Genomic DNA, 57671 nt, shown 5'->3' on the forward strand with positions numbered 1-57671 from the left:
GCACGCCGATTCCCGCCGCCGCCACGACCAGCCCGGCCAACGCCGCGTAATACCGCTTGCGCATAGGGTTCTCCTCATCACGTCCGGTACTTCGTCCACCGGAAGGTTCGCCGGGTGGCGCATCACAGCTGCATCACTTCCGCACCGGCGCGGGCGCGGGGCCGGTTAACCTCGCGGGAGGGGGTGCGATGGAGTTCCGGATCCTGGGGCCGGTGCAGTGCCGGATCGGCGCACGGCCGCTGAAACTGGCGGGTTCGCGGCAGGAGCGGATCCTGGCCGCGCTGCTGCTCGGTGCCGATCGCGTCGTCTCGGTTTCACGGCTGGTGGACGTCGTCTGGGACGAGGATCCTCCCGCGACGGCCGTCCGCCAGATCCGCAACCTCACCACCGCGCTGAAGCGTGCTCTCGTCGCCGAGGGCGCCACCGAAGACATCCTGACCGCCGAAGGGCCCGGCTTCGTTCTGCGCCCGCGTACTTTCGACCTGCGCTCGTTCGAGGAGCACGTCTCACGCGGCGAGTTCCGGGAGGCGCTCGGATGCTGGCACGGTCCCGCTCTGTCCGGTGTGGACAGTACGGCGCTACGCGGTGAAGCCGACGAACTCGACGAACGGCGTCTGTCCGTTGTGGAGCGTTGCCTCGACGAGGACATCTCCGCCGGGGAAGACTCCGTCGCGGAATTGACGGCGCTGGTCGCCGAGCACCCTCTCCGGGAGCCGTTCGCCGGGCTGCTCATGCGCGCGCTGCACCAGCAGGGCAGGCAGGCCGACGCGCTGAACGTCTACCGGCAGACGCAGTCACGGCTGGTGGACGAACTCGGGATCGATCCCGGCCCGAAGTTACGCGAACTCTACGAGCGGATCCTCCGTGACGAGCCGGATTACGGCAAGGTCCGCTGCTTCCTTCCTTACGACGTCCCGGATTTCACTGGCCGGGAGGAGGAGATCCGCCGTCTCCTCGACGCCGTCCGGCTCGGCCGCCCGGTCGCCGTCGACGGGATGGCCGGGGTCGGGAAGACCTCGTTCGCCGTCCACGCCGCGCATCGGCTCGCCGCCGATTTCCCCGACGGGCAACTGTTCGTGGACCTGCACGGCCACTCCCCCACCCGCGAACCACTCGCACCCGAGGCCGCGCTCGAAGCCCTGCTCGGACAGCTGGACGTCCCGGCGAGCCGTCTCCCCGGCGGCGTGGACCGGCGCGCCGAACTGTGGCGGACCAGGACGGCGGGCCGGTCGCTGCTCGTGGTGCTCGACAACGCCGCGACCGCCGAGCAGGTGCGGCCACTCCTCCCCGGTTCGGCCACGGTCGCCCTCGTGGTCACCGGCAGGCGGCGGCTGGCCGCCGTCGACGGTGCCGCGTCGATCAGTCTCGAAGTCCTGCCGGACGAACAGGCGGGCGCCCTGTTCGCGGCGGCGTCGGGGAGACCGGACTCGGGCGTCGCCACGTTGTGCGGCAACCTGCCGCTGGCGATCAGGATCGCGGCCGCCCGGTTGCAGAATCGTCCACAGTGGACCGTGGAAACCCTCGCCGAACGGCTGGGCTCCGAACACGACAGGCTGGCCGAACTGAAGGTCGCCGGACGCGACGTGGCCGCGGCGTTCGCACTGTCCTATCAGGAGCTCGACGACGCGCAACAGCGCATGTTCCGGCTGCTGGGGCGGAATCCCGGCGCCGACTTCGGTGTGCCCGCCGCGGCCGCGCTGGCCGGTACCGGCGAGCGCGAAGCCGAACGCCTGCTGGAAGAGCTGCTCGACGCCCACCTGCTCAGGCAACCGTCGCTGGGCCGGTACTCGTTCCACGACCTGATCGCCGAACACGCCCGCAACGCCGCGCGCGACGAGGAATCCGTTCCGGCACTGGGCAGGCTGCTCGATCACTACCGCGAAGGCGGCGGACCCGCCTGGTACGCGACGGAACGGGCCAACCTGGTAGCGGTGACCGCCCACGCCCTCGGCACCGGTCACGACGACCATGCCTGGCGGATCGCCGAGAGCACCGCGGTACAGCTCCGGGAGAGCGGGCACCTCGACGAACTGCTCGCCGTGGCGCGAACCGGTATCGCCGCCGCCCGCCGGATCGGCGACCCTCGGGCGATCCAGCTGAGCCTGGCGAGCCTCACCCTGGCCTCGTGGGAGAACGGTCTGCTCACCGAGGGGATGGCCTGCGCCCTGGAGCGGCTGGACGTCGTCCGCGCGTCCGGCGACCGCGAGACCGAGGCGATCGCCCTGTCCAAAGCGGGCGCCCTGCACAGCATGCTCGGCAACTACCCCGAGGCGATCCGGTTCTATCGCGACGGCCTCGCCGTCGTGGACGAAACCGTCGACCTCGAAGCCGCCGCCACACTCTGGACCAACCTCAGCAACGCGCAGGAGATCCTCGGCCACTTGGACGACGCGCTGGCCTCCTCCCGGCGATCGGTGGCGTTGCGCGAGGATCCCCGCGGCATGATCCTGAGTTCGGCCCAGCTGGGCCTGGTCCTCGCCCGGCTCGGCCGGTTCGAGGAGGCTTTCGAGGTCACCGGGCGTTCGATCACCGCCTCGCAGGACCTCGGCTACCTGTTCGGCGAGGCGTGGAGCCGAATCGACCACGCCGACGCCCTGCTGCTCGCCCACCGGCCCCGTGAAGCGCGCGAGCAGGCCGGACGCGCGTGCGCGATCCTCGCCCGGCTCAACCATCCGCTGCTGCTGACCATGGCGGCCAACAGCCTGGGCACCGCCTGCCTCGCGCTCGGAGAGGTGACGGTGGCCCTCGGGCGGCACCGCCTCGCACTCGAAACCGCGAGGCGGATCGGCTATCGCCTCCAAGAGGCCCGCGCGCTGACCGGACTCGGGCAAACCCGTGCCGCACGGGAGCTTTACGCCGCGATGGGCCTGTCCCCCGAGCCGGTGAAGGCCGTCACCCGAGGAAGTCGGTGAGCAGCCCGCGCAGAGCGTCCGGCTGGTGGAGGACGCCGTGGTCCTGGCCCTCGACGGTGGCGTGCCTCGCTCCGGGAATCGCGTCCGCGACGGCGCGGGCGCCGGCCCGCATCCAGACGTCGCTCTCCCCGCCGCCCATCACCAGCGTCGGCACGGAGATCTTGGCCAGCCTGTCGGCGGGAAGGACGTTGCCGGGACCGCACAGCGCCAGGTCGTAAGGCAGCGTGTGGGCGAGGCCGGTGAACCAGGCCCAGAACGGGTCGTCCCGCATCCCCTTGACCACCTCGGCCGGAGTGCCCGTCCCCTCGACCAGGAAGAGTTCGGCCGCGCCGTCGCGGTCGCCGTCGGCGATCAGGGCCCGGACGCGATCGAAGAGGTCGGCCGCGGGCCTCGGACGGCTGTCGTCGACGACGTACGGCGGCTCGTAGGCGGCGAGGCCGGTCATGGCGACGCCTCGGGCGGCGGCCTCCAGCCCCAGCACGGCTCCCGACGAGTGCCCGAAAACCGCCGCCGAGCCGCCCACCCGGTCGATCACCGCGGCGAGATCCTCGACCTCGCGCTCTACCGAGTAGACGGCGCCCGCTCCGCTGTCGCCCCGCCCTCGCCGGTCGTAGGCGATCACGGTGAAGTCCGGGGCCAGCGTCGCGGCCAGGCCGGCGACCGTCGTCCGGTCGTTGAACGCGCCGCCGGCCAGGACGACCGGCGTGCCCTCACCGGTGCGCTCGAAGGCGATCAGGGTGCCGTCGGCCGAGGTCACGGTCTCGAACGAGGTGGTCATCAGGTCCTCCACGGGGTCGCTTGACTGTAGCTTCGTCCCGGGGTCGGAGCCGATGACCACCGCTCGACATCACTTCCGGAGACTTCCGAAGAACTCCCGGAGCTCGGCCACCACGTCGTCCGGGACGGCCATCGCGACCATGTGGCTGGGACTCTCGTGATCCGCCCATCGCACGAGGTCGTTCTTGCGGGAGGCGATCTTGCGCAGTGCGGACGGCCCGCCGTGCGACACGCCGGTCGGCACCACGGTCTGGTCGATCGGCATCGCGGCCGCGCCCTCGTAATACGGCCACAGCGAAGTGCCGCCGGTCGCGGTCAGCCAGTACAGCGTCGCGTTGGTGAGCAGCAGATCGCGGTCGATCGGCTCGGCGGGCGCCGCGCCTTCGGGCCAGCCGTCGAACTCCTTGAACCGTTCGACCAGGTAGGCCAGTTGGGCGACCGGCGAGTCGAGGAACCCGAAGCTCAAGGTCTGCGGCCTGTTCGTCAGGTACGGCGCATAGCCGCTGCCGCCCGCGAAACGCTCCATCAGCCCCGCCAGCTCGGCCTGGTCCTGTTCCGTGAGCCCTTCCAAATCGGCAGGATCGCCCATCGGCACGCCTAGTCCGGACGTGATGTGCGAGCCGATGACGTGCGCGCGCGCGTGCACCGCCAGGCAGGGCGTCACCAACGCGCCGGCGTCGTTCCCGTGTGCGCCATAGCGTTCGTAGCCGAGACGGCTCATCAGCTCGGCCCAGGTCCGCGCCACCCTCGCGATGTCCCACGACCGCTCGTCCGCCGGTTCCGGGAACGGCGAGAAACCGAAGCCGGGCAGGGACGGCGCGACGACGTGGAACGCCCGCGAGGGGTCGAGGCCGTGAGCTCGCGGGTCGGTCAGCGGGCCGAGGACCTCCAGGAACTCGGCGATCGAGTTAGGCCAGCTGTGCGTCATGATCAGCGGGATCGCGTCCGGTTCCGGGGAGCGGACGTGGAGGAAGTGCACCCGCTGGCCGTCGATCTCGGTGACGTACTGCGGGAAGTCGTTGAGCCGCTTCTCCCACGCGCGCCAGTCGTAGCCGTCTCGCCAGTACTCGGCCAGCTCCTTGAGATAGGAGACCGGCACTCCCCGGCTCCACTCGGCACCGGGCAGCGCCGACGGCCAGCGGGTGCGGGCCAGCCGGTCGGTCAGGTCGTCCAGCTCGGACTGCGGGATGTCGATGCGGAACTGCTCGATGTCGGTCATGAGGTGACCGTAGGAGCCATTTAGGCCAGTTCCTGACCTAAATCCTCGTGATGCTCGGGCGGGTTGGGCGTGAGTGGCGATTCGCGTTCTCTTGAGAAGACGGGCAAACGTGCAGTCTTCTCGGGCGGGTCATGCTGGGGCGGACTGAAGGCTCCCTTCACCGCGTCTGATGCGACGAAGGGAGCCTTCAGCGGCGTGGACCTGGACTGCCGACGAGAGCCAGCCACCTCGACTGTCCACACGGGATACTTCCGGGCAGATGAAGGTCCGGTTTATAACCATACGTACGCTTCACTGCGGGCGTCGTGAGTGACAAAGAGGGTTAGAACCCGCATTGCCACTCACGACCCCCGCCGCAAAGCGCGCAAAGCACCGAAATCAGACATCTACATCGTGACGAGTGTCCCTTAAGGACAGTCAAAGAGCTCCAGGTCTCCCTGGCGAGCCTGCGCCGCTATCGAGCCCGCCATAGTTGACTTACCCCTCGAGGGCCTTCATTGCCGCTCACGACCAACTTGAGGCTCATCGGCCGATACGGACGACCTGAGTGGCGCCGAAAGTGCCCTTCACCGGCACCTCGACGGTCTTGCGCCGCACCGTCACCTTGATGACGTCCTGCCGCTGCGTCGGATCCGAAACGGCCAGCTGCCAGCCGTTGTTCCCCCGTCCCAGCGCCACCGACGCCGGACCGGACACCGACACCTCGTCGACCGAACCCGCCGCGAAGAAGTTCGCCAGCAGCGTCGCGTCCCACAGCCGGACGGCCTGCACCGTCTCGGTGTTGGACCGCACACGCCACGCCCAGGCCGTCGCGATCGTCTCCAGCACCGACGCGGTGGGCAGGACGGCGTAGGCGTAGCTCGCGCCCGCAGGCTTGGCCCCGTGCTCGATCACGAGCTTCTGATAACGCCGGGTGTAGGGCACGGTGGTGCCCTTGGTGTTGGCGCCCTTGTCGACGTCGCGCCAGGTCCCCGTCCGGTCCTCACGCAGCGCCGTCACCTCCGCGTCGTCGAGCAGGATGTACCCGCCGACCTTCTCCAGGTGAAGCCATCGCTTGCGCCGCAACGATTCCGAGCCGCCGACCAACCGGCCGTCCGCCAGCAGGACACCCGAGCCGTGCTCGCCGAGGTTGCGGTTCTCGATCGTGGTGCGGATCCGCTCACCGGAGGTGTCGGTGATCCCGGCGCCGAGGCAGACCACCCCCGACGGCGTGAAAAACCACGACTTCTTCGCGGTCAGCGTGCCGTCCTGTGAGACGAAGTCGAGCGCGTGCGCGCCGTGCCGCGCGTCCCAGCGGACGCCGCCGCTGTGGTCCTTGCTCGTCAGCGGCACCTGTTCCAGGGCCGGGGTCGCGCCGGTCTTGGTGGTCGTGCCCGGCAGCAGCAGCGGGTCGACGGTCGGCCAGTAGGCGTCGGTGAAATGCCCCTTGGCCTTGGGCAGGAACAGGTACAGTGAACCGTCGCCGGTGTACCAGCCGTGCAGGTTCATCGAGTTGACCGACTCGTACCGCGAGATCCGCGTCGAGGCGACGCCGAGCGAGGCAGACCAGCCTTCGGTGACGTGCACCATCCGGTCCTGCTGGCCGAACACGCGGTGCGTCGCGACCGTCCGCGTCGGCCGGATCTCGCTCGCCAGCAACTCCTGCGCGAATTCGATGCCGGGGATGCCGACGAGATCCGGACCGGGCGCGAACCGCTCGGGGTCGGGGATCTTCAGGTACGGCGCGAAAGTGTCCTCGGTGATCCACTTCGCGGCGAGCCCCCCGAGCTCTTCCTTGCGCTTCCCGCTCGCCGACCGCGCCAGCAGCACGACCGCGCCGGTGAGCTGATGTCCGATGTCGTGCGCGGATTCCCCTTGCCGGGACAGGAACCGGCCGCGGACCGACTCCATCAGTGCGCCCGCGTAGACGAACGGCGCGAACGTGTCGGGGACCAGCGCGTACGCCGCCTCGCGCACGTCGGCCGCCAGTTCGAACTCCGTGCCCTTGGTGACGTGGATGGCGGACGCGACGGCGGTGAGCAGCACGATCCCGTAGTGCCCGGGGTACGGCACCGAATCGTGCTGGATGAAGGAGCCGTCGGTGTGGAAGCCGTCGCCTGCCGCGCGGTGGAGTTTGGCGATGACACTCGCCACTCCCCCGCCTTCGACGTCGGTGAACGCCCCGACACCGCGCTTGATCCGTTCGGTGTCCCCCAGCATCGCGCCGGAGACGAGGGAGATCGTCGACTTGTCCGCGCGGTTGGCGCCGGTCTCGACGACGCTCGGGTTGTTCGTGCGGAGGTTCGGGTTGCCGGAGAACTTCAGCACCGGCTTCAGGTACTTGGCGAGCTCGTCCTGGGTCAGCTCGTCGGCGACCGTCGCGAGGATGTGCAGCAGGTAGAGCGGGATGCCGATCTCGTAGGTGTACCAGTTGCCGATCTCGGCGGTCTTCTCGCTGTACTGATCGCTGGTGTACAACAGTTCCAGCGCCGCCTTGAGCCGGCCGAGCACGGCCGGGTCGCCCGCCAGCGCACCGCCGGGAGTGCCCCAGTTGACCGCGATCGCGCGAAGCCGCGCGTACATCGACGTTGTGAACTCGCTGCCGGGGCCGAGCGGGAGGTCCTTCCACAGTGGACCGCCGCCGGGTGTCATGCTGTCGTAGTAGGACTTCGCGACCCTGTCCAGGTTCGCCAGCGCGGAGGCGCGTTCCGCCGACGGCCGGTTGATCCCGGTCTGCAGTTCGCGGTAGCCGGTCACGATGGACGACGTGCCCACCTGAACCGAAGGCGCGGCCTGGGCCGACGAGGGGCTGGCGAGAGCGGTTGTGAGCGCGACCGAGGCGGCCGCTGCCGCACCTGAAAGCAGGGCGGTTCTCCTGTCGACGTAACCGAATCCGGGCATGACGAGGCCTCCCAAGGGGGTCGAAAGACAGCAACTAGGGGCGGCGGCGGATGCTGGGCCTCGTGAGTGGTAAGGACGGTTCTAACCGCCCTTACCACTCACGAGGATCTCTAGCGTTTCCCGTCGGTCCTGCGGGGCAGGTCCCACGGGTTGTTCTCCTGCAACGGTTCCGGCAGCAGCGCGTCGGGGAAGCCCTGCCAGGCGATCGGCCGCAGGAACCGCTCGATCGCGGCGGTGCCGACCGAGGTGCTGGTCGGCGCGGTGGTCGCCGGGTAGGGACCACCGTGTTCCTGTGCCCAGGTGACCGTGACGCCGGTCGGCCAGTCGTTCCACAGCAGGCGTCCTGCGACACGGGTCAGCGACGGGAGCACCGGGCGGATCCAGTCCACATCGGACTCTTCGCCCTGGATGGTCGCGGTGAGCCCGGGTTCCATCACACCGAGCAGGCTGATCAGCTCGTCCTGATCGGCGTAGGTGACGATCAGCGACGCGGGCCCGAAGCATTCCTCGCGGACCGTTTCGGCGTCGGCCAGGAAGTCCTTGGCCGTGGTGGCGAGCAGGGTCGCGCCGTGCGAAATCCCTTCCGCGCCACCGGACTCGGACAGCACCTCGACCCCCGCCACCTCGGTCAGCTTCGCGAGTCCGTCGGCGAAGCCGGCCGCGATGCGCTCGTTGAGCATCGGCTGCGCGGGGATCGTCGCGACGGCCTCGCGCAGCGTGTCTTCGAGCCCGTGCCCCTCCGGGAGGAACAGCAGTCCCGGCTTGGTGCAGAACTGTCCGGCACCGAGGGTGAACGACCCCGCGTACGCCTTGGCGATCGCCTCGCCGCGCGTGTCGATCGCGGTCTGGGTCACGACGACGGGGTTGACGCTGCCGAGTTCGCCGTAGAACGGGATCGGCGACGGCCGCGAGGTCGCGATGTCGAACAGCGCGCGCCCGCCCGGCACCGAACCGGTGAAGGACGCCGCCTGGATCCGCGGGTCCTTCAGCGCCGCCACACCGTTCTGCTGGCCGTAGACGACCGCGAAGATCCCTTCCGGGGCACCGGCCTCGACCAGTGCCTCCCGCAGGACCTCGCCGGTGCGGGCCGACAGCTCCGGATGCCCGGAGTGCGCCTTGAGCACGACCGGGCACCCGGCGGCCAGCGCCGACGCGGTGTCACCGCCCGCGACGCTGAACGCGAACGGGAAGTTGCTGGCGGCGAACACCAGCACCGGCCCGATCGGGGTGAGCAGCCGCCGGATGTCCGGCCTCGGCCCCATCGGCCACGCGGCGTCCGCGTGGTCGACCGTGGCGCCGAGGAACGAGCCGTCGGCCAGTACCTCACCGAACAGGCGCAGCTGGAACGTCGTGCGCTTCAGCTCGCCCTGCAGTCGCGGGGAGGCCGGGAGGTGTGTCTCCTGGTTCGCCAGCGCGATCAGTTCGTCGGCGGACGCGTCGAGGGCGTCCGCCGCCGCGTTCAGCCACCCTGCCCGCTGGGCTGGGGTCGCGGCCGCCGCCGTGCCTGCCGCATCGGCGGCGGCCGCGAGGATCTGTTCGAGCGTGGCGGAATCCGTTGCCTGGCTCATGATTTCTTGCTTCTCCTAGAGTTCTTGCGCGGCGCTGACGGCGGCGATGAGATCCGCCCAGCGCCCCGGGCCGGCGAGGCCGAGGTGGTACAGGTGCAGTTCGGTGGCGCCTGCCTTGCCGAGTTCGGTGGTGTAGGCCTCGATGTCGGGCACCGGGCTCGCCGCCACCGCGGTGATGTAGCTGCCGACGGCGACCTTGCGCGGCAGTTTCGCCCGCGCCGTCGCGACGGACTCCCGGCTGGCGTGCCCGGGTACCCAGTTCTGCAGCACCACCGCGTCGACGTCTTCGGGGACCGACGGTGTCAGCCCCGGCAACGCTCCGGTGACCCACGGGTCCATCGCGCCGTGCAGCACGATCCTGGGGCCGGACGGGATCTTCGCGAGCACTTCACGCCGGAGCGCGTCCGTCGCCTTCTGCCGCGTGTCGAGCAGGACCTGCCGCAGGGTGGGCAGGATCTTGTCCTCGGTGGCACGGAGGTCACCGGAGTCGATCAGCCGCCGGACCTCGGCACGCAGCTTGCCCAGCGCCTTCGCCGGATCCTTGCCTGCCTCGGCCCAGGACTCGAGACACGTGTCGCAGCAGCAGACCGACAGCAGCCGCGCCACCGCGGGCGACCAGACCCCGTCGGTCTTCTCGTGCTGATGCTGGTGGATGGCGCCGAGCGGGCCGCACGCCTCGAGGATGACCGAGGCGAAGTCGAGCCCCTCGAGGCTCTCGGCGACCACGTTCGCCGCGTACTCGCGGACCTCCTGCTGCCCGGGGCACAGCGCCCACGGATACCGCTCGCCGAAGCAGTTGCGCACGGTGAAATCGGGGAATTCCGTGCCCAGCTGCGAGTTGTGCGTCAGCACGAGCCACGCCGCGGCCGGGATCCCCGCCTCGTTCAGCAGCCGGACGGCGTCACCCGCGCTGTCGCGGCTCTCCACCCAGTCCGGTTCGGCGGGCTTCAGCTCACCCCAGGCCTCGTCGCGCACCGGCCGGTACAGCGCCGCGTGGCGCGCGACGACCGAGGTGCGCTCCGGCGACCAGGGCGTCGCCGCGCGGGCGCTGTGGTACGACACCGCGACGGCGACCTCGTCGACGCCGAGTTCCCGTACGCGCTCGACGAACCCGGGATCGTCGACGACGTCCCAGGGGTAGGCGTATCCGGTGACCTTCACCCCGTCACCACCGCGCCGTGTTCGGTTCGAAGTCTCCGACGAACTTCCGCATATAGGTCACGTCATCCCGTTTGGTCTGTCCACTTCGGACATAGTCTTCATGGGCCCGCGCCAGCGCGTCGGGGTCGAGTTCGACCCCGAGCCCCGGCTTGTCGGGCACCGCGACCGCACCGTCGGCGAACTCCAGCGCACCCGGGGCGATGACGTCGGCCGTCTTCCACGGCCAGTGGGTGTCGCAGGCGTAGGTCAGGTGCGGCGTCGCCGCGGCCACGTGCACCATAGCGGCCAGACTGATCCCGAGATGACTGTTCGAATGCATGGAAAGCCCCACGCCGAAGCATTCCGCCGTGATCGAGAGGGCTTGCGTGTCCCGCAGGCCGCCCCAGTAGTGATGGTCCGAAAGTATTACGCCGACCGCTCGCTGCCGGAAGGCGGGCTCGATGTCCGCGAAGCGCACGACGCACATGTTCGTGGCCAGCGGCATGCTCGCCCGCTCGGCGACCCGCGCCATGCCCTCGATGCCCGGTGTCGGGTCTTCGAGGTACTCCAGGACACCGTCGAGTTCTTCGGCGACCCGGATCCCGGTCTCAGGAGTCCAGGCCGCGTTCGGGTCGATGCGGAGCGGGTGGTCCGGGAACGCCTCGGCGAGCGCCCGGATGCCGTCCATCTCCTGGTCCGGGTCGAAGGCGCCGCCCTTGAGCTTGATGGAGCGGAAGCCGTACTCCTCGACCATGCGGCGCGCCTCGCCGACGAGCGCCTCCGGCGTGGTCACCTCGCCCCACGAGTCTTCGTCGGCGCCGATGTGGGCACCGAACTTGTAGAACAGGTAGGCGGAGAAGTCGACCTTGTCGCGCGCCTTGCCACCGAGCAGGTCCACCACCGGCCTGCCGAGGTAGTGGCCCTGCGCGTCGAGCGCGGCGACCTCGAACAGCGAGTACACGCTGGCGACCGTCTTGCTGACGGAGAATCCGCCGGTGAGCCCGTGAGCGTCGGCGAAGACGACCTCGCCGAGGGTGGTGGCGACCTTCCGGCGGAGGCCGGGCAGGTCGAACACGTCCTGTCCCTTGAGTTCCGGCAGCACCTTCCGGACCTGTTCGAGGAACGCGAGGTCACCGTAGGACTCGCCGAGACCGACCACGCCGTCTTCGCAGATCAGCTGGACGACACCGCGCAGCGCGAAGGGCTCGTGCACGCCCATCGCGTTGAGCAGCGGCGGGTCGGCGAAGGCGACCGGGGTCAGGACGACGTCGAGAACCTTCATCTTCAGGCACCGGTCCCGACGAACTCGAGGACGGCGAATCCGTCGTCGACGATCTTCTCCAGCCGCGCGATCTGGTCCGCGGTGGGCTCGACCAGCGGCGGCCGGACCGAGCCTGCCTTGTCACCGCGCAACCGCGCGGCGGCCTTGACCAGCGACACGGCGAAGCCCTGTCCCTCGTCCCGCAGCGCCACCAGCGGGAGATAGAACCCGGCGAGCAACGCCTCCATGACGGCGTCGTCGTTCTCCGCGAGCGCGCGGTGGAAGCGGGCCGCGATCTCGGGGGCGAAGCAGTGCACGGCCGAGGAGTACCGCGCCACGCCGATCGCCGCGTAGGCGCGCGCGGAGACCTCGGCGGTGGGAAGACCGTTGAAGAACAGGAACTCCCGGGCGCGGTCGGTGTCGACCGAGCGGATCGTGGTGATGATCCGGCTCATCAGCTCGACATCGCCGAAGCCGTCCTTGAGACCGACCACCGACGGGATGTCGAGCAGCTCCACGGCGGAGCCCGGGGTGAACACACCGGTGGAACGGTGGTACACGATCACCGGGATCGAGGAATCGCCGACGGCGTACCGCACGTGGTCGACCAGCCCGGAAGGCGGACCGGTCACCAGGTACGGCGGCAGGAGGAGGACGCCGTCCGCGCCGCCCGCCTCCGCCGCCGCGATCCCGGCACGGGCCGACGCCGCACCGCCGCCCGCCCCGACCCACACGGGTATGCGCCCGGAAACGACCTCACGAGCCTTACGCAGGATCGCTGCGTGCTCGTCCGGGGACAGCGAGCTGAATTCGCCCGTACCGCAGGCGACGAACAGCGCGCCGGCTCCGGCGGCCACATGGCTCTCGACGTTTTCCGCGAACGCGTCGAGGTTGAGTTCCAAGCCCTCGGTGAAGGGGGTCAGGGGGAACGCCAGTAGGCCGTCGAGTTCGATCTTGGGCTGTGCCATGGATTTCTCTTTCGTTCTTTGTGGTTGATCCCGGGTACGGGCCCGGTCAGGCGGGCACGGTGGTGCCGTCCTGCGACTTGCTGGGTGTGAGGTCGTCGTCACGGTCGATCGTGTCGATGATCTCGTCGGTGGTGGCCTTGCGTTCGGGCATGAGGTAGCCGAGCCCGATGAACAGCGCCAGCGAGACCAGGATCGGGGTAGACACGGTGACCGCGAGGGTGGCGTTGTAGCCGTAGTAAGCGATCGCGTAAGCGAGCAGACCGCCCGCCCACGAGATCAGGGCGGCGCGGGAGCCGGAGCGGCGGAACGCGGGGAGCATGCCCAGCAGCAGCGGTACCGAGATCGGGCCCATCAGCGCCGCGACCCAGAGCACCACGATACCCAGCACACCACCGAGTTTCTCGGCCTGTGTGGCCACCGCCATGGTGAGCACGACGAAGACCACCGTCGAAATCCGCGCCGCGAGCAGCCCCTGGGAGTCGGTGAAACTGCGGGCCTTCTTCCACAGCACCGGCATCATGTCGCGGGTGATGACCGCGGAGATCGCGTTGGCGTCGGAGGAGACCATCGCCATGGTGTGCGAGAAGATCCCGGCCAGCACCAGCCCGACCAGACCCGGCGGGAGGAACGTCGTGGTCATGATCGCGTAGGCGTTGTTGGGGTTCGAGATGTTCGGGATCAGCAACGGGGCGGCGAACATCGGGAACATCATCACCAGCGGCCACACCAGGTACAGGATCGAGGAGAGCCGCGCGCCGCGACGGGCTTCGTAGGTGTTCGGCGCGGCCATGTAGCGCTGCGCCAGGTTCCACATACCGCCGTTGTACTCCAGCGTCTTCACCAGCACGTAGACGAGCAACACCACGGTGGTGAACTTCGACGTGGTCGGGTTCAGGTGGGCGGGCGGGAGGTCACCCCACACGGTCCACAGCCCGGAGACGCCGCCGAGCTTGTCCAGCACGACCCAGAGCATCACGATCGCCGCGATGGCCTGGATGACGAACTGGCCGAAGTCGGTGAGCGCGTCGGCCCAGAGCCCGCCGACGGTGCAGTAGATCAGCGTGATCGAGCCGGTGATGATGATGCCCCAGGTGTAGGGCACGCCCGCGAAGACGTTGAGGATCGTCGCGACCGCGAACCACTTGGCCGCGATGTCGAAGATCTTCAGGAGGCTGCCGCTCCAGGCCAGGGCCTGCTGGGTGGGCACGTTGAAGCGCTTCGCCAGGTACTCGAGCGGCGAGGCGACCCCGAGCTTCGAGCGCAGGCGGTTCCACCGCGAGGCGAACAGCCAGCTGCCGATGCCGACGCCGATACCGATACTGGCCATGCCCCAGAAGTAGACGGTGATGCCGTCCGTGTAGGCGACGCCCGCGTACGCGACGAAGAGAACCGCGCTGTAGCCGGACATGTGGTGGGAGATACCGGCCAGCCACCACGGCATCTTCCCGCCGGCGGTGAAGAAGTCACTGACCGTGTTGACCCGGCTGTGCGACCACAGGCCGATCACCACCATCAGCACGAAATACGCGGACACCATGATCCAGTCCAGCAAATGCACCGCTGACTCCTTTCCGCGTCCATGTCGTGCACTCCAGCCGTCGGCGGTCGACTGTTCACATTCATGAACGGAGTCTGTTATAGTGATTATGTTCATCCATAAGAACGCTGTTCGGGACGCTAATATGGCCGGAGTCACAAGTCAACGGCCGGATGGAGGAGCGCGGATGCCACAGCAGGAAGCCGCTGTCACGGTGTCGAACGGCGCGGCCGCCGCGCCGGAACCCGCCGGGGTCAAATCCGCGCGCCGGGCGATCGACCTGATCGAGACCTTCGCCGCGAACGACGTCTGGCTTTCCCTGTCGGATCTCCACGCGCGCACCGGTTTTCCCAGGTCCAGCCTCCACGGGCTGCTCCGCACCCTGCTCGAAGCCGGCTGGCTGGAAGTGGACACCAACACCGCCCGCTACCGCCTCGGCGTCCGCGCGCTGATCTGCGGCACGGCCTACCTCGACCGCGACCCGGTCGTCCCGTACGCGACCGAGGCGCTGGAGCGGATCCGGGAGAAGACCGGGTTCACCGCGCATTTCGCGCGCCGCGAGGGCACCGACGTCGTCTACCTGGAGACACGCGAGTCACGGCACTCGACGCATCTCGTGTCACGCGTCGGCCGCACCCTGCCCACCCACGCCACCGCGCTGGGGAAGGCCCTGCTCGCCGAACTGACGCACGACGAGATCAGCGAACTCCTGACCGGAGAGCTGTCCGCGCTGACGCCGAACACCATCACCTCGGCCGAAGCCCTGCACGCCGAATGCGCGAAGACCCGCGAACGCGGCTATGCGGCGGAAATCGAGGAAGGCAGCGTCGGCGTCCGGTGCGTCGCGGCCGTGATCCCGTACCGCATCCCCGGTACGGACGCGATCAGCTGTTCCATGCCGGTCACCGAAGTCACCGACGCCGACGCCCGGCGCGTCGGCGAGCTCCTCGCCGAAATCACCGCGGAACTCGGCCAGCAACTGCGCCGCGCCGGCATCCGCTGATCTTTCCCGTCCTTCCTTTACTGACAAGGGGTTCTCATGGCAGACCAGCGCGTCCTGATCACCGGCTCGGCGGGCATCGTCGGCACCCTGATGCGGCCGCGGCTGCGTCGCTCCGGCCGGGTGCTGCGGCTGCTCGACCTGGCCGCGCAGCCCGAAGCCGCGGGCGGCGAGGACGTCGAGCTGATCACCGCGTCGGTGACCGACCCGGAGGCGATGGCGAAGGCGTGCGCCGGCGTCGACGCGGTGATCCACCTGGGCGGGCACAGCCGCGAGAACTCGTGGGAAGCCACACTCGACGTCAACATCAACGGCACCCACACCGTCCTCGAAGCCGCGCGGGCGGCCGGTGTACCGCGCGTGATCCTGGCCTCCAGCAACCACTCCGTCGGCTTCCGCCGCAACGACGAAGCGGGCGAAAACGGTCTCCCCGCCGACTCCACCCCCCGGCCGGACACCTACTACGGCGTCAGCAAGGCGGCCATCGAATCGCTCGGCAGCCTGTACCACTCACGGTTCGGCATGGACGTCATCGTCATCCGTATCGGTTCGTGCTTCGAAGACCCGCTCGTCCTCGGCCCGCGCGGCCTGACGACCTGGCTCTCCCCCGACGACGGCGCCCGCCTGTTCGAGGCCTGCCTGAGCTACCCCTCCCCCGGCTACCGGCTGATCTGGGGCGTCTCCGACAACACGCGCCGGATCTACTCGCTGGCCGAAGCCGAGGAACTGGGCTACAAGTCGCTCGACAACGCCGAGACCTACGCCGACCAGTTAGCGGACAGGCCGGCGCCGACCGGCGCGGCGGCGGAGTACGTCGGCGGGCCGTTCTGCACCGCTCCGCTGGGCGCCTACAACCCGCTCTGAGCGATCACGACCAGCCGGAGCGCTGTTCCCGCAGCGCGGACAGTTCGGCCGGTGGCGGGCCGGGGTGCACCACGCCCAGCCGGCGGGTGGCCCTGGTCATGGCGACGTAGAGGTCGTTGTGACCGTGCGGCGCGGTGCCGAGGATTCCGGCCGGGTCGGCGATCAGGACCGAGTCGAACTCCAAGCCCTTGGCCTGATCGGGGGTGAGCAGGACGACCTTGCCGGTCAAGTCCGGTGAGGTGGGTAGGGACAACGCGGCGGCCAGGGGCGCGGTGAGGGTGCTCGGGGCGATGATCCCGAGCTGGCCGTCGGCATGCGCCGTGGCGAGGTCGGCGACGGTCGCGATCAGGCCGTCGCGGGAAGTGCCGGCCCGCCACGGAGTTTCACCGGCCGAGCGGACCGACCGGGGCGGTGGCGTGCCGGGATGGTGGGTGGCGAGCAGCTCCGCGGTGGCGGCCATGATCTCCGCCGGGGTGCGGTAGTTGACCGTGAGCCTGGCGAGCCGCCACCGATCCCGCACGTGTGGCCGCAGCACGCGATCCCACGACGAGGTGCCCGCCGGGCTCCCGGTCTGGGCGAGGTCCCCGACGATGGTCATCGATCCGGTGGGGCACCGGCGCATCAGCATCCGCCAGTCCATTTCGGACAGTTCCTGTGCCTCGTCGACGACCACGTGCCCGAACGTCGCGGGGGCGGCGCGGTGGCCGATCAAGGCGGCGGCTTCGTCCAGCAACGGGACATCCGCGGCACTCCAGCCCTCAGCGTGGTCGCCGAGGAGGTCGGACACCACGCGCTCCGGGGTCAGCGACGGCCACAGCTCGTCGAGTACGGCCCGGACGCCGGTGTCGGCGAGCATCGAGTCCCGCAGACCGGTCCGGTCGGTCTCGTCCAACAGGGTCCGCGGCCCGTCGTCGTGGTCGATCACGACCCCCGCGGCGGCGAGCGCACGCAGGTCCGCCTCGCCGAGCCGGCCGTCCGGGCTGCCACCGTCGATCGCCTCACCCGTTTCGGTGAGCACGACCGCCTCCAAACCCTCGATCAAGCGCCGCGTGAGCACCTCCACGATCTCCCGCTCGAAGACCAGCTTGGCCTGGTCGTGCGGAAGCCCGGCCCGCGCGGCTCTCCGTACGGCGCGCCGGCAGTCTTGCGGATCGAGCCGCAGCACCTGCTGCTCGAACTCGACGTCGACCGGGTGCTCCGGTGTCCTGACCCGCGACCGCACCGCCGCCACCAGCCGTCCGGCCATCGCCGCCTCGCCCTTGAGCGCGACGATCCCGGGCGGATCCACCCGGCAGACCTCGACGTCCGGCCTCAGGTCGGCGATGGTCGCGGTCACCACGCTGTTCTCGCCGAGACCCGGCAGGACCTGGCCGATGTAGTCGAGGAAGATCCGGCTGGGACCCACCACCAGGACACCGCGGGTGCGCAGTTGCGGACGGGTGTAGAGCAGGTACGCGACCCGATGCAACGCGACGGCCGTCTTCCCCGTGCCGGGACCGCCCTGGACGACCAGCACCCCACCGGACTCGTGCCGGATGATCCGATCCTGTTCGGCCTGCAGGGTGGTGACGATGTCGTGCATCCGCCCGGTCCGCTCCACGGTCACGGCCGCCAGCAACGCCGCCTCACCGACCAGGCCGTCTTCGCCGGCACCGTCCGCGTCCAGCAACTCGTCGTCCAGCGCGACGACGGTCCGGCCTCGCGTGGTGATGCGCCGCCGTCGCCGCACCCCGCCGGGAGCGGTCGCCGTCGCGGTGTAGAACGCCCGGGCCACCGGGACCCGCCAGTCCACCAGCAGCGGTTCCTCGTCCTCGTCCCGGAACAGGCCCAGCCTGCCGATGTAGACGCGCCGGCCGTCGTGCGTGTCCAGCCGCCCGAAGCACAACCCTTGCTCCACCGCGTCCAGCCGGGCCGCCTCCGCCTGCCAGACACTCACCGCTTCCTGATTTCCCCCAGGCCGCCGTGCCGCCGCCAGCCTCCCGGCCGCCTCCTCGCGCAGGACGTCCAGACGGGCGTACAGGGCCGCCACATAGTCCTGTTCCCTGTCGATCTCACGGTCGACGCCATTGCCGGCCACGCGTCCCCTCCCAGTTCGACGATCAGTGCCGTCGAGCGTGCACGGCGACGACCGGGAGAAACAGTCTTGTTCTTTTCCGCCGCCTCAGCCGAGGGGTCGATCCGGCGTATTCGGGCGGCCCGCGCGGCAGTGGGTCAGCCGGTCAGCCCACCGCGACCGACTGGAACGTCACCGGGACCCGCGGCGGCCCCGTCCCATCACCGGGTCCCTTCGCCTCGTCCACGCCACCACTCGCGACCTTGTCCAGCGTCTGCAGTCCCGCGTCCGAGATGCTCCCGAACACGGTGTACTCCGGCGGCAGTTCCGCCGCACCGAAGACCATGAAGAACTGGCTGCCGCCCGAGTCCGGATTCTGGGTCTTCGCCATGGCGAGGATCCCGCGGCCGTACTTGAGCTGCGGGAAGATCTCGTCGGGGATGGTGTATCCCGACCCGCCCATCCCGGTGCCTTCCGGGTCACCGCACTGGAGCATCTGCAACCCCGAGGTGCCGAGCCGGTGACACGAGTGGCCGTCGTAGTAACCCTGCTGCGCCAGCGAAAGGAAGTTCGCCACGGTGCACGGCGCGAGCGCGCGGTCCAGGGTCAGCCCGATGTCGCCCGCGGTCGTCTTGACCGTGACCGCGGTCGTGCCGGACGCCGGTGTCGGGCCCGCCGCGGGCGGATTGACCTTCTTCGCCGGCTCTTTGGTGGTGTCCGCCGGGTAGGCGCAATCCGTCGGATCCGCCAGCGGTGTCGTGCGTTTCGGTAGTTCCGTCCGGCCGGCCGGGCTCTGTGCCGGCGTGTCCTCGGCACTCGACGTCGGGGCCTGCGACGAGGACGAAGACGCGACCGCGCTCTTGCCCTTCGAGTCCGACAGGAAGAACCCCGGCGCCACGAAACCGGTGATCGCCACGACGGCGACCACCACGACCAGTCCCAGCACACCGATCCCGATCCAGAGCGCCGTCTTGTTCGACGGAGGCGGCTGAGGTGGCTGTTGCGGTGCGCCGTACCAGCCCGGCTGCTGGTACGGCTGCTGCGGCGGCTGGGACATCTGTGCTCCTGTCATCCGGTGGAGGAAGTGCAGGAACACTCTCACGGATCAGCCCGGTGAAGTCACGGCATCCCCCATGGTGCGGCGTCCCCGTTCGCCGGGACGGGCCGGATCTCGAGATCGGGCCTGTCACCCTTGCGGTGCACGACGGCTTCTTCGCCGCGCCGCAGGTCGATCCGGACGTCCCCGTTCGGCAGCCGCCGCCAGCGTTTCGGCCGCCCCCACCGGTCGCGGACGGTCAGCTCCCCGTCCAGGTCCGTCCGCAGCACACACGGCGACCCCGCCTCGCTGGTGACCTTGACCCAGCGCGTCTTCCCGCCCTGCCGCGAGGCGCTGAGCAGGAACGCGCCTTCCGTCCGGAAGTCGCGCAGCGCGGCGTCCGCCCACTTCGCGGGAACGGCCGGAAAGAGCCGGATGACGCCGCCCCAGCTCTGCACGAGCATGTCGTGCAACGACTGCGCGGCCGAAAGCGGCGTCTCGATGACCGGCCCGGACTCCTTGTACATCGTGTTCGGCTGGATGTAGCGCCGCTGCAGTTCCCCGAGGTAGAACTCCGCCTTGTCGCCGCGCAGCATCTGCGCCGACATCGACGCGGCACCCGTGAACGTGTAGCCCTGCAACGCGCCCTCGAAGCCCACCCAATGGTCGAGCGAGGTCTCGATGATCCGCCGGTGCTCCGGCCGCTCCCAGGTGATCTCGTACAGCGGGTACACCTGCAGCAGATGCGAGTAGTGCCGATGCGATTTCGCGAACGGCACGCCGGCGCCGATCATGTAGCCGTCGGCGTCGGCCGGATACGGGACCAGCGTGGCCAGGACCTCCCGCCACCGCCGCGTGAGCGGGTCTTCGATCCGCAGTTCCGCCGCCGACTCCAGGAGGGTTTTGCAGCCCCAGCGGATGAGCGCGAGATCGTAGTTGCAGTCGGGGGCGTTGACGCCGTACTCCGGGGAGAACGTCGCGGGCAGGTGCAGCTTCCCGTCCGCGCCGGGGGCGAGGAAGTGGAGGTAGTAGTTGATCGCCTTGCGCAGCAAGGGGAACAGCGTGTCCCGCAGGAGGCGCCGGTCCATCGTGTGCCGATAGGACAGCCAGACGTTGTGCAGTGCCCAGGTCAGGTTGCCGACCTCCGGCGTCGGCGTCTCCTCGCCGGGAATGCCGACCGGGAAGCCGGAGTTCGTCCCGGCCGCGCCGTTGAGCAGGTTCATGTCGGTCGTGCGCGGGATGCCCGCGGAATCGTGCCGGTACGGCTCGGCGACCTGGCCCGTCAGGTTCGCGCGGTACTTGCCGAGCGCGTGACTGACGGCGTCCAGTTCGAGATGGTTCGAGCCGTGGATGAGCCAGTACTCCAGCTGGACGTTGAGGTTCCACCACGTCGCGGGCCACGGGGTCGGTTCGAGCCACGGTCCGCAGGTCGCCATGACCGGGGCTTCTTTTCGCGCCGCCGAAGCGATCTTGTACAGCTGGATCCAGTAGAAGCTCTGGAGCCGGGTGTCCGGAACGGACAGGAAGCCGTGCCGGTAGTAGTCGTGCCACCAGCGGCGGTGCTCGATCGTGAGGGTGTCGAACGACTCGGCCCGCCGGACCGTCTTCAGCGCCTCTCGCGCGGCCGTCCTCTTCGGGTACGACCACGCCACCGACGTGTACAGCGTGCGCTTCGATCCCCGATCGATCTCGCGCCAGGCCGTCACGTACTCGCCGCCCGCCAGCAGGCTTTGCACGGAAAGCCTGATGTCACCGCTGGTTTCCGCTGTCGCGGGCGGGTTGGCGACGTATCCGGCGGGCGGCGGCTTCCCGAACTTCGGATCCGCTCTCGGGCTCACCGCCTCGGCCGGATGGAAGATCCACTGGAAGCCGCGTTCCCCCTCGGTCGGCTCGATCTCGACGGCCAGCATCGACTGTCCGGTGTGGACGATCGCCCGCAGCGAAAGACCGCCCGCGGCCGTGGTGATCGTGCCCCTGAGTTCGGCGTTCCACAGGTCCATCCGCCAGTCGATCCCGGTGATGGCACCGACCGGTTCGAGGGTGAAATGCCCGATCGGCAACCGCGCGAGGCCGAACAGGGAGCCGAACTCGGGCCGATGATCCTGAACTTCGCTGTGCTGGACGTTGAACCGGATGGCGTTCCGGCCCGGTTCGGCGTAGATGCCCGAGCCGAGGAAACCGTTGCCGAGGAAGGGGCCTTCGTACCAGGTCTTCGGCATCCCGCGCCAAACCAGGTCCGCCGCACCGAGGAATCCGGCCCAGTCGAGGCCGCCGAGCGCGAAGTCGTTCTCCACGGCCGAGGCGGACGGCGCGAACCCGGCCGCCGCCACGCCCGCCAGCGCTCCGCCGAGCACCGTCCTGCGGGTGATGTCCATCCTTCGGACCTCCTTGTCGTGAATTCAGGCCGGAAGCCCCCACGCGGGAGTGGTGCCGTCGCCGGGTACGTCGCGCGGCTCCAGCGCCGGGCGCGCGCCGCGCCGCGTGACGACGGCCGTCCCGCCCCGGCCGAGCGGGACCGAGATCGTGCCCGGACCTTCGGCACGCCAAGGAAGCCGCCGCCCGCGCGCGTCACGGACCTCGATGTCTCCGGGGATCCCATGCTGGAGCGTGAGCGGCTCCCCCGCCTCGCTGCGGACTCGGACCCACTCGGTCGCGCCGTTCCTGCGGGAGGCGTCCACGAGGAAGGCACCCTCCGCGCGCAGGCTCTCGAAAGACGCGTCCCGCCACGACCGTGACACCGACGGGAAGATCTTCAGAACGCCGTGATCACCTTGCAGAAGCATGTCCACAACGGACTGCGCGGCGGTGATGGGACTCTCGATGGCGAGGTTCGAGCCTTCGCGGTACATCGTGTTCGGCGTCAGCTGGGTACCGGCGACGACGGTCCCGTCGAGGAAGATCTTCAGATACCGCAAGGCTTCTTCGGGCGCGTCCATCACGGAACTCATCGACGACGCGGCCGCGAAACTGTATCCGTGCCATTTGTCCTGGACACTCGACCAGTGCGCGAAGGTGCGGCGCATGAGGTCCCGGTCACCGGGGCGATCCCAGAGTTTCTCGCGCAGTGGGTAAAGCCAGAGCAGATGCGAGAAGTGCCGGTGTGATTCGGCCAGCGGGACCCCGTCGCCGATCAGCACCCCCTGAGCGGGATCCTGGTGATACGGCGCCAGTTTCTCGCCGATCTCCCGCCACGCGGGCACGCTCGGGTCTTCGATGCGCAGCTTGGCCGCCGATTCGACGAGCGTGCGCGCGGCCCAGCGGATCAGCGACAGGTCGTAGGTGCAGTCGCCCGCGTCGGCGTACTCGGGCGAGCGCGTCATCGGCAGGTGCAGGGAGCCGTCCGGGCCGGTGGCGAGGAAGTGGCGATAGTAGTTGAGCGCCTTGGCGAGCGTCGGATACAGGACGTCGCGGAGGATGCGGACGTCCATGCTGTGCCGGTACGCGAGCCAGACATTGTGCAGGCCCCAGATCAGGTTGCCGGTCTGGTCGTTCTTCGTGGCCGGGCCGGGGACGCCGACCGCGCGGGTGCCACCGGGCCGCAGCCGCCAGTCCCCCGGATGCGAAAGGGCGTACGTGTCGCCGTCCCGGTACGCGGGAGGGACCGAGAGCTCGAGGTTCGCGTGGTCACGGCGGAAGGTCTCGGTGACCGCGTCGAGTTCGGGATGGTTGCTGCTGTTGACGATCGGGTACGTGACCTGGACGTTGAGGTTCCACCACACCGCCGTCCAGCTGTTGCCGACCTCCGGGAACCACGGCCCCCATTCGGCGACGACCGGCCCGTTCGCACGGGTGGCGCAGGCGGTCTTGTACAGCTGGATCCAATAGAACCGCTGGACGCGTTTGTCCGGAATGGACACCAGACTGCGCCGGTAGAAGGCGTTCCACCAATGCCGATGGCGGGCGACGAGCATGTCCGGATTCGCCATCGACGCCCGCTGGACCTTCTTGATCGCTTCGGCGGTGTGGGTCGGCTTCGGAAACCCGTACGCGACCGTGGCCGCCAGCAGCCGCCGCGAGCCCACGGCACGCTCACGCCACGCCGTCGTATACCCGCCGCCCGCGTGAAGCGGCTGCTCGCAGTACTGGACCGCGCCCGCACTGGCGACCTTCGGATCGGGATTGGCCGTGTACTCGGGCGGTTTGCGGATCGTCCGGGTCGTCGCCGATTCGAGCGGCGTGAACCCCCAGTCCGCGGCCGCCTCCCCGGTCAGCGAGACGAGGAGGAGGTCCTGGTCGTTGTGGACCAGCGCGGAAAAGCGCACCGACCCCCGGGTCGTGGTGATCGTGCCGCCCAGCTCGGCGTTGTACAGATCGAGGTGCCAGTCCACCGCCGTGATCGCGCCCGCGAAGGTGAGGGTGAGATAACCGATCGGGAGCCGCGAGTACCCGATGCCCGCTTCCCACTGTCCGCGCTGGTCCTGGACCTGGGAATGACTGAGCATCACCTTGAGGATGTTCGGCCGTGCCCCCGCGTAGAGCTGCACGCCGAGGAAGCCGTTGGCGAGGAACGGCCCGTCTTGCCAGCTCTTCGGTAAGCGCTTCCACACCATGCGCGCGTCATCGACGATCCGGCGGTGAACGTCCTGCCCGGCGAACGCCGGCGGAGCCCCCTGAGCCCAGAGCCCCCCGAGCGCCGCCGCCCCCGCCGCGACCCTCAGCATCGATCGCCTGGACAGCTCGGCCATGGGTCGCCTCCAGATTCATACTACGTTTACCGCAGATCAAGTCCTGGCGAACGGCATGTTTCCAGAGATAGTCCCACTTTGACCAGAGCGCTCACCCGGAAAGCCGTAGATACATCCGACCTATCGGTCGTCGAGATCGACCCCGACCCGACGAAGGTTGACGGCGAAGGTCTTGCGCAGCGTTCGCGCCGACAACCCCGGCAGGCCGATCAGGACCCCGAAGACGACCACGAGACGGTTTCTGCCACCGCTGCGACCGAGTCTTGAGCAAGCTCGCCTCGGCGATCGCGGCACTCTCGACGTCCGCCGAGCCCCTCGCACCGTTGAGCACCTGCTGCTCACGGTGCCGGTTCACCCGCCGCTTGTGGCTCGGTCCTGGTCGCGGACCACCGATTACCGGCAGATCAGCCTGATTTCGGCAGCGCTGTGCGCGGCCACGAGTTCAGCGGCGACCTTCTCGGGCTCGGCTCGCAGCCTGCCCGGAAGAGTCTGCAGCACCATGATTCCTTCGGCGGTGTACCGGCTGTTCCTCTCGAGCGTGACGGCGTACTGCGCTCGCGCGAAGTGGAAGTCGTACGAATCGATCTCCCAGGCGAGGCGGACTTTCCCGAAATAGCCGTCAGGAGTCCCGATGTAGCGGCCACCGGCATCCCTCAGTTCCTGATTCCACAGCGGTTCCGGAAGACCGGTGCGGCGCCAGACGGCCATCGCGTCGATCTCCGCGACCGACCTCGCACCCCTCAGGACGTCACGCAGTACTTCACGGGGCAACGCGCTGCCGCGATCGCTGCCAGCCTCGAGTTCCCTGATGAGGACCTCGGGATCCAGCCTGCCGCGCTGCACTGCTTCGGTCAGCAACGCACGGACCGGATCCCGCGTGGTGAAACGACGACATTCGTCGAGGGCCGCCCGGACGAGCGGAGCCATGGCCACTCCGTCGACGATCGTGGGTCGGGGCATTCTCGTAGTCCGCTCCACCGTGACGTACCCGGCACTACTGACTTTGCAGGAGGCGGGTATCAGCAGATGGACAGCGTCCGACGCGATTCTCGGCCCTCTCAGACCTTGGCGACGGCAAGCCTCGAGACCGGTGACGAGCGCGTCCGGCCCGCCGTAGAGCAAGGCTCCATCGACCAGTTGCCGTCGTGTCGGCCGTCCTGGACCGAGCAGGAGCACTCCCGGAAGGAGACGCTGCCATGGTTGGCCGGGACGGCACCGCCGGTAACACGTCTTCCTCGGAACACCGAGTTCCACCAGCCGCGCGACAGTGATCACTCCGCCGCGGCTGAGCGCGAGGAGCGCCTCACGGTTCCATTCGCCAGTTCGCACCACACCCGCGATCGTGGCTCTCGCGGCTACCTCACACCAGCCCCATTCGCCGCCCCTGTGGACAACTCGCCACACCAGCCCCACTGTGGATAACTCGCGCGAGGTTCCCAATGTCGCATTTGAGTCGCTGAGCGTCTCAAATGCGACATTGGGAACGCCTCAAGGCAGAGGGGGCAGCGAGGGGTCGGTGAGCCAGGCGTCGAAGAAAGCGCCGAGCGAGCGCCCAGCGAAGCGTTCGGCCAACGCGACGAAGGCGTCGCTGGTCACCAGACCGTGACGGTTCTCCACCGCCCAAGCCCTCACCAGTGGGAAGAACACCGCGTCGCCGACCGTGCAACGCAAGGCGTGCAACAGCAGGCCGCCGCGTTTGTAGACCCGCTCGTCGAACATCCGCGACACCCCGGGATCGGCCAACCGCAGATCCGCGGGCTTCGCCTTCATCCGTGTGTGCCACGTCTTCGCCCAGGTGTGCGCGCTCTGCCCGCCGGATTCCTCGGACCAGAGCCATTCCGCGTACGTCGCGAAGCCTTCGTTCAGCCAGATGTGCCGCCAGTCGGCGACGGTCAGACTGTTGCCGAACCACTGGTGCGCCAGTTCGTGCACGACGAGCCGTTCGTGGGTGCGCCGCCCGTCGACGTGGTTGGCGCCGAAGATCGACATGCCCTGCGCTTCGATCGGGTCGTCGAGGTCGTCGTCGGTGACCACGATGACGTACTCACCGAACGGGTAGGGACCGAACAACCGCTGCAGCGAGTCCATGATCCGGCCTTGCCGCCCGAAATCGCGCTCGAAAGGCCGGCGCAGGCGCGGCGGGACGGCGGCCCGTTGCGGGACCGAGGCGAGCACGGAGTCACCGTCGAAGCTGATCCGGTACGCCGAAACCGAAGGCAGCGAAAGCCACCCGGCCTGGGGGCCGGAGACCAGTTCGACATCGTCGTACCGTCCTATTTGGACGCTCATCAGGTACGTCGGCGTCGGCTCCGGCCGCTCGAAGACCCACTTCGTGGTGCTCGCGCGCTCGTGTCGCGACACCAGGTTCCCGGTGACGGCGACGAGGTACGGCGACGACGTCGTCAGCGCGACGCGGTAGGTCGCCTTGTCCGCGGGATGGTCGTTGCACGGGAACCACGACGGCGCCCCGACCGGCTGGCTCGCCACCAGTGAACCGTCGGTCAGTTCGTCCCAGCCGATGTCGCCCCACAGCCCGGGCAGCGGACGCGGATTGCCGACGTAGAAGACCTCCGCCAGGAACTCGGAACCGGCGGCCAGCGACTTCGCGGGCTTCACGTGCAGCTTGTGCCCGCGCCGCGTGTACTTGGCCGGTTTCCCGTTGACCAGCACCCGGTTGATCCGGAACTCGCCGAAGTCGAGCGTGAAGCGCGAAAGCGCCTGCGTCGCCTCCGCGGTGATGGCCGCGGAGGCCGACAGCCGGTTGGGACCGATCTTGTAGTCGAGCTCCAGATCGTAGTGCCGCACCCGGTAACCGCCGTTACCGTGATGGGGCAGATAGGAGTCGCCGGAGGTGTCCGCGCCGGGCGAGGGCTGCGCGGAGGCCTTCGAAATCACCCGCGAAAGACCCCGCTTCCCTACTTCGTCCAGGCCGAGATGGGATTCCCGAGCCAGCGCGAGTCGGCGGGAATCGCGTCGCCCCGGGTCACCAGAGACCCCGGTCCGACGGTCGTCCGCGCGCCGATGCTCGCGCCAGGCAGCACGATACCGTGCGGCCCGAGCGTCGCTCCCTCGTCCAGGGTCACCGGCGACATCGTCATGATCCGATCGTGGAAAAGGTGCGTCTGGACGACACAGCCGCGGTTGATCGTCGCGCCGTCGCCCAGGCTCACCAGGTCCGACTCGGGCAGCCAGTAGGTCTCCAGCCACACGCCCTTGCCGATCTTGACGCCCATGGTGCGCAGCCAGGCCGGCAGCAGCGGCGTGCCGCCGAGCGAACCGATCAGCCACGGCACGGCGAGCGCCTCGACGAAGGTGTCGGCGAGTTCGTTGCGCCAGACGAACGAGCTCCACAGCGGATGGTCGATCGCGCGGAACTTGCCCACCAGCAGCCACTTCATCGCGGTGGCGGTCAGCGCGGCGACGGCACCGGCGGCGAGCAGCAGCGGCCCGCCGAGCAGCACCGCGACCAAGAACCCGAAGGACGACGCGAGCGCGAAGATCGCGGCGGCGACCAGGACGGTCAGCGCGACGCCGCACATCACCGGCACGATGCGGCACAGTTCGACGAGCGCACGGGCCGCCTTGAGCCGCAGCGGCGGCGTGTAGGTGCGGCTCGTGTCGGACTCGCCGACCGACCGGCGGACCGGCAGCGGCGGCATCCCGAGGTACGAGGAGCCCTTCTTCGCCTTCAGCGGGGCCGACGACAGCACGCCGACCAGGCCGCGCTTGGGCACCGAACGGCCGGGCGCGGCCATCCCCGAGTTGCCGAGGAACGCCTGCTTGCCGATCCGGGCGGGCGCGACGTGCAGCCAGCCGTGGCCGAGCTCATAGGTGGCGACCATGGTGTCGTCCGCGAGGAACGCGCCGCTGTCGACCTGCGTCATCTTCGGCAGCGCGAGAACGGTGGACGCCTCGACGTTGCGGCCGACCTTCGCCCCGAGCATCCGGAGCCACACCGGGGTGAACAGGCTGGCGTACAAGGGGAACAGCCCTTCACGCGCCATGCCCATCAGCCGTTCGGTCGCCCAGACCTGCCACGCGACGCGGCCGTGGACGGGGTGGTAGCCCTCGACCATGCCGATGCTCAGCGACCGGACGCCGACGAGCACGAGCAGGGCGTAGCTCACGAAGTACGCGATGGTCGCGAGCGGCGTGAACAGCAACGCCTGACCGAGCGCGGCTCCCAATGAGGGCGCTCCGGCGATCGCCTGACCCAGCACCGCGACCGCCGGAAGTGCGGCGACGGCGGGCAAGAGCCCCAGCGCGACCGAGGTCACGCCGTAGACCGTGGCCCAGAACCGCGAACGCGGCGGGCGGCTCGACGGCCATTTCAGCGCGTCCTTGGTGACACGGGCGGCAGGCACGCTGCCGCGGACGGTCGACCCGGCCGCGATCTCCGCGCCCTTGCCGATCCGCGCACCCGGGAACAGCGTGCTGCGCGCGCCGATCCGCGCGTCGGCGCCGATCCGGATCTTGCCGATGTGCACGAGATCGCCGTCCACCCAGTGCCCGGTCAGGTCGACCTCGGGTTCGATGGCGGCACCGCGGCCGAGTTTCAGCATGCCGGTGACCGGCGGCGGCGAGTGCAGGTCGACGTCCTTGGCGATCCGCGCGCCGAGAGCCTTGGCGTACGTCGTCATCCAGGAAGCGCCCGCGACACTGTCCGCGCCGCTGAACTCGGCGAGTTTCTCCGCCGCCCACAGTCGCAAGTGGACATTCCCGCCACGCGGGTAGCTGCCGGGACGGACGCCTCGCAGCAGCAGCCGCGCACCGGTCGCCGAGATCGCGATCCGGCCGGCCGGGCTGAACAGCGCGACCCAAGCGACGGCGATCCACACCCAGCTCAGCGTCGGCGCCCAGGCGAAACCGGCCAGCGACAGCACGTTCGACAGCGTGGCCGCGATCGTCGTCCAGCGCAGGCCGACCAGGCCCATCAGCGGGACCATCAGCAACGACTGGATGATCCCGGCCTTGCGCGGGGTCGGCGCGATGTCGCGGCGTTCGGTCTTCTGGCCGCTCAGCGCGTCCAGCATCGACGCGAGCGCGCCGAGCTTCGGGTTGGCGTAGATGTCGTTCACCGACACCTGCGGGTGCCGGGTGCGGATCCGCGCGATCAGCTGCGCGGCCGTCAGGCTGCCACCGCCGTGGCTGAAGAAGTCGGCCTTCGGGTTGTCGACCGAGACACCCAGGATCTCCGCCCAGCCTTCGGCGAGCCAGCTCTCCGTCGGCGACAGGCCGGATTTGGCGGCGTCCACAGTGGACAGCGGCCAGGGCAGCGCGTTGCGGTCGACCTTGCCGGAGGTGCGGGTCGGCAGGTCGTCGATCAGTGCCAGCAGCGGGACGAGGGCGGCGGGCAGCTGCTCGCGCAGCCGGGTCGCGGCCTCGTCGTGGTCGAACTTCGTCCCCTCGGCGGGCACGACGTAGCCGACGAGCACCTGGTTTCCGGCCTTGGTGCGGCGGATCGCGGCGGCGGCGCCCTGCACGCCGGGCAGCGACTGGAGCGCGGCGTCGACCTCACCCAGTTCGATCCGGCGGCCGCCGAGCTTGACCTGCTCGTCGAGACGCCCGAGGAACAGCAGGCCTTCGGCTTCGGCGCGGACCATGTCACCGCTGCGGTACGCGCGGCGCCAGCCCAGCGACGGCAGCGGCGCGAACTTCTCGGCGTCCTTCGCCGGGTCCAGATAACGGGCCAGGCCGACACCGCCGATGACCAGCTCGCCGGTCTCCCCCATCGCGACCGGTTCACCCGCCTCGTTGACGACGGCGAGCTGCCAGCCCGCCAGCGGCAGGCCGATCCGGACCGGGCCCTCGCCGGTCATCTGCGCGGCGCAGGCGACGACGGTGGCCTCGGTCGGGCCGTAGGTGTTCCAGACTTCGCGGCCTTCGACGGCGACACGCTCGGCCAGTTCGGGCGGGCAGGCTTCGCCACCGAAGATCAGCAGGCGGACGTCTTCGAGCGCGTCGGCGGGCCACAGCGCGGCCAGCGTCGGGACGGTCGAGACGACGGTGATGCCCTGCGCGACCAGCCACGGACCGAGGTCGACACCGGTCCGCACCAGCGAACGCGGCGCCGGGACCAGGCAGGCGCCGTGGCGCCAGGCGAGCCACATCTCTTCGCAGGACGCGTCGAACGCGACGGACAGGCCGGCGAGCACGCGGTCACCGGGGCCGATCGGCTCCTCGGTGAGGAACAGCCGGGCTTCGGCGTCGACGAACGCGGCGGCCGAGGCGTGCGAGACGGCGACGCCCTTCGGCTTGCCGGTCGAACCGGAGGTGAAGATGATCCACGCGTCGTCGGCAGGGGCGGGAGAGCCCTCGACGCCGCCGGGCGAGCCCACGACGGTGATCGCGCCGCCATCGGAGACGACGGCGGCGACTTCGGCCTCGCCGAAGACCAGTTCGGCGCGCTCGTCCGGATCGTCCGCGTCGACCGGCACGTAGGCGGCGCCGACGGACAGGATGGCGAGGATCGCGACGTAGAGCTCCGCGGTGCCGGAGGAGATCCGGACGCCGACCCGGTCGCCGACGCCGACCCCGTTGGCGGTCAGCTTGCGGCCGTAGGCGTCGATCTCCTCGACGAGCTTGCGGTAGGACAGCGTGGTCTCGCCGTCCTCGATCGCGCCCGCGTTGGGGTGGCGGGCGGCGGTCTCGGCGACGATGTCGATCAGGGTGCGCTCACCGGCGCCGAGGCCGGACCAGAACAGGGCCCGGTCGGCGACGGGGGCGGGTGACGGGGCGACGGTGACGTCGGCGACACAGGCGATCGGCCGGGAATCGGCGGTGAGTGTCATCGGGGCATCACCACGGGCAAGACTGAACCATGGGCGCGCAAGCCCATCACACACCTTTCGCGAAGTGCGTCATTCGGGCTCGCTCTCCGAATGAGGCGCCCGCTAGCAGACCAATCACTTTACCGCAGGTCAACGGCATATCTCGGGAGGGTCTCGGCAGAGTGTCGAAACTCACCGATGGACACGCCGAAACCCGAGGTCATCGGCGTGTCCACCCAGTGAACTATTCACCTACATCGTGAGAAATCAGCGTGCTTTTGGTTTACCCGACGGTTTGCCCGTCGATTTACCGGCCGCTTTTCCGCCTGCCTTGGGCCTTTGCTTCTTTTCCCGCACCCGGACATTCACCCGGACGGGGCTGCCTTCGAAGCCGAAACGCTCACGGAACTTGCGTTCGATGAACCGCCGGTAGCCCGCCTCGAGGAATCCGGTGGTGAACAGGACCAGTGTCGGCGGCCGGATGCCCGCCTGGGTCGCGAACAGCACCTTCGGCTGCTTGCCGCCGCGCACCGGCGGCGGGGTCGCGGCGATGAGGTCGGCCAGCCAGCCGTTCAGCTGACCGGTGGGCACCCGCTGGTCCCACGACTTCAGCGCGGTCCGCAGCGCGGGCGCGAGCTTGCGCACGGACCGGCCGGTGAGCGCGGAGATGTTGACCTTGTCCGCCCACGGCACCCGCACCAGGCCGCGGTCCAGCTCACGGACCATGGCGTGACGGCGGTCCTCGTCGACGAGGTCCCACTTGTTGAAGGCGAGCACGCAGGCGCGGCCCGCCTCGACGACCATGGTCAGCACCCGCAGGTCCTGCTCCGAAAGCGGTTCGGCGGCGTCCAGCAGCACGATCGCGACCTCGGCCGCGTCGATCGCGGTCTTGGTCCGCAGCGACGCGTAGTACTCCGCGCCGTTGGCCGAGTTGACGCGCTTGCGCAGCCCCGCGGTGTCGACGAACCGCCAGATGTCGCCGTCCAGCTCGACCAGCGAGTCGACCGGGTCGACGGTGGTACCGGCGACCGAGTCCACCACGGACCGCTCTTCGCCGGAGATCTTGTTCAGCAGGCTGGACTTGCCCACGTTCGGCTTGCCGACCAGCGCGACCCGGCGCGGGCCCGCGGTCGCGCGGTCGCCGTCGCGCGGCATCGTCGGCAGTGCCTTGACGATCGAGTCGAGCAGGTCGCCCGAACTACGGCCGTGCAACGCGCTGACCGGATGCGGTTCGCCGAGGCCGAGTGACCACAGCGACGCGGTGTCGGCGAGCAGGCGGTCGTCGTCGACCTTGTTGGCGACGAGCAGCACCGGCTTCTTCGAGCGGCGCAGCACCTTCGAGGCGGCCTCGTCGGTCGCGGTCGCGCCGACGCTGGCGTCGATCACCAGCAGCACCGCGTCGGCGGTGGCCATCGCGATCTCGGCCTGCGCGGCGACGGAGGCCTGCAACCCGGTCGCGTCCGGCTCCCAGCCGCCCGTGTCGACCAGGGTGAACCGGCGGCCCGCCCAGAAGGCGTCGTAGGCCACGCGGTCGCGGGTCACGCCGGGGACGTCCTGCACGACCGCCTCGCGGCGGCCGAGAATACGGTTGACCAGGGTGGACTTGCCCACGTTCGGCCTGCCGACGACGGCGAGGACCGGCTGCGCGAGCTGCGCCTCCTCCTCGGCCTCGCCCGCGGCGATCTGGGCGTCCAGCGCGGTGAATTCGGACTCGTCGGACCAGGAGCCGTCGATCTCGCCGACTCCGTCAAGCTCAGACATTCGTTACTTCACATTCTGTCGCGTGTCTTGGAGCCCTTGCTCCAAGCGCCATTCGTCCAGTGCCTTCACGAGGTCCGCGAGCGCGATGCGAAGCCGCTCGGTTCCCTCCTCCAGCCCTGTCCTTCCCTTCCCGATTTCGGGAGTGAAAGGTTCGCCGACCATGATGTCGACGCGTGGCCGCCAGCGCCTCTTGGCACCGGCGGGCTTGTACGTCCCCCGAGTGGCGACCGGAACCACGGTCGCCTTCCCGGCGCGGACCAGGAAGGCCGCGCCGCGCTCGAAGTTTTCGGCGTCACCGAGGCCGCGGGTGCCTTCGGGGAAGATCCCGACCGCACCGCCGTCCTCGAGCACCTTGACCGCCATCATCAGCGGTTTGCGGTCCACCGCCCCCCGTTTCACCGGGATCTGGCCCAGTTTCGGGAAGAACCAGCCGACGAAACCCTTGAACAGTTCCGCCTTGACCAGGAACGCGGTGCGCCGCGAGAACATTCCGAACAGCAGCGCCGGTTCCGTCATCGAACTGTGGTTGGCCATGAACACCACCGGCCCGGACGCCGGCACCCGTTCGGCACCGTGCACCCGGACCCGGAACGCGGGCCGGACGAGGAACTTCGAGATACCCCGGCCGAAGGTGTGAAACGGGTCGCTCGCGCCCTCGGGCAGTCCTTTCGCGCTCACCGCGCGGCCTCGGCGGGGCAGCCTTCGAGAAGACCGCGGTGCAGAGCCAGTTCCGCGAGCGCGACGATGACCTGGTCGATGTTGAGCGCCGAGGTGTCGACCTCGACGGCGTCTTCGGCCGCGCGCAGGGGCGAAGCCGCGCGCGTGGAGTCCAGGCGGTCACGCCGTTCCACCGCGGCCTTCGCGACATCCACGGTGGACTCGCGGCCGGCGGCGGAGTCCTGCGCGCTGCGGCGCGCGGCGCGGACCTCGGCCGAGGCGGTGAGAAAGATCTTGAGCGGGGCGTCCGGCGAGACGACGGTGCCGATGTCGCGGCCTTCGACCACGATGCCGCCGACGCGGCCGAGCACCTCGGAGATGATCTCGCGCTGCCGGGTGACCAGCAGTTCGCGGACCGCGGGGACGGCCGAAACCGGCGAAACCGCGGTGGTGACGTCCGCGCCGCGGATCTCGGCGGCGACGTCCTCGCCCGCGAGGGTCACGGTCGCTTCGTCAGGGCTGGTCCCGATGCCGAGTTCGGCCTTCCGGGCGACGTCGAAGACCGCGTCCGCGTCGGCCGTGTCGGCCCCGGCGCGCAGGACGGCGAGGGTGACCATGCGGTACATCGCGCCCGTGTCGAGGTAGCCGGCGCCGAGCTTCGTCGCGAGCTTCCGCGAAACCGTGGATTTCCCGGTCCCGGACGGGCCGTCCATCGCGACCACACCACGCAGGGCTCCCGCCACCGAAACTCTCCTCAGCTCATCTTCGCTCACCTGATCGACGACCATTCTGCCTGGTGGCGACCGACACGCCTCAGCCACCCACGGCGAACCGGTCGACGAGCATGCCGATCCGCTCCGCACGCGCGTCCGCGGGCAGCCGCCGGCTGCGTTCGAGGGTGACCAGGCCGTGCATGGCGGCCCAGAAGGTCTCGGTGTAGAGGGCGGGGTCGTGCTCACCCGCCGCCGGACCCGCGCATTCGAGCAGGGCGCCGAACGCGTCCTTCAGCGGGGCGGGGCTGTCCGGACTGGCGAAGGTCAGTTCGCTGGCGAGGGTGAAGATCGCGTCGTAGAGGGCGGGTTCGCGGTCGGCGAAGTCGAAGTAATTCTCGGCCAGCCGCAGCAGGGCGCCCCGCGAGTCCTCCGCCGTCCCGACTCCCCGCCGCAGGTGGGCGGCCATTTCGGTGCATCCCTCGAGCGCCGCGGCCGCCATGATCGCGCCCTTGCCGGAGAAATGGCTGTAGAGCACCGGCTGGCTGTACTCGATCTTCGCGGCCAGCCGCCGGGTGGTGACCGCGTCCCAGCCCTCCTCTTCGGCGATCTCGCGGGCGGTGGTGACGATCAGCTGTTCGCGTTGTGAGCGGTCTCGCTCACGTCGGGGGTTCGTGACCATACGAATATCCTAGCACCGCTAGACAAGCTAGCGGTGCTAGCGCTAGCGTCTGCGGTGTTCCTAGCGCTGCTAGATTTCGGAGTCGGAGACCATGACCCGCATCAAGATCGCTTACGCCCTGTCCATCGCCCTCGTGCTCTTCGTCCTGTACTTCGGGAGTGGTTACGTGTTCTTCCCGGAGACCCAGACGGGCGGTTTCGGCCTCCCGGTCATGCCACTGAAGGGTGATCCGATCCTCGCGGTCAAGGGCGTCCGCGACATCGGGACGGCACTCGTGGTGCTCGCCCTGATCCTGTTCCGGAACGTCCGCGCGCTGGGCTGGGCGCTCCTCGCGCTGGCGTTCATCCCGTTCGGCGACATGCTGATCGTGTTGACCCACAACGGGTCCGTCGGTGCCGCGCTCGGCATCCACGCCGCGACGTCCGCCCTGATGGTCGTGATCTCGGCACTGTTCCTGATCCGGCCGAAGCAAAACGGACAGTGAGTTACTGTTGACGTCGTGAACGTCGAAGTGACCCCGCTCCCCGGAATAGGCGTCCGCAAGGACTTCGCCACTCGCAACGGCCGCCGCGTCGGCGTCGTGACCCATCGCGATGGGCACGTCGAGCTGATCGTGTCCAAAACGGACGATCCGGACGCCTGTCTCGCCTCACTTCCGCTGAGCACCGACGAGGCGGGCGCGCTGGCGAACCTGCTCGGCGCGCCCCAGCTGGTCGCCCAGCTCACCGAGGAGCACCGGGACCTGCCGGGCATCAACACCAAGCAGCTTCCGATCAAGTCCTCCTCGCCGTTCGACGGCCGGACGCTGGGCGACACCGCCATGCGGACGCGGACGAGCGTCTCGGTCGTCGCGGTGATGCGGGCCGGGCAGGTCCACCCCTCCCCCAACCCGGACTTCAACCTCACCGCCGGCGACGTGCTCGTCGCGGTCGGGACGTCCGAAGGACTCGAAGCCGCCGTCAAGATCTTGAAGTACGGCTGATCGCGGATGGATCACACCGCACTGTCCTTGATCGAACTCGGGGCGGTCTTCTTCGGGCTGGGCGTGTTGGGGCGTCTCGCCGGGAAGATCGGGATGTCCCCGATCCCGCTGTACCTGATCGGTGGCCTGTGTTTCGGGCAGGGCGGGTTGATCCCGCTCGGCGACATCGGTGACTTCACCCACCTCGCCAGCGAGATCGGCGTCGTCCTCCTGCTTCTGCTGCTGGGCCTGGAGTACTCGGCGGCCGAACTGTTCACCGGGCTGAAACGCTCGTGGATGGCGGGGCTCGTCGACATCGTGCTGAACGCCGCGCCCGGCGCGATCGTCGCGCTGATCCTCGGCTGGGGGCCGATCGGCGCGATCGTGCTGGCGGGCGTCACCTACATCTCGTCGTCCGGGATCATCGCGAAGGTGCTCGGCGACCTCGGGCGGCTCGGTAACCGGGAAACGCCGGTGGTGCTCTCGATCCTGGTGTTCGAAGACCTGGTGATGGCGCTCTACCTGCCGATCCTCACCGCGGTGCTCGGCGGGGTGAGCTTCCTCGGCGGGATGAAGGCGGTCGGGATCTCGCTGATGGTGATCACGGTCGTCCTGGTGATCGCGCTGAAGTTCGGCCGCTACGTCTCCGCCGCGGTGGACAGCCCGGACCGCGAGGTGTTCCTGCTCAAGGTCCTCGGCGCGGCGCTTCTGGTCGCGGGCATCGCCTCGGCGATGCAGGTGTCGGCCGCGGTCGGCGCGTTCCTGCTCGGGATCGCGATCTCCGGTTCCACGGCGGAGAACGCGACGCACATGCTGGAGCCGCTGCGGGACCTCTTCGCGGCCGTGTTCTTCGTCGTGTTCGGGCTCAACACGAACCCCGCGTCGATCCCGCCGGTCCTCGGCTGGGCGGTCGTGCTGGCGGTGTCGACGACACTCACGAAGGTGGCCACCGGCTGGTGGGCAGCGCGGAAGCAGGGCATCGGGAAGATGGGCCGGGCTCGCGCGGGAGCGGCGTTGGTCGCCCGAGGCGAGTTCTCGATCGTCATCGCCGGGCTGGCGGTGGCCGCGGGCGCGGTGACCGGCGAACTCGCGGCCCTCGCGACGGCCTACGTGCTCCTGATGGCCATCCTCGGCCCCACGGCCGCGCGGATCGTCGAGCCGGTGGCTCGCGCACTGCAGCGCCGCCCCTTCGGCTCCAAAAGCCCCGCCTCCCAAACCGGCTGACCGCTCTCGCGCGCTATGAAAGGCCCGTTACTTGCAAATTTTGCAAGTAACGGGCCTTTCATAGCATTGGCCTACCCGCGCTCAAGCCCCGAAACAGCCGCCGGGGCGATCTGCACCGGAGCCACCGGAAGCGCCGCCGGGACGGCCGACGGACCCGCGCCCGAGACAGGCAGCGCCAGCGACGTCTTACCCAGGTCCACCGTGATCTTCGGGTACTGCGACGGCCCGCCGATGAACGAACCGTCCGTCCCGCCGATGATCAGCGCGAGCTGATGTCCTCGCGGGACGACGTGATCCGTACTCGCCAGCCGGAACGTCATCGTGTACGGCTGCCCCGGCGTCAGCGGCGATTCCTGGGTCAGCGAACGGTAGTTGGCCAGGTCGGCCCACCCGCGGCTGATGATGTTCAGCCCCACCGAAACCGAGTCGGCGCTCGTGTTCAGGTAGCAGGCGTCGTTGCCGGAAGCGCTCGATCCCCAGCACGACTGGGTCATCTCGTTCTTGATGCCTTCCTTGGGCCCGGTGTAGTTCCGGATGGTCGCCGGGCCGTAGTCCACCAAGATCGCCGAAAGCCGCGCAGTGGACGTCGACGGCGTCGCGGTCACCGTCACCTTCGCGGTCCCGGAGACGTGGAGGTCCTTCGCGAGCGCGCCGGTGCTGAACAGCACGCGTCCGTTCGAGGTCTCCGTCGGCCGTGCCGCCCAACTGTTCGAGGACTGGCCGGAGGAGTCGGTGAACGACGCCGTGCCCGTCCCCGCGGTCGTTCCGAGCGTGCCGACGCCGGGAGTGCTCCCTGACGCGGGACGCAGGGTGACGGCGCTGCCCGCGGGCCACGCCGCCTGGTCCACCCACACGTCCGGAGCGCGTTCCACACTCGCGCCCGGCGTCTTCTCGATGCCGTTGTCGACGCCGAGCAGGTAGTGGTCGAACCACTTGTGCAGGGTGTCGACCCACGCCGACCGCCGGTAGTCGAACGGATCGACGTGACCGGCCTGCGTCAGCCACACCTTGCGCTCGACGTTCAGCGCTTCCCACCACTGCCCGAAGTTGATCGTCTTGACGTTGAGGTCGCCCAGCCCGTGCGAAGCGAGCACGCTGGCCTTCACCTTCGAGGCACTCTGCACGTGGTCCCGGTCGAGCCAGAACGCGTTGTAGTCGCCGTTCGAGGTCGCGCCCTCGGTGAGCTTCCGGTTCGCCGCGCTGCAGTTCTGGCCGCCGTTGCGCTGGGAGACCGTCTGAGCCAACCCCGCGGGGCTGCCCTGGCGCAGGCTGGCGCCGTCGGAGCGGTAGTAGTCGTACCAGGAACTGATCGCGCCGATCGGCACGATGGTCTTGAGTCCGTCGACACCGGTCGCTGCGACGCCGTTGGCGATCGTGCCGTCATAGGACTTCCCGATCATGCCGACCGCGCCCGTCGACCACGAAGCGAGCGTCTTGGCCGAACCGGTCGCCGTCGTGTAGCCGTTCGCCCGGCCGTTCAGCCAGTCGACGACCTTGCGCGCCGAGTTGACGTCCGAGGGCCCGCCGACGTCGGTGCAGCCGCGGGACTTGTTGGTACCGGCCAGATCCACCAGGACCACGGCGTACCCGCGGGGGACGAAGAAGTTGTCGTAGTAGAGCGGGAACCCGACCGGCCTGCCCGCCGAGTCGTAGGTCTTGAGTTCGCTCTCGTTGCCCCGGCCACAGCACGAGTAATACGGGCTCGCGTCCATGATGACCGGGACCTTCTTGCCCTGCGCCGCCGGTTCCTTCGGCCGGATGATGTCGGCGGCGACCCGGTCGGAGCGGCCATCGCCGTCCCCGTCGAGCCCGATGTCCACCCAAGCCGTCTCGCGGACGGCCTGGGCGAAGTCGTAGACCGGTTCGCTGCCCCGCGGTTTCGCCACGGCCGGTGGCGCCGCGACCACGGCCGCGGCGACCGCCAGAATCCCTGCCAGCACAACTGATTTCACGGTCGAGCCCTTCCCCGTCGGCTGAAAGCCCGTCAGGAAGAGCTAAACGCGATGCTCATCGGTGCAGTAGAGCGGAAAGTCTTACAGTCAGGGCTTACAGATCGACAGCGCGGTAGAGCGAGCCGACCTCACCGCGGTTGAGCCGCCGGATCGAACCCGACCGCTGCGCGCCGAGCTGGACGTCGCCGAGCGCGGTCCGGACCAGTTTGCGCACCGGATGCCCGGTGGCCGCCATCAGCCGCCGCACGATGTGCTTGCGGCCTTCGTGGATGACGAGCTCGATCTGGGTGCGACCGGCCAGCATGTCCTTGACCCGGAACTGGTCGACCTTGACGATGCCGTCCGGCAGCTCGAAGCCCGCCCGCAGTTCCTTGCCGAGCCCGCGCGGGACGATGCCCTCGACCTCGGCGAAGTAGGTCTTCAGCACCTGGAAGGACGGGTGCATCAGCCGGTGGCCGAGGTCGCCGTCGTTGGTGAGCAACAGGAGGCCTTCGGTGTTCTCGTCGAGCCTGCCGACGTGCACGATGCCGGGCATCTCCTCGTACCGGCCGCGCAGGTAGTCGCCGACGCACGGGCGGCCGCGGTCGTCGCTCATCGTGCTGTGCACGCCCTTGGGCTTGTTCAGCACGAGATAGACGAGGTCTTCGCGGACCTGGACGCGGGTGCCGTCGACGTGGATCACGGAGTTGTCCGGATCGACCCGGCGGCCGAGTTCGGTGACCACCTTGCCGTCCACGCTCACGCGACCGCGCACGATCAGGTCCTCGGCCGCGCGCCGCGAGGCGACGCCGGCCTGCGAAAGGACCTTCTGCAGCCGAATGCCGTCGGGATGGGCGTCAGATGTCATCGATGGTGTCCACTTCGGGTAGCAAGGGAGCGATCGGGGGAAGATCGGCCAGGGACGACAGTCCCAGTCGCTCCAGGAACAGCTCGGTCGTCACGTACAGCGTGCCAGTGGTTTCGGGGTCGGTCCCCATCTCCTCGATCAGGCCGCGTGCCAGCAGCGTCCTGATCACCCCGTCCACGTTCACACCTCGGACGGCGGCGACCCTGGCCCTGGTCACCGGCTGCCGATAGGCGATCACGGCGAGGCTCTCCAGCGCGGCTCGCGTCAGCTTGGAACGCTGGCCGTCGAGCAGAAGCTTCTCCACGAACGGGGCATAGACGTCCCTAGTGTAGAACCGCCACCCTTCGCCTACTCGGCGCAGGTCGATTCCGCTGGATCGGTCGGTGAACTTCTGGGACATCGTGCGCAGCGCGACGGTCACCCGCGACTCGGGCTGGCCGACCGTCTCGGCGAGCGATTCCTCGTTGATCGGCGAGTCCACGACCAGCAACAGCGCTTCGAGGGCGGCCTCGAGCACCTCGTCGGAGGTGACGTCGGGATAGTCGCCGTCACCTGCCGCCACGAGCCCTTCGTCGGCAGGCGGCTCCGGCTCGGCCACCGTTTCCGGCTCAGCGGTGTCCGGCTCGGCGACAGTCTCGTGCTCGGCCGGGGTCTCTTCGGTCTTCTCGGTCTCTTCGGGGCTCACCCGTACTCCTCGTCCTCGACGACGGCCAGATCCTGCTCGGCCGCCACCGACGCCTCCGCCACGGACCCGCCGGTCCAGCGCACGTGCAGTTCGGCGAGCGCCTCCAGTTGCTCGAACTGGACCGTCGCCTCGCGGTACAGCTCCAGCAGCGCGAGGAACCGCGCCACGATCTCGACGGTGTGCTCGCAGTCCTCGACGAGCTCGCTGAACGTCGCCTCGCCCTTTTCGGCGAGCTTGAGCCGCAGCAGCGCGGCGTGCTCGCGGACCGAGACCCGGCCCATGTGGATGTGGGCGATCGACACCGTCGGCGGCGGCTTCGGCCGGAAGACGGCGACGGCGATCTCGGCGAACTTCGCCGGGTCGACGCCGAGCATCACCTCGGGCAGCAGCCCCATGAACCGGTCTTCGAGCGCGACCGACCGCGGGTAGCGCCGCAGCGCGCCGGCCTCCAGTTCACCGAACAGCGCCGCGACCTGCTTGTACGCCCGGTACTGCAGCACGCGCGCGAACAGCAGGTCCCGTGCTTCGAGCAGGGCGAGGTCGTCTTCGCTCTCCACCTCGGCGGCGGGCAGCAGCCGCGCCGCCTTGAGGTCGAGCAGGGTCGCCGCGATGACCAGGAACTCGGTCGTCTCGTCGAGGTTCCAGTCCGTGCCGAGCGCGCGGGTGTAGGCGATGAAATCGTCCGTGACCCGGTGCAGCGCGACTTCGGTGACGTCGAGCTGGTGCTGCGAGATCAGCTGGAGCAGCAGGTCGAAGGGGCCCTGGAAGTTCGCCAGGTTCACCTTGAACTTGGACGTGCTCAGCTCTTCGCTGGCCAGTCCTTCGGGGACCATCCCGCCGTGCACGGTCTCGTGCACGGCGGGGGTCTCGTCTGCCTCTGTCCGCTCGACCGGCTCTGGGCCGCTGGGAGCAGCCTCGGCCGGGTCGTCCATCAGCTCTCGGTCTCTTTCCCGTCCTCGCTGCCCGCCCGCAATCGCTGGACGAGCACCGATTCCTCACCGGCCGCGTCGAAATCGGCCAGCAGGACGGCCACCGCCTCGCGGACCAGCCTGCCGCGGTCGAGCACGAGCCCGTGCTTCGCCCGGAGGTTCAGCCTGGCCTGCTCCATCGCCAGCAGTTCGTCGCCGGAGACGTAGACGGTGATCTTCGCGTCGTGTTTGGTCCGGCCGGAGCCGCTGCGCGCGGCCCTGGCCAGCTGTTCCTTGTGCGCTTGTCCCGCCCCGTTCGAGGAGCCGTTCTCCGCGTCGTGCCTGTCGCCGTTCCCCGTGGCGGGGGCGGGCGGCTCAGGCGCGGGCGGGAGATCGAGGGCAGGACTGGAGGTGATCCTGAACAGTTCGGACGCTCCGGGCAGGGAAGCTCGCCTGCTCACCGAGCGATCACCTCGCGGGCCAGTGCGCGGTAAGCCGCCGCACCGGCTGATTTGGGAGCCCAGGTCGTGATCGGCTCGCCCGCGACCGTGGTCTCGGGGAACCGCACGGTGCGGTTGATCACCGTGTCGAACACGGTGTCGCCGAATGCCTCCACCACTCTCGCCATGACCTCCTTCGAGTGCAGGGTTCTCGGGTCGTACATGGTGGCGAGAATCCCGGTGATGTCCAGTTTGGGGTTGAGGCGTTCCTGCACCTTCTCGATGGTGTCGATCAGGAGCGCTACGCCTCGCAGACTGAAGAACTCGCACTCCAGAGGGATGATCACACCGTCCGCGGCGGTCAGTGCGTTCACCGTCAACAGGCCAAGCGAGGGCTGGCAGTCGACAAGAACATAGTCGTAGTCGTTCATGACCGGACGAAGGACCCGTAACAAAGTGTGTTCGCGCCCTACCTCTGCGACCAACTGGACCTCGGCCGCGGACAGGTCGATGTTGCTCGGCAGCAGGTCGACGCCGTCGACGCGGGTCTTCCGGATGACGTCGGTGATGCTGACCGATCGCTCCATGATGACGTTGTAGACCGTTTGGTCCAGTTCGTGCGGCTGGATGCCGAGGCCGACCGAAAGCGCGCCCTGGGGGTCGAAGTCGACCAGCAGCACCCGGCGGCCGCATTCGGCGAGGGCCGCGCCGAGGTTGATGGTCGACGTGGTCTTGCCGACGCCGCCCTTCTGGTTGCACATGGCCATCACCAGTGCGGGGCCGTGCCGCTCGAGCGGCTTCGGTTCGGGAATCTCGCGGTACGGGCGGCCGGTCGGGCCGATTCCTTCCCTCTCGCGTTCTTGCTGCTTGGTTTCCTTGGCGCGCTTGGCCTTGCGGCCGCGAGAAGAGATCGTGTCCTCCGACGGTTCGTCGCCGTCGTGTTCGGCGGGGGTTGCGATGGTCACCTGGTGGAGGCTCGCCGCGGCCGAACCGGCGGACACGGACGGCTTCGCCGGCTCGTTCGGTGTCGACATGGCGCGAAATCTCCTCCTCGGCAGGGTCTTCGGCAGCCTATGCGCGATTCGCGAGTCGTGACAAAGAGGCTCGCCGGGATCGACAGGGTCGATTAGCCGAGCGCGCGGGGATGTGCTGTCGCGTAGACCTCGCGGAGCGTGGTGACCGTGACCAGCGTGTACACCTGAGTGGTGGTCACCGAAGCGTGACCCAGCAGTTCTTGCACGACACGGACGTCCGCGCCGCCTTCGAGCAGATGCGTGGCGAAGGAATGGCGCAGCGTGTGCGGGGAGACGCCCGCCGTGATGCCCGCGGATTCCGCCGTGTCCTTGAGAACCTGCCACGCGCTCTGCCGGGAAAGCCGGGAACCGCGGGCGTTCAGGAACATCGCCGGTGTCCCCCGGCCGTGCAGGGCGAGCACCGTCCGCGCGCGGACGAGATAGGCGTGCACCGCTTCGAGAGCGGGACGGCCGATCGGCACGATGCGCTGTTTGCCGCCCTTCCCGTCGAGCAGCACGGTCCGCTCCGCGTCGTCGATGTCGTCGATGTCGAGCCCGACGGCTTCGGAGATCCGCGCGCCCGTGGAGTAGAGCAACTCCAGCAGCGCCCGGTCCCGCAACGGCCGTTCGCCCTCGGGCGGCGGGGTTTCCAGCAGCTTCAGCACATCGTCCACCGGCAGTGCCTTGGGCAGCCGCTTGGCCGCCGCGGGCGGGCGGACCTCGCGCGCCGGATCGTTTTCGGTGAGGCCGTCGGCGTGCGCGAACTTGTGCAGCCCCCGCACCGCGACAAGCGCGCGTGCCGCCGAGGACGCGGCCAGCGGCCGGTGCTCCTCGTCGCCTTCGCGCAGTGCCGCGCCGAACGAGGTGACATGCGCCGGGGTGACGTCGGTGAAGCGTTCGACCTCGGCGCCGCCGAGGTACGCGGTGTACCGGCGCAGGTCGCGGGAGTAGCTGTCGAGGGTGTTCCTCGCGGTTCCGCGCTCGACCACCAGATGGTCGAGGTAAGCGGCGACCACCTGGGCGACTCCGGCACCGCCAGCCCGTGACACACCGACACTCTAGGACCACCAGGGCGCTCGCGGGGGTTCGCCGCGCGCGGTAGGTCGCGGGTGTGAAACGGGATACCTTGGAGAGATGTCCCAGCACCCGGGCCCGGAGGAGATGCGCGTCGGCACCGCCGAGCGCGAGGAGGCGGCGCGGCTGCTCGCCGACCACTACAGCCAAGGGAGGATCACGCCGGACGAATACGAAGGCCGGGTCCTCGCCGCCTACGAAGCCGCGACGGTCGGCGAACTCCGTCCGCTGTTCCAAGACCTGCCCGCGCCGCATCCGGCCTGTTTCACACCCCGGTTCACCCAGCCGGTCCACGCCTACCGGCAGCCGGCCGCGATGGTGCCGTACTCGCCGAAGTCGAAGGTCACCGCCGGGGTACTGCAGATCGTGCTGCCGTTCGGGACCGGGCGGTTCTACACCGGGCATGTCGGGATCGCGTTCGCCCAGCTGGCGGTCGCGGTGTTCACCTGCGGTATCGGGGTGGCCTGGCCGATCGTGGACGGGATCGTCCTGCTGGCGAACGGCGGCACCGATCCGCAGGGCCGCCGCCTTCACGACTGAGCGTCCACGAATGCCATGAAAGTCCCCTTCATTGCAAATTTTGCAATGAAGGGGACTTTCATAGCGCGCGAAGGGACCTAGAGACCGCGCGAAGCGAACTTCGTCGGCCGGTCCTCCCAAGGCGCGTCCGCCGGACGTGAGGAAGCCGCACCCGTGAGCACCGCGTGCGCGGCCAGCACGCCGCCGACGGTCGCCCCGTTCACCAGCTCACCGGCCAGCGCCATCCGGACCGCCTCGGCGAGCGGGAACTTCCGCATGACGAGGTCGGCCTCCTCCTCGCCGAGGATCTCCCTGTCCACTTCGGACAGTTCCCGGGCGAGGTAGACGCGCACGACCTCGTCGGTGAAGCCGGGCGAAGCCGCGACGTCGACAAGGGTCTCCCAGCGCTCGGCGCTGAGCCCGACCTCCTCGACCAGCTCGCGTTTCGCCGCGCCGACGGGGTCCTCCCCCGCCTTGTCGATCAGGCCGGCGGGCAGTTCCCACAACCGCCGCCCGACCGGGTGGCGGTACTGGTGGATCAGCGTGACGGCGCCGTCGGCGTCGAGCGCGACGACGGCGACCGCGCCGAGGTGTTCGACGACCTCGCGGCGGGCGGTGCCGCCGCCGGGCATGACGACCTCGTCGACCCGCAGCCCCACGACACGTCCGATGTGGACGTCCCTTGTGGACGCGACGGTGAACTCGTGCTTGCCGGGCTCGGTCACCGGGCTCCCGTCTGAGCGGCCTCGGGCAGTTCGACCGGGAGCCGCTCGGCGACCTTGCGGTCCACGACGGCCTTGACGAACGCGCTGAACAGCGGGTGCGGCCGGGTCGGGCGGCTCTTGAGCTCGGGGTGCGCCTGGGTGCCGACGAAGAACGGGTGCTTGTCGGCGGGCAGCTCCACGAACTCGACCAGGTGGTCGTCGGGCGACGTGCCCGAGAACACCAGACCGGCCTCGGAAAGGCGCTTGCGGTAGGCGTTGTTGACCTCGTAGCGGTGACGGTGCCGCTCCGAGACCTCGGTGCTGCCGTACGCCTTCGCGACCTGCGAGCCAGGCTTGAGCTTGGCGATGTAGGCGCCGAGCCGCATCGTGCCGCCCATGTCGCGCTCGCCCGCGACGACGTCGCGCTGGTCGGCCATCGTGGAGATGACCGGGTTCGCGCTCGCGTCGTCGAACTCGGCCGAGTTCGCGTCCTTGATCCCGGCCAGGTTCCTGGCCGCGTCGATCACCATGCACTGCAGGCCGAGACACAGGCCCAGCAGCGGCAGCCCGTGGGTGCGGGCGTAGGCGATGGCGCCGACCTTGCCCTCGATGCCCCGCACGCCGAACCCGCCGGGCACCAGCACACCGTCCACATCGGACAGCGCGGCGGCGGCACCGGCCGGGGTCTCGCAGGAGTCCGAGGGGACCCACGAGATCTGCACCTTGGCGCGGTGGGCGAAACCGCCCGCGCGCAGCGCCTCGGTCACCGACAGGTACGCGTCCGGCAGGTCGATGTACTTGCCGACGAGCGCGACCCGCACCGTTTCCGACGGGTTGTGGACGCGGTCGAGCAGGTCGCCCCACACGGTCCAGTCGACGTCGCGGAACGGCAGCCCGAGACGGCGCACCACGTAGGCGTCGAGCGCCTCACGGTGCAGCACCTTCGGGATGTCGTAGATCGACGGCGCGTCGGGGCAGGCGATGACGGCCTCGGTGTCGACGTCGCACATCAGGCCGATCTTGCGCTTGAGGTCCTCCGGCAGCTCACGGTCGGCGCGGCAGACGAGCGCGTCGGGCTGGATGCCGATGTTGCGCAGCGCGGCGACCGAGTGCTGGGTCGGCTTGGTCTTCAACTCGCCCGACGGCGCGAGGTACGGCACCAGCGAGACGTGGAGGAAGAAGCACTGGTCGCGGCCGACGTCGTGGCGGACCTGACGGCAGGCCTCCAGGAACGGCAGCGACTCGATGTCGCCGACGGTGCCGCCGACCTCGGTGATCACGACGTCCGGGCTGTTCCCGTCCTCGTCAGCGCCGGCCGCGGCGGTGATCCTCGACTTGATCTCGTCGGTGATGTGCGGGATGACCTGCACGGTGTCGCCGAGGTACTCACCACGGCGCTCCTTGGCGATGACCTCGGAGTAGACCTGCCCGGTGGTGACGTTGGCCTTGCCGTCGAGAGCCCGGTCGAGAAAACGCTCGTAGTGCCCGATGTCCAGATCGGTTTCGGCGCCGTCGTCGGTGACGAACACCTCACCGTGCTGGAACGGGTTCATCGTGCCTGGATCGACGTTGAGGTACGGATCCAGCTTCTGCATCGTGACCCGGAGCCCACGTGCGGTAAGGAGCTGACCCAGGCTGGAAGCCGTGAGTCCCTTACCCAGAGAGGAGGCAACGCCTCCGGTGACAAAGACATACTTGGTAGCCCGCGACTGAAGTCCCACGGGCTTCCACCTTATCGCACGCCCGCCGAAGCGCTCACCGGCCACGCCGCAAGCGTCCGATGGAGTGGAAAACCGCTACCCTCGCGGCGTGACAGACGCGCACGACACCTGGACCGCACCGGTCGCGGAAGGCCCGCTCGACGCGGACGTCCGTGTGCCCGGCTCGAAGTCGATCACCAACCGGGCCTACGTCCTCGCCGCGCTCGCCAGCGCGCCGACGCGGGTGCGGACCCCGCTCGACTCCCGGGACGCGCGGCTGATGCTCGGCGCCATCTACGCCCTCGGCGCCCATTCACAGGAAGGCATCTCCGGTTACCTCGTGCACCCGCTCGGCCCCGGGCGCGTGCATCCCCATGACACCGTCCGGGTGGAACTGGGCAACGCGGGCACGGTCGCCCGGTTCACCCCCGCGCTCGCCGCGCTGGGCACCGGCCCGGCGCTGTTCGACGGGGACGAGGCGCTCCGCCGCCGTCCCATCGGCCCGCTGCTGAAGGCGCTTCGCGGCCTCGGCGCCCGCATCGACGACGACCGGCGCGACGCGGTGCCGTTCACCGTCCACGGCGAAGGCGGTCTGCGAGGAGGCAAGGTCGATCTGGACGCGTCGGCGTCGAGCCAGTTCCTGTCCGCGCTGCTGCTCGCGGGACCGTCGTTCCAGCAGGGCGTCACCGTGCGCCTGGTCGGCGGCGCGGTGCCCAGCGAGCCGCATATCGCGATGACCGTCGAGATGCTCCGCCGGTTCGGGGCCACTGTGGACCGCGAGGGCGCCGAGTTCCACGTCGCTCCGACACGGCTCTCCTGCCCCGAGTACGTCGTCGAGCCGGATCTCTCGACGGCGGCGCCGTTCGTCGCCGCGGCCGTCGCGACCGGCGGCACGGTGCGGATCGCGGGCTGGCCGCAGCAGACGACCCAGCCCGGAGACTGGCTCCGCAGCCTCCTGCCCGTCCTCGGCGCGACCGCCGAACTCGACGCGGGCGGCCTGACGGTCACCGGCAGCGGCACGATCCCCGGCGCCGAGCTGGATCTGCACGACGTCGGCGAACTCACGCCGGTGATCGCCGCGCTGCTGTGCTTCGCCGAAGGCCCGTCGGTCATCTCCGGGGTGGCGCACCTGCGCGGCCACGAGACCGACCGGCTGACCGCGCTCGCCACCGAGCTGTCGTCGTTCGGCGCCGACGTCCGCGAGACCGAGGACGGGCTGCGGATCACGCCCGCGCCGCTGCACGGCGGGAAGTTCCACACCTACGACGACCATCGCCTGGTGATGGCGGCCGCGGTGCTGGGGCTGAAGGTCGAAGGCGTCGAGGTGGAGAACCCGGGGACGGTCGGGAAGACCTACCCCGGATTCGCCGAAGCCTGGACGTCGATGCTCGGCTGAGCGAGGCCGCCCGCGAACGGCGTTTCCCGCCATTGGTCGATCATCGGCTTGAGACCGTCGACGAGCATCGGCAGGTCGGGCGCCATCGCCAGACAGGCGATCACCTGCAGCAGGCCGACGGCCTCCATCGTCCGCAGCACGGTTTCGTCCACCTCGCGCAGGCCCAGTTCCGCGGCGGCGGCGTTGTACGCCTCGATGGCCTCGGGGCCGTTGAAGGCGAGGTCGCGTTCGATCGGGCCTCGGTTGACGAGTTCGAAGTCGGAGTAGAGCTCGCCTTCGCTCGTGACGATCAGGTTGTAGCCCGGCGAGTCTCCGTGGATCGGCTGGACGGTGCTCCCGGGGAAGGCCCTGGCGAACGCCTCCTCCGATTCCAGCAGTGGCCGGAAGTGCTCCCATTCGCGGCGGGCGCGGTCGAGGTCGGCCGGGTCGAGCAGGTCCGGCCGGTGTTCGAGCTGGGTGAGAGCGTCGGGGATGAACGGGTCGAGCCCGGTCAGGAACGCCAGCTCGCCGGGGTACTCGCGGAGCGCGGCGTGCAGCTTCGCCACGAGTCCCGCCGAGTATTCGGCCCTGAGGTTCGCGTCCTCGACGAACTCGATGAGTTCCCAGAACGTCATCGAGAAGCCGTCCCGTCGCACGGGTTCCGCGGGCACCAGCGGGCTCGGCTTGACGACCGGCAGCCCCTTCTCGCCGAGCCAGGCGGCGACCGTGAGCTCACGCCGCTGGTCGGCCAGCTGCGTGTCCGGGGTGGTGGTGCGCGGCAGCACTGTCGGCACGCGCACGACCACGGGCGAAGGCGCCAGCTTCACGATGACGGAGAAGACGTCGTACAGGACCTCGGGTTCGATGACGGCGAGGCCGAGGTCGCGGCCCGCGGCGACCGCGGCGGCCACCGCCCGCGCGGTGCGGGCGGCCCGTTGTTCGTCGGTGATCATCCGGCGAGTCTGACATGTCCGGTTCAGCCCGCGGAACGTTCTCCGCCGTCCTCGGGGAACAACGTCCGCAGCGTGACCGCGCGATTCACGCGGACGTGCTCCACGGCGTGGTCCCGCGCCCTGCTCGCGTCGCCGGACGCGATCGCGTCGTAGAGGCGGCGGTGCTCGTCGAGCAGTTCGCCCCAGCGCTCGTTCTGGCTGGTGAGCCAGCGCAGCCTGCCTTCGAGCGGCCGCAGGATCTCGTGCAGCAGCCCGTTGCCCGCCAGCGCGACGATCTCGTCGTGGAAGCGGGTGTTGAGCGAGGTGATCCGAGCCGGGTCGCCGCTTTCGGTGGCACGCGCCGCGTCGGTGAGCAGGCGTTCGAGCGCGCGCAGTTCCGGCTTGCCCGCCCGCTCGGCGGCCAGCCCCGCGGCGAGACCTTCGAGCGCCTCACGGACGTCGAACAGCTCCTCGACGTCGGCCTTGGCCAGCCGTCGCACGACGATCCGCCGGGGCGACTGCACGGCGAGGAAGCCTTCGGCCTCCAGACTGCGGATGGCCTCGCGCACCGGGACCCGCGAGACGCCGAGGTCCTCGGCGAGTTCGCGTTCGACGAGCCGGTCCCCCGGTTTCAACCGCCCGGTGAGGATCCGTTCGCGCAGCTCGTCCCGGACCCGTTGCCGGGTCGCGCCCAGCGGCTGCCGCGGTCCTTCCTCGGCCACCCGATCTCCCCTCGACACAGCCGTAACAGCTCGTAACCCGAGTTTATCGGCAGAAACCTTGACGACGGGCCACCGCGGTTGTCCGCGGTCATCGCGCTGGTGCCGTTCTTCGCCCCCGCGGCGCCGTACTCGTGGTTCATCGGCACCGCTTCCGCGGCCGCGCGGGCCGGGCACCGAGATCCTGGCCAGAACGCCGTTGTGGGGCCCTGAATCCGCGGAGGGGCGCTGGACAGCTTTCTGAGCGCGGCGGCCGTCCTCGGCCTCCTGAACGGGCTGGACGAGCAGTTCGACGCGCTCGTGATGGCCGGTTTCGGCGAACATGGGCGGGAAGGCGCGCGAGACCTGCTCGACGTCACGCCCGCCCGCTCCCCAAAACCCTTCTCTGGCCCCGCAACTAGAGGACGAAACGCGGGGGGTCAGTTGCCCGCGGCGGCGATTCCGGGGGCGGGAGCCTGGGCGTTGCCCGCGATCCCGTAGCGTCCGGCGCCGCCTTCGAGCTGTTCGCGCAGCGCCATGATCGTGGTGACCCGGCCCGCCGCGGTCTCCGCGTTGTCCACAGTGGACAGAATCGAGGTCGACGAGGTGTCGGCGCGGACGACGCCGATCGCGCCGGTGCCGTCGGCGGATCCCGCGTCGCCCGCCAGTACCGTGCCCGCGCCGGACCGGTCGAGCTGGGCGGCGAAGCGCGCGACGGTCGAAGCACGGTCACCGGCGCCGTCGCCGGTGTACTTGGAGCCGGTGAGGACGATCGCGAGCTGCGCGGGTTTGACGTCCTGGCCCGCCTTGAGGAAACCGCCGTCGGTGAGGCCGCCGAGCGCGGCGGCGAGTTCCACCGGCGTCGACTGCGGCTGCGCGTTGTCCTTGTTCAGCAACGCCACCGAGCCGAGCAGCGCGCCGGCGAGGGTGCCGGGGTCGCCCGCGGTCGGGAACTGGACACCGGCGGGCTGCAGGCGCGTCACGACATCACGCAGCTGATCGGACCGCATCGGGTCCGAGAACGCCTCGGTCAGCTGGATCTCGCCGGTGACGGCGGCACCCGCCTGCCCGACGAGCTGCTTGAGCGCGTCGCGGTCCGCGGGCTTCGCGTCCTCTGTGGTCACCAGCACCACCGAACGCTTGTCCAGCTGACCGGCGACGACCTTCGGGCCCATGGCCCCGGCGAACGTGTCCGCGTCGCTGAGCCGGGCGTTGAGCGAATTGCGCTGCGCCTCCAGATCCGCGACCTGGGAGCCCAGGTCCTCTTTCTGGCTGGCGAGCCCCGAAAGCAGCGAACCGTTCAGGGCGGTGGACCCGAGCACCACCCCGAGCGCGAGCGCCAGAAAGCAGGCGGCGATGGAAACGATGTGGTACCGCAGAGAAATCACGTGAAGAGTCCCTTGCCCCAGGCGATGAACGAGTTCCAGGTGTCGCGGATCCAGTCGAGGTAGACCGAACCCACGTCGGAGACGAGCAGTGCGGCCGCGACGGCCACCAAGGTCGCCAGTACCAGCAGCACGATGGCGCCGATCGACACCCGGCTGCGGTGCAGCGTCGCGACGGCCTTGCCGTCCACCAGTTTCGTGCCGAGCTTGAGCCTGGTGAGGAACGTCGACGGGTTCGACCCGGACCGGCCGTGGTCGAGGAATTCCCGCAGTGTCGCCTGGAAACCGACCGTGACCACCAGACTCGCCTCGTGCGCGTCCGCCAGCAGGAGCGCGAGGTCCTCGGCGTTGCCCGTCGCGGGGAAGGTGACCGCGCCGATCCCGAGGTCCTGGATGCGCTCGACGCCCGGCGCGTGCCCGTCCGGCTGCGCCGGGACCACGACCTCACCGCCGCTGCGGAGCGTCTCGGCGCCGATGCCGTGCGGGTCGCCGACGATGACGTCCGGCTGGTACCCCTGCGCGCGCAGGGTGTCCGCCCCGGCGTCGACACCGATCAGCACCGGCCGGTGCTCGGAAATGTACTTCTTCAGCTTCTTGAGGTCTTCGGCGTGCCCGTTGCCGCCCGCGACCACGAGGGCGTGCCGGTCCTTCAACGGGACTCGGATCTCCGGCACCCCGACACCGTCGAGAATGAGGCTGCGTTCCCGGCGCAGGAATTCGATCGTGTTCGCGGAGAACGCCTCCAGCTGGGTGGACATCCCGGCCTTGGCCTCGATCATCTGATCCGCGACGCTCTCGCGCGTCTGCTGGATCCCCGATCCGAGCTGCCGCTCACCGATGTAGACGACGCCCTCGTGCAGGCGGAGTTTCGTGCCGTCCTTCACCTTGCGCAGCAACTCACCGCCGACCGAATCCACCAGCGGGATCCCCGCCTCGAGCAGGATCTCCGGGCCGAGGTTGGGGAACCGGCCGGAGATCGACGGCGAGGCGTTCACCACCGCCGCGACTTCGGCCTCCACCAAGGCGTCGGCCGTCGAACGGTCGAGATCGAGCTGGTCGAGGACGACTATGTCGCCCGGGCTCAGCCGGCGGAGAAGCTCGCGCGTACGCCTGTCGACCCTGGCGACGCCGGTGATACCGGGGAGGGTCTCTTGGTTACGAGTGAGCAAGCCGGTGAGCTTCATGCGACCGATAGTGACAAATCCGCGCGACCTTCTGCGTCCGCCACGCCGATGGAAACACGCCGATTAACCCACACCGGGTCGGGCTACGCCGGTTGTCCCACGATGGGGTCGACCCGGTTTCGGAGCGTTATTTCGCCTTCTTGCGCTTTCCGCCGCGACGGGCTTTGGGCTTGTCCGGCGCGCTCTTGTCGGCCTCGGCGACGGCGAGCAATTCCTCCGCGTGCGCGCGGCCGGTCTCGGTGCTTTCCATTCCGGCGAGCATGCGCGCGAGTTCGACGACGCGTTCCGATTGTTCGAGGACGCGCACGCCACTGCGGGTCACCCCGCCGCTCGTGCCCTTGTCCACCACCAGATGCTGATCGGCGAACGCCGCCACCTGCGGCAGGTGCGTGACCACGAGGACCTGGTGACTGCGCGCCAGCCGCGCGAGCCGCCTGCCGATCTCGACCGCGGCGCGGCCGCCGACCCCGGCGTCGACCTCGTCGAACACCAGCGTCTGCACGGTGTCCGCATGCGCGAGGACGACCTCGATCGCCAGCATCACGCGGGAAAGCTCACCGCCGGAAGCGGCCTTGTGCACGGGAAGCGGCGGGGCGCCGTTGTGCGCGCGCAGCAGCAGTTCGACGTCGTCGATCCCATCGGGACCGGCGTGCACGAGCCTGCCTCCGACCTTCACCGCGTGCGAATCGCTCTCGTCCACCGTGCGCCGCTCGACGGTAATCTCGATCTCCGCCTGTCCCATGGCGAGCCCGGACATCTCGGCGGTGATCGCCTCGGCCAGTTCGGCGGCGGCCTCGACGCGCGCCTCCGACAGACGGAGGGCGTGCTCGGCGAGGGTCACGGCGAGCGCGTCACGGCGAGTGGCCAGTTCGGACAGTGCCTCCTCGGAGGTGTCCATCGTGGACATCCGGCGGCGGGCGTCGTCGGCCCAGGCGAGCACACCGTCCACATCGGCCGCGTACTTCCGCGTGAGCCGCTTCAAGTCCGCCTGGCGCGCGAGCACCTTCTCCAGGAGCGCGGGATCGGCGTCGAGCGTTTCGAGGTAGCTGCCCAGCTCGGTGCTCACTTCGGACAACAGCACCGACGCTTCGTCCAGCCGGGGCCCGAGTTCACGCAGCACGGCGTCCTCGGAACCGGTCAGGTGGCGCGTCGCCTCGCCGATCAGTCCCAGCGCGCCGGGCGCGTCCGGATCCCCTTCCGCCGAACCGGCGACGGCGGCGTGCGCCGCGCTGGACGCGGACCGCAGTTCGTCGACCGCGGCCAGGCGCTTGATCTGCTCGGTGAGTTCGGTGTCCTCGCCGGGTTCCGGCGCGACGGCGTCGATTTCGGCGAGCCCGTGCCGCAGCAGGTCGGCCTGCTGGGCCATCTCGCGGGAGCGGGTGGAGCGCTCGGTCAGTTCGGCGACGACGGCGAGCCAGTCGTCCCGGACCGCGCGGTACTGCTCCAGCGGTTCGGTGACGGCCTCGCCGGCGAACCGGTCGATCACCGCGCGCTGCTCGGCCGGCCGCAGCAGCCTCAGCTGATCGTTCTGCCCGTGGACGGCGATCAGCTGCTCGGACAGGTCGGCGAGCACGCCGACCGGCACCGAACGGCCACCGAGGTGAGCACGGGACCGGCCGTCGACCGAGACCGCGCGCAGCGCGATGACACTGCCGTCCTCGTCGACCTCCGCCCCGGCGTCGGTGACGATCCGGGTGGCGCCCTCGGCACCGCCCAGCTCGAATCGGCCTTCCACGAAGGCCTTCAGCATTCCCGTTCGCACCTTGGACACTTCGGCTCGGCCGCCGGAGAGCAGGTGCAACCCGCTGACGACCATCGTCTTGCCCGCACCCGTCTCACCGGTGACCACGGTGAAGCCCGCGTGCAGTTCCAGCAGGGCGTCCTCGATGACTCCGAGGCCCTGGATGCGCATCTCGGCCAGCACGACGCCCACCGTAGCGGCCCACCCCGACCGTTCCCGCACCCGCCACGTCATGAAAGGGGCTTTCAAGACGTTTTTCGTCCTGAAAGCCCCTTTCATGACATCCGTCAGCGGGCGTGTCGCTCCCGCCAGCCCTTGATCGGCAACGAGAACTTGTGCACCAGCCGGTCGGTGAACGGGCCTTCCCACAGCCGGATCAGCCGCACCGGCACCCGGCCGCAGGTGACCCGCACGGACGCGCCGGCGGGAAGATCGAAGGTCCGCGATCCGTCGCAGGTCAGAACGGCGGGCGACCCGTCCGGATCGATGGCGACGGTGATCTCCGAGTCACGGGAGACAACCAGCGGCCGGGAGAACATCGCGTGCGCGTTGCTCGGGACCACCAGGAGCGCCTGGACGTCCGGCCAGATGATCGGGCCGCCCGCGGAGAACGCGTACGCCGTCGAGCCGGTCGGCGTGGCGCACAGGACGCCATCGCAGCCGAAGGACGACACGGGCCTTCCGTCGACCTCGATGAGCGCGTCCAGCACTCGCTCACGCGAACTCTTCTCGACGCTGGCCTCGTTGAGCGCCCACGTGTGGACGGTCTCCTCACCGTCGACACTGACCACGACGTCGACGGTCATCCGCTCTTCGACCTGGTAGTCGCCGTCGACGGCGCGCTGGACGGTGTCCGCGAGCTTGTCCGAATCGGCCTCGGCGAGGAAGCCGACGCGGCCGAGGTTCACGCCGAGCACGGGGACGCCGTTCGGCCTGGCGAGTTCCGCGGCCCGCAGGAGCGTGCCGTCACCGCCGAGGACGAACACCAGCTCGGTCCCGGCGGCGGGGTCCTGCTCCGGCGCCATGACCGTGCAGGGCGCGCCGATCCCGCCGTCCGCCTCGAGCATCTCCCGGACGTCCTCGTCGAGTACCCGCAGCCGCACACCGGCCTTGGCGAAACGGGCCGACACCTCGCGTGCCGCGTCCCGGGTCGCGTCCCGGTCCGGGTGCACGACGAGCAGCACCTCGCGATCGCTCATTGGGGTCCCTCCAGGACTGCGGTCCGGACGAGCCGTTCGGCGTCGGTGCCGATGGTCTCTCCCGCCCCGCGGGTAAGCCAGACGAAGTATTCGACGTTCCCGGACGGCCCGGGGAGCGGGCTCGCCACGACGCCACGCAGGCGCAGATCCAGCTTCTCGGCCTCGGCGAGCACGCCGAGCACCGATTCGACCCGCAGCTCGGGATCACGCACGACGCCACCGCTGCCGAGCCGGTCCTTGCCGACCTCGAACTGCGGTTTCACCATCGGCACCAGGTCGGCGCCGTCCCGTGCGCAGGCGGCCAGCGCGGGAAGCACGATTTTGAGCGAGATGAACGAGAGGTCCCCGACCACGAGGTCGACCTGCCCGCCGAGGTCCTCCGGGGTCAGGTTGCGGACGTTCGTCTTGTCGAGGACGACCACGCGGTCGTCGGTGCGCAGGCGCCAGTCCAGCAGACCGCGGCCGACGTCGGCCGCGATCACCGTGGCGGCGCCACCTCGCAGCAGGACATCGGTGAAGCCACCGGTCGAGGCGCCCGCGTCGAGGCAGCGCTTTCCCTCGGTGGAAAGACCTTGCGGGGTGAAGGCTTCGAGCGCGCCGAGCAGTTTGTGCGCGCCTCGGGAGGCCCAGCCGGGATCGTCACTGTCGCGCACCACGATCGGCGCGCCGGACTCGACCCCGGTCGCGGGTTTGGTGGCCACCATCCCGCGCACGCTGACCTTGCCCTCGGCGATCAGAGCGGACGCTTGCTCGCGGGAGCGGGCGAGACCCCGCCGGACGAGCTCCGCGTCCAGGCGGGCGCGTTTGGGCACGCGGTCAGACCTTGTCGATGGTGGACAGTGCCACCGTCAGCTCGGTGTGCACGGCTTCGAAGCGATCGACGTGCTCCGAGAGCGGAAGCGAGGCCAGGTCGTCGAGACCCGCCACGGCCTCGTCGACCCCGGCGCGGGGGTCCGTGTCCTGCTGCGCGAAGTGGTCTGCCTGGATCGCCGGTGGTCCGGGTACCGGCGGGGGGCCGGGCACCGGCGGTCGCGGAACGGGGTGGTGGTCTTGCACCCCACCAAGTTAGCAGCGCTGGTCAGGCGAGGCGCAGCTCGCCGAGCGCGGCGCGGGCGGTGTCGCCCACACCACGGACCTCGGTGATCCCCGACTCCCAGGCCACCGCGCACAACGCGCGCAGCAGGTCCAGGGAGTCACCTTCACCCTCGGCCTCGAGCACGTCACCCTGTGCGGTGACGCGCCAGCCGTCCTTGGGCCCGATTTCGAGCAGATCCGCGCGGTCACTCAGCCCGGTCAGGTCCTGCGCGAGGTAACGCGGACGCTCTTCGGGCCTCGCTTCGAGCAAGGACGCCGCGTCGGCGACACCGGTCATGACGCAGAGCGCGTCGATCCCGGCCGCGACAGCGCCCTCGATGTCGGTGTCGAGCCTGTCGCCCACCACGAGTGCCCGCTCCGCGCCCGCGTCCCGGGCCGCCGTGGTGAACAGCAGCGGCGCCGGCTTGCCCGCCACCAGCGGTTCGAGGCCGGTGGCGTGGCGCAACGCGGCCACCATCGACCCGTTGCCCGGCAGCAGACCGCGCTCGGTCGGCAAGGTCGCGTCGACGTTGGTCGCCACCCACAGCGCGCCCGCGCGGATGGCGAGACACGCCTCCGCGAGAGCGGCCCAGGTGTTGTCCGGGGAGTGCCCCTGGACCACGGCCGCCACGTCCGGACCGGCTTCCCGGACCGTCCGCAGCCCCGCCGACTCGATTTCGGCGGCCAGCGACTCCGTACCCACGACGAGCACGACGGCGCCCTGAGGCAGCCGCTCACCCAACAGGGTGGCGGCCGCCTGAGAGCTCGTGTGGACCTCTTCGGGGGTGGCGGGCAGTCCGAGTGCCTCGAGGTGCTCGGAGACCTGCGCGGGCGCCTTGGAGGCGTTGTTCGTCACCCACCGGACGGCGGTGCCGCCGTCCCGGAGCGCACGGAGGGCTTCCGGTGCGCCCGGGACCACGGTGCTGCCGTGATAGACCGTGCCGTCGAGGTCGAACAGGACCGCGTCGTACCCGGCTGACAGAGCGTCAGCCATTCGTGAGCTCCGCGGCGCGCTCGGCGGCGTCGGTCTCGTCCTCCTCGTCGGCCTCTGCCGCGTTGAGGAACCAGCGGATCGCTTCTTCCTTGCGGTCGGCGGCGGCGAGGTTGTCGGCGTAGGCGTAGAAAAGCCTGGCGCTCCACGGATCGCGCTTCTCGGCCTTGAGGTCGTCACTCTGCAGGGAGACGACCGCGGCGTCGAGCTGACCGAGGTCGCGGCGCGCGCCGGCGGCGACGATCGCGAGTTCGATCTGGGTCGCCTTGGACAGACGCTCCTTGTCGACCTCCTTCGCGAGATCCAGCGCACGCTCCGGACGGCCGATGGCCCGCTCGGCGTCGGCGATGATCGCGATGTGGTCGTCGGCCCGGGTCATCCGGCGGACGGCCCGCAGCTCGGACAGGGCGTCGGACCAGTTGCCCGCGTGGTAGGCGACCAGGCCGAGCGCCTCACGGACGATCGGGACCCGCGACGCCTTGGCCTTCGCGTACTTGGCGTGCGCGAGCGCGGCCTCGGGGTCATCGTCGACCAGCCCGCCGGCGGCGACGAGGTGCTTGCCGACGGTCTCCGCGAGTGCCTTGG

Annotated in this window: 47 protein-coding genes and 2 pseudogenes (2 of these 49 cut by a window edge); 10 read left to right on the forward strand and 39 right to left on the reverse strand. The window is 69.7% G+C overall.

From position 1 onward, the window contains the following. Positions 1-64: the 5' end (the start) of a hypothetical protein gene (locus ACLJRM_RS32135; RefSeq protein WP_101608705.1), read on the reverse strand. It extends 425 nt beyond the left edge of the window; only the first 64 of its 489 coding nucleotides appear in the window; the start codon lies at positions 62-64; its stop codon lies beyond the left edge, outside the window. Positions 65-188: 124 nt separating this feature from the next. Between ACLJRM_RS32135 and ACLJRM_RS32140 the strand changes: the two genes are divergently transcribed. Then, the gene (locus ACLJRM_RS32140; protein WP_410665189.1) at positions 189-2912 is read left to right on the forward strand and encodes a BTAD domain-containing putative transcriptional regulator; all 2724 of its coding nucleotides are present in this window, start codon (positions 189-191) and stop codon (positions 2910-2912) included. Here the strand turns inward: ACLJRM_RS32140 and ACLJRM_RS32145 are convergent. The 8 genes from ACLJRM_RS32145 to ACLJRM_RS32180 all read right to left on the reverse strand — a co-directional run bounded on the left by ACLJRM_RS32145 (position 2893) and on the right by ACLJRM_RS32180 (position 14283). Further along, positions 2893-3690 (reverse strand): alpha/beta fold hydrolase, encoded by a 798-nt coding sequence (locus ACLJRM_RS32145; protein ID WP_410665190.1) that lies wholly within the window; start codon positions 3688-3690, stop codon positions 2893-2895. The two genes, ACLJRM_RS32140 and ACLJRM_RS32145, sit on opposite strands and share 20 nt — an antisense overlap. A 69-nt stretch (positions 3691-3759) precedes the next feature. Next, the gene (locus ACLJRM_RS32150) at positions 3760-4908 is read right to left on the reverse strand and encodes an epoxide hydrolase family protein (RefSeq protein WP_410665191.1); all 1149 of its coding nucleotides are present in this window, start codon (positions 4906-4908) and stop codon (positions 3760-3762) included. Between the two features lie 522 nt (positions 4909-5430). Next, positions 5431-7788 (reverse strand): polysaccharide lyase 8 family protein, encoded by a 2358-nt coding sequence (locus ACLJRM_RS32155; protein WP_410665192.1) that lies wholly within the window; start codon positions 7786-7788, stop codon positions 5431-5433. A gap of 110 nt (positions 7789-7898) precedes the next feature. Continuing rightward, positions 7899-9356 carry an aldehyde dehydrogenase (NADP(+)) gene (locus ACLJRM_RS32160; protein WP_410605280.1) on the reverse strand — a complete coding sequence of 486 codons (1458 nt, stop codon included), beginning with the start codon at positions 9354-9356 and terminating at the stop codon, positions 7899-7901. Between the two features lie 15 nt (positions 9357-9371). Beyond that, entirely contained in the window at positions 9372-10517 is a 1146-nt protein-coding gene (locus tag ACLJRM_RS32165) for a hypothetical protein (RefSeq protein ID WP_410665193.1), read from the reverse strand. 4 nt (positions 10518-10521) lie between these two features. Continuing rightward, a complete protein-coding gene (locus tag ACLJRM_RS32170; RefSeq protein ID WP_101608711.1) occupies positions 10522-11778 on the reverse strand; it encodes a glucarate dehydratase family protein in 1257 nt (418 codons plus the stop codon). A 2-nt stretch (positions 11779-11780) separates the two neighbouring features. Then, entirely contained in the window at positions 11781-12725 is a 945-nt protein-coding gene (locus ACLJRM_RS32175; RefSeq protein ID WP_410665194.1) for a 5-dehydro-4-deoxyglucarate dehydratase, read from the reverse strand. A 46-nt stretch (positions 12726-12771) separates the two neighbouring features. Next, a complete protein-coding gene (locus tag ACLJRM_RS32180; RefSeq protein WP_101608713.1) occupies positions 12772-14283 on the reverse strand; it encodes a sodium:solute symporter family protein in 1512 nt (503 codons plus the stop codon). Between the two features lie 166 nt (positions 14284-14449). Between ACLJRM_RS32180 and ACLJRM_RS32185 the strand changes: the two genes are divergently transcribed. Next, a complete protein-coding gene (locus tag ACLJRM_RS32185; protein WP_410665195.1) occupies positions 14450-15265 on the forward strand; it encodes an IclR family transcriptional regulator in 816 nt (271 codons plus the stop codon). 36 nt (positions 15266-15301) lie between these two features. Then, complete coding sequence (locus tag ACLJRM_RS32190) at positions 15302-16126, forward strand: NAD-dependent epimerase/dehydratase family protein (RefSeq protein ID WP_101608715.1); 825 nt, start codon at positions 15302-15304, stop codon at positions 16124-16126. Positions 16127-16130: 4 nt separating this feature from the next. Here the strand turns inward: ACLJRM_RS32190 and ACLJRM_RS32195 are convergent, their stop codons facing one another. The 11 genes from ACLJRM_RS32195 to ACLJRM_RS32245 all read right to left on the reverse strand — a co-directional run bounded on the left by ACLJRM_RS32195 (position 16131) and on the right by ACLJRM_RS32245 (position 34480). Next, a complete protein-coding gene (locus tag ACLJRM_RS32195) occupies positions 16131-18203 on the reverse strand; it encodes a HelD family protein (protein ID WP_410665196.1) in 2073 nt (690 codons plus the stop codon). Positions 18204-18345: 142 nt separating this feature from the next. Beyond that, positions 18346-19236 carry a peptidylprolyl isomerase gene (locus tag ACLJRM_RS32200; protein WP_410665197.1) on the reverse strand — a complete coding sequence of 297 codons (891 nt, stop codon included), beginning with the start codon at positions 19234-19236 and terminating at the stop codon, positions 18346-18348. Between the two features lie 62 nt (positions 19237-19298). Continuing rightward, entirely contained in the window at positions 19299-21590 is a 2292-nt protein-coding gene (locus tag ACLJRM_RS32205) for a glycosyl hydrolase family 95 catalytic domain-containing protein (protein ID WP_410665198.1), read from the reverse strand. A gap of 24 nt (positions 21591-21614) precedes the next feature. Next, the gene (locus ACLJRM_RS32210) at positions 21615-23900 is read right to left on the reverse strand and encodes a glycosyl hydrolase family 95 catalytic domain-containing protein (protein WP_410665199.1); all 2286 of its coding nucleotides are present in this window, start codon (positions 23898-23900) and stop codon (positions 21615-21617) included. Between the two features lie 393 nt (positions 23901-24293). Further along, positions 24294-24827: a hypothetical protein gene (locus ACLJRM_RS32215; protein WP_233224195.1), complete on the reverse strand. Its 534-nt coding sequence runs from the start codon at positions 24825-24827 to the stop codon at positions 24294-24296. A gap of 561 nt (positions 24828-25388) precedes the next feature. Beyond that, the gene (locus tag ACLJRM_RS32220; protein WP_410665200.1) at positions 25389-26795 is read right to left on the reverse strand and encodes a M1 family metallopeptidase; all 1407 of its coding nucleotides are present in this window, start codon (positions 26793-26795) and stop codon (positions 25389-25391) included. 20 nt (positions 26796-26815) lie between these two features. Continuing rightward, entirely contained in the window at positions 26816-30691 is a 3876-nt protein-coding gene (locus ACLJRM_RS32225; RefSeq protein ID WP_101608721.1) for a Pls/PosA family non-ribosomal peptide synthetase, read from the reverse strand. A 246-nt stretch (positions 30692-30937) separates the two neighbouring features. Next, positions 30938-32431, reverse strand: a complete 1494-nt coding sequence (gene der / locus ACLJRM_RS32230; protein WP_410605294.1) for a ribosome biogenesis GTPase Der — start codon at positions 32429-32431, stop codon at positions 30938-30940. Positions 32432-32434: 3 nt separating this feature from the next. Further along, positions 32435-33109 carry a lysophospholipid acyltransferase family protein gene (locus ACLJRM_RS32235; RefSeq protein ID WP_410665201.1) on the reverse strand — a complete coding sequence of 225 codons (675 nt, stop codon included), beginning with the start codon at positions 33107-33109 and terminating at the stop codon, positions 32435-32437. Next, positions 33106-33810 (reverse strand): (d)CMP kinase, encoded by a 705-nt coding sequence (cmk, locus tag ACLJRM_RS32240; protein ID WP_101613284.1) that lies wholly within the window; start codon positions 33808-33810, stop codon positions 33106-33108. The genes ACLJRM_RS32235 and cmk overlap by 4 nt, the downstream gene beginning before the upstream one ends. Before the next feature lie 91 nt (positions 33811-33901). After that, on the reverse strand, positions 33902-34480 hold the full coding sequence (locus ACLJRM_RS32245; protein ID WP_101608724.1) for a TetR/AcrR family transcriptional regulator: 579 nt from the start codon (positions 34478-34480) through the stop codon (positions 33902-33904). Positions 34481-34571: 91 nt separating this feature from the next. On the opposite strand from ACLJRM_RS32245, the gene ACLJRM_RS32250 reads away from it, so the two are divergent. Genes ACLJRM_RS32250 through ACLJRM_RS32260 form a run of 3 tightly spaced genes read left to right on the forward strand, consistent with a single transcriptional unit; the run spans position 34572 to position 36665 of the window. Further along, on the forward strand, positions 34572-34964 hold the full coding sequence (locus tag ACLJRM_RS32250; protein ID WP_101608725.1) for a DUF4267 domain-containing protein: 393 nt from the start codon (positions 34572-34574) through the stop codon (positions 34962-34964). 15 nt (positions 34965-34979) lie between these two features. Continuing rightward, on the forward strand, positions 34980-35462 hold the full coding sequence (locus ACLJRM_RS32255) for a cation:proton antiporter regulatory subunit (protein WP_076167978.1): 483 nt from the start codon (positions 34980-34982) through the stop codon (positions 35460-35462). Positions 35463-35468: 6 nt separating this feature from the next. Next, positions 35469-36665: a cation:proton antiporter gene (locus tag ACLJRM_RS32260; RefSeq protein ID WP_101608726.1), complete on the forward strand. Its 1197-nt coding sequence runs from the start codon at positions 35469-35471 to the stop codon at positions 36663-36665. A gap of 71 nt (positions 36666-36736) precedes the next feature. Here the strand turns inward: ACLJRM_RS32260 and ACLJRM_RS32265 are convergent, their stop codons facing one another. The 7 genes from ACLJRM_RS32265 to xerD form a co-directional block, all read right to left on the reverse strand. Continuing rightward, entirely contained in the window at positions 36737-38605 is a 1869-nt protein-coding gene (locus tag ACLJRM_RS32265) for a Xaa-Pro dipeptidyl-peptidase (RefSeq protein WP_410665218.1), read from the reverse strand. A gap of 106 nt (positions 38606-38711) precedes the next feature. Next, complete coding sequence (locus ACLJRM_RS32270) at positions 38712-39464, reverse strand: pseudouridine synthase (protein ID WP_101608728.1); 753 nt, start codon at positions 39462-39464, stop codon at positions 38712-38714. Continuing rightward, entirely contained in the window at positions 39454-40149 is a 696-nt protein-coding gene (gene scpB / locus ACLJRM_RS32275) for an SMC-Scp complex subunit ScpB (protein WP_410665202.1), read from the reverse strand. Before scpB ends, ACLJRM_RS32270 begins: the two co-directional genes overlap by 11 nt. Then, the gene (locus tag ACLJRM_RS32280) at positions 40146-41081 is read right to left on the reverse strand and encodes a segregation and condensation protein A (RefSeq protein ID WP_168214343.1); all 936 of its coding nucleotides are present in this window, start codon (positions 41079-41081) and stop codon (positions 40146-40148) included. The genes scpB and ACLJRM_RS32280 overlap by 4 nt, the downstream gene beginning before the upstream one ends. Beyond that, on the reverse strand, positions 41081-41518 hold the full coding sequence (locus ACLJRM_RS32285; RefSeq protein ID WP_101608730.1) for a cobyrinic acid a,c-diamide synthase: 438 nt from the start codon (positions 41516-41518) through the stop codon (positions 41081-41083). The genes ACLJRM_RS32280 and ACLJRM_RS32285 overlap by 1 nt, the downstream gene beginning before the upstream one ends. Then, on the reverse strand, positions 41515-42531 hold the full coding sequence (locus ACLJRM_RS32290) for a ParA family protein (protein WP_101608731.1): 1017 nt from the start codon (positions 42529-42531) through the stop codon (positions 41515-41517). The genes ACLJRM_RS32285 and ACLJRM_RS32290 overlap by 4 nt, the downstream gene beginning before the upstream one ends. 92 nt (positions 42532-42623) lie before the next feature. Next, positions 42624-43526 carry a site-specific tyrosine recombinase XerD gene (xerD, locus tag ACLJRM_RS32295; RefSeq protein WP_410665219.1) on the reverse strand — a complete coding sequence of 301 codons (903 nt, stop codon included), beginning with the start codon at positions 43524-43526 and terminating at the stop codon, positions 42624-42626. Between the two features lie 118 nt (positions 43527-43644). On the opposite strand from xerD, the gene ACLJRM_RS32300 reads away from it, so the two are divergent. After that, the gene (locus tag ACLJRM_RS32300) at positions 43645-44124 is read left to right on the forward strand and encodes a DUF1707 domain-containing protein (RefSeq protein ID WP_101608733.1); all 480 of its coding nucleotides are present in this window, start codon (positions 43645-43647) and stop codon (positions 44122-44124) included. A 77-nt stretch (positions 44125-44201) separates the two neighbouring features. Here ACLJRM_RS32300 and ACLJRM_RS32305 read toward each other — a convergent pair whose 3' ends face one another. Further along, complete coding sequence (locus ACLJRM_RS32305; protein WP_410665203.1) at positions 44202-44828, reverse strand: NUDIX domain-containing protein; 627 nt, start codon at positions 44826-44828, stop codon at positions 44202-44204. Then, the gene (locus tag ACLJRM_RS32310; RefSeq protein WP_101608735.1) at positions 44825-46528 is read right to left on the reverse strand and encodes a CTP synthase; all 1704 of its coding nucleotides are present in this window, start codon (positions 46526-46528) and stop codon (positions 44825-44827) included. The genes ACLJRM_RS32305 and ACLJRM_RS32310 overlap by 4 nt, the downstream gene beginning before the upstream one ends. Positions 46529-46616: 88 nt before the next feature. Between ACLJRM_RS32310 and aroA the strand changes: the two genes are divergently transcribed. Beyond that, on the forward strand, positions 46617-47903 hold the full coding sequence (aroA, locus tag ACLJRM_RS32315) for a 3-phosphoshikimate 1-carboxyvinyltransferase (protein WP_410605303.1): 1287 nt from the start codon (positions 46617-46619) through the stop codon (positions 47901-47903). On the opposite strand, the gene ACLJRM_RS32320 is transcribed toward aroA, so the two are convergent. Continuing rightward, complete coding sequence (locus tag ACLJRM_RS32320; protein ID WP_410665204.1) at positions 47861-48835, reverse strand: aminoglycoside phosphotransferase family protein; 975 nt, start codon at positions 48833-48835, stop codon at positions 47861-47863. The two genes, aroA and ACLJRM_RS32320, sit on opposite strands and share 43 nt — an antisense overlap. Before the next feature lie 23 nt (positions 48836-48858). Further along, complete coding sequence (locus tag ACLJRM_RS32325) at positions 48859-49536, reverse strand: GntR family transcriptional regulator (RefSeq protein WP_410665205.1); 678 nt, start codon at positions 49534-49536, stop codon at positions 48859-48861. Positions 49537-49614: 78 nt separating this feature from the next. Here ACLJRM_RS32325 and ACLJRM_RS32330 point away from each other — a divergent pair. Further along, positions 49615-49746, forward strand: a pseudogene (locus ACLJRM_RS32330) (hypothetical protein); the annotation flags it as partial. Then, a pseudogene (locus tag ACLJRM_RS32335) lies at positions 49703-49890 on the forward strand (Asp/Glu/hydantoin racemase); the annotation flags it as partial. The pseudogenes ACLJRM_RS32330 and ACLJRM_RS32335, both read left to right, overlap by 44 nt. Positions 49891-49952: 62 nt before the next feature. On the opposite strand, the gene ACLJRM_RS32340 reads toward ACLJRM_RS32335, so the two are convergent. From ACLJRM_RS32340 to ACLJRM_RS32375, 8 genes are all read right to left on the reverse strand, one after another. Next, on the reverse strand, positions 49953-50900 hold the full coding sequence (locus tag ACLJRM_RS32340; RefSeq protein ID WP_101608739.1) for a copper transporter: 948 nt from the start codon (positions 50898-50900) through the stop codon (positions 49953-49955). Next, a complete protein-coding gene (steA, locus tag ACLJRM_RS32345; protein ID WP_101608740.1) occupies positions 50897-52081 on the reverse strand; it encodes a putative cytokinetic ring protein SteA in 1185 nt (394 codons plus the stop codon). The genes ACLJRM_RS32340 and steA overlap by 4 nt, the downstream gene beginning before the upstream one ends. A 127-nt stretch (positions 52082-52208) precedes the next feature. After that, positions 52209-54005: a DNA repair protein RecN gene (recN, locus tag ACLJRM_RS32350; RefSeq protein WP_410605308.1), complete on the reverse strand. Its 1797-nt coding sequence runs from the start codon at positions 54003-54005 to the stop codon at positions 52209-52211. Between the two features lie 104 nt (positions 54006-54109). Next, on the reverse strand, positions 54110-55021 hold the full coding sequence (locus tag ACLJRM_RS32355) for an NAD kinase (protein WP_101608742.1): 912 nt from the start codon (positions 55019-55021) through the stop codon (positions 54110-54112). Further along, positions 55018-55833, reverse strand: coding sequence for a TlyA family RNA methyltransferase (locus tag ACLJRM_RS32360; protein ID WP_101608743.1), 816 nt, complete (start codon positions 55831-55833; stop codon positions 55018-55020). The genes ACLJRM_RS32355 and ACLJRM_RS32360 overlap by 4 nt, the downstream gene beginning before the upstream one ends. Before the next feature lie 4 nt (positions 55834-55837). Further along, entirely contained in the window at positions 55838-56077 is a 240-nt protein-coding gene (locus ACLJRM_RS32365) for a hypothetical protein (protein WP_410665206.1), read from the reverse strand. Between the two features lie 22 nt (positions 56078-56099). Beyond that, the gene (locus ACLJRM_RS32370; RefSeq protein ID WP_410665207.1) at positions 56100-57089 is read right to left on the reverse strand and encodes an HAD-IIA family hydrolase; all 990 of its coding nucleotides are present in this window, start codon (positions 57087-57089) and stop codon (positions 56100-56102) included. After that, positions 57082-57671: the 3' portion of a hypothetical protein gene (locus ACLJRM_RS32375; protein WP_410665208.1), read on the reverse strand. The gene runs 1378 nt beyond the window's last position; only the last 590 of its 1968 coding nucleotides appear in the window; its start codon lies off the right edge, out of view; the stop codon is at positions 57082-57084. The genes ACLJRM_RS32370 and ACLJRM_RS32375 overlap by 8 nt, the downstream gene beginning before the upstream one ends.

Source organism: Amycolatopsis sp. lyj-84 (assembly GCF_046549075.1).
GTDB lineage: Bacteria > Actinomycetota > Actinomycetes > Mycobacteriales > Pseudonocardiaceae > Amycolatopsis.

What these genes read in the sequence shown, in the direction of transcription:
- ACLJRM_RS32140 (WP_410665189.1), top strand. Translation starts at nt 189, where the DNA reads ATGGAGTTCCGGATCCTGGGGCCGGTGCAGTGCCGGATCGGCGCACGG.
- ACLJRM_RS32145 (WP_410665190.1), bottom strand. Translation starts at nt 3,690, where the DNA reads ATGACCACCTCGTTCGAGACCGTGACCTCGGCCGACGGCACCCTGATC.
- ACLJRM_RS32150 (WP_410665191.1), bottom strand. Translation starts at nt 4,908, where the DNA reads ATGACCGACATCGAGCAGTTCCGCATCGACATCCCGCAGTCCGAGCTG.
- ACLJRM_RS32155 (WP_410665192.1), bottom strand. Translation starts at nt 7,788, where the DNA reads ATGCCCGGATTCGGTTACGTCGACAGGAGAACCGCCCTGCTTTCAGGT.
- ACLJRM_RS32160 (WP_410605280.1), bottom strand. Translation starts at nt 9,356, where the DNA reads ATGAGCCAGGCAACGGATTCCGCCACGCTCGAACAGATCCTCGCGGCC.
- ACLJRM_RS32170 (WP_101608711.1), bottom strand. Translation starts at nt 11,778, where the DNA reads ATGAAGGTTCTCGACGTCGTCCTGACCCCGGTCGCCTTCGCCGACCCG.
- ACLJRM_RS32175 (WP_410665194.1), bottom strand. Translation starts at nt 12,725, where the DNA reads ATGGCACAGCCCAAGATCGAACTCGACGGCCTACTGGCGTTCCCCCTG.
- ACLJRM_RS32185 (WP_410665195.1), top strand. Translation starts at nt 14,450, where the DNA reads ATGCCACAGCAGGAAGCCGCTGTCACGGTGTCGAACGGCGCGGCCGCC.
- ACLJRM_RS32190 (WP_101608715.1), top strand. Translation starts at nt 15,302, where the DNA reads ATGGCAGACCAGCGCGTCCTGATCACCGGCTCGGCGGGCATCGTCGGC.
- ACLJRM_RS32200 (WP_410665197.1), bottom strand. Translation starts at nt 19,236, where the DNA reads ATGTCCCAGCCGCCGCAGCAGCCGTACCAGCAGCCGGGCTGGTACGGC.
- ACLJRM_RS32205 (WP_410665198.1), bottom strand. Translation starts at nt 21,590, where the DNA reads ATGGACATCACCCGCAGGACGGTGCTCGGCGGAGCGCTGGCGGGCGTG.
- ACLJRM_RS32210 (WP_410665199.1), bottom strand. Translation starts at nt 23,900, where the DNA reads ATGGCCGAGCTGTCCAGGCGATCGATGCTGAGGGTCGCGGCGGGGGCG.
- ACLJRM_RS32215 (WP_233224195.1), bottom strand. Translation starts at nt 24,827, where the DNA reads ATGGCTCCGCTCGTCCGGGCGGCCCTCGACGAATGTCGTCGTTTCACC.
- ACLJRM_RS32225 (WP_101608721.1), bottom strand. Translation starts at nt 30,691, where the DNA reads ATGACACTCACCGCCGATTCCCGGCCGATCGCCTGTGTCGCCGACGTC.
- der (WP_410605294.1), bottom strand. Translation starts at nt 32,431, where the DNA reads ATGTCTGAGCTTGACGGAGTCGGCGAGATCGACGGCTCCTGGTCCGAC.
- ACLJRM_RS32245 (WP_101608724.1), bottom strand. Translation starts at nt 34,480, where the DNA reads ATGGTCACGAACCCCCGACGTGAGCGAGACCGCTCACAACGCGAACAG.
- ACLJRM_RS32250 (WP_101608725.1), top strand. Translation starts at nt 34,572, where the DNA reads ATGACCCGCATCAAGATCGCTTACGCCCTGTCCATCGCCCTCGTGCTC.
- ACLJRM_RS32260 (WP_101608726.1), top strand. Translation starts at nt 35,469, where the DNA reads ATGGATCACACCGCACTGTCCTTGATCGAACTCGGGGCGGTCTTCTTC.
- ACLJRM_RS32270 (WP_101608728.1), bottom strand. Translation starts at nt 39,464, where the DNA reads ATGACATCTGACGCCCATCCCGACGGCATTCGGCTGCAGAAGGTCCTT.
- ACLJRM_RS32280 (WP_168214343.1), bottom strand. Translation starts at nt 41,081, where the DNA reads ATGGACGACCCGGCCGAGGCTGCTCCCAGCGGCCCAGAGCCGGTCGAG.
- ACLJRM_RS32290 (WP_101608731.1), bottom strand. Translation starts at nt 42,531, where the DNA reads ATGTCGACACCGAACGAGCCGGCGAAGCCGTCCGTGTCCGCCGGTTCG.
- ACLJRM_RS32300 (WP_101608733.1), top strand. Translation starts at nt 43,645, where the DNA reads ATGTCCCAGCACCCGGGCCCGGAGGAGATGCGCGTCGGCACCGCCGAG.
- ACLJRM_RS32320 (WP_410665204.1), bottom strand. Translation starts at nt 48,835, where the DNA reads ATGATCACCGACGAACAACGGGCCGCCCGCACCGCGCGGGCGGTGGCC.
- steA (WP_101608740.1), bottom strand. Translation starts at nt 52,081, where the DNA reads ATGAAGCTCACCGGCTTGCTCACTCGTAACCAAGAGACCCTCCCCGGT.
- ACLJRM_RS32355 (WP_101608742.1), bottom strand. Translation starts at nt 55,021, where the DNA reads ATGAGCGATCGCGAGGTGCTGCTCGTCGTGCACCCGGACCGGGACGCG.
- ACLJRM_RS32370 (WP_410665207.1), bottom strand. Translation starts at nt 57,089, where the DNA reads ATGGCTGACGCTCTGTCAGCCGGGTACGACGCGGTCCTGTTCGACCTC.